Source organism: Syntrophales bacterium, assembly GCA_030018935.1.
Classification (GTDB): domain Bacteria; phylum Desulfobacterota; class Syntrophia; order Syntrophales; family CG2-30-49-12; genus CG2-30-49-12.
The window spans coordinates 1-41040 of record JASEGZ010000013.1 but is presented as its reverse complement, the minus strand read 5'-3'; the positions used below and the strand labels follow the sequence as shown (position 1 = coordinate 41040).

The following is a 41040-nucleotide window of genomic DNA, read 5'->3' as shown; positions in this document are numbered from 1 at the left end:
TAATCGGGATAGGGGGGAGCCTCACGACTCCCCTCCTCCCACACCACCACTGCATTCGGATCACGAACAGGGCGGTTCGGTAGTTTGAGCATAATACCACATGCCAAGACTTTCTCATAAGGCTCTCCGGCTCAACTCTATAGCCCCCACCTACGGACGGGCATGTTGAGCCACAGGCCAGATGATACTTGCCTTTACTACCGTTCGGGCCTTCCCTACTTCTCAGTAAGTACTATGCCTTCTGCTGACTTCTCCTCTGCGGTCAGGGTTGATCGCTCAACCCTCAGCCAATTTCCGTCGCACGCGACTTCCCAGGGCACACAGGAGACCTCCCGGGGTAAGACACAGAACTTTCCGTGCGTAAACGCCGGATTTATAAAGCACGCCCCATTTGCGGATGGAGGGCTTCGCAGTCACGTGCCCGCTCGCCCCGAACGTACCACACCTCATATCCGGTTCCTGTTCGTCGCCCCGCACTTTTGGATTGGGCTTCCTCCAGACCCCGCCTCACGACGACGCCCTTGCCCTTCTCCTAACCTTCGGCTCCGCGATAACCTGGTTCGGGGACTTGCACCCCGTTAGTCCCGTGCCATGCCCGGCACACACGCCAAGCTCAGCCGCCGCCATAGGCGGTCGGCTGGAGTGACTGGTTAGCATCTGCAAAATCAGATAACCGCTACCCCATTCCGGTTGAGTGCTTCAGGTCTATATGGGACCATCTCGAAGTTTTCTACGTAGACATCATATCTCCGAATATGGTTGTTCGTAAACCATGGTCTGCCATCTCTTATTGCAGGTTCAAGCCTGACGAGTTCGCCCTCAGCCCTACGTCTTCTGTCTTTGCATAACAACACAACTCGCCAGCCGGGACGTATCATCCCCTCTAGGAAAACTTGTCGCAATATTGAGCTATTGAGAGCATATGCCTCTCCTATGCCTGTTCTAAAAGTGTCTTCGAAGCTCTTTGCACCTTCGCGAACTTGGTATTCGGGTGCATGGATGATTAAGGATGGCATATTTTACCTCCAGAATTATTCGATGCTAACGTAGAGTTAAGCCGCCGGGCCGGAGATGATGTTGTAAGCCACAGAAGGAATTCCCGGTCGGCTTGAATGACTGGTTAGGGCTTTGGAATATTCAGATCCCTACATATTTTGAGGCAGAGACCTTCATCAATCTCCCGATGCCTGGGTACGGTCGAAGCCTTTTTCTCTCGGTGATTGACGAAAACGGTGTGGTTGCCACCTTCCCGTAGGAATTCGCATCCATGCAACCGCAGGTGTTTGATAAGTTTTTCCCGCTTCATGCAGTCAGCACTGCGAAGGGTTCTTTAATCAATACCTTATCCCGGATTTCCTCTTCGAACAGATTCCGGTTGGCCTCAATGGTCATCTCAACCGCTTCAAAGAGATTGGATCGGGCTTCTTCCAGGGTACGCCCCTGCGTATTTGCACCGGGCAGTTCTTCAACATAGGCGATGTAGCCCAATGGGACCTTCTCAAAAACCGCTGTCAATTGTAATCGCATATATCCTCCGTTCGGTTGTTTCTTACTGTGCCCTAACAGATAATAGACAGAAAAATAATATCATGATAGGATAATTCTACCTATCATACCATGCCTGATTCTTGCTTAACCTGTTCAAATAAAAAGGTATTCTATGGTGAAAATCATGCTGAATTCTGCGAACGCTATACTTAATTTCCCGTCATCTATCATCTCATCTCAAAAAAAGATTACTCCCACTCAATCGTACTGGGCGGTTTTGAACTGATGTCATAGACGACCCGGTTTACACCCCTCACCTCATTGATGATGCGGTTAGAAATCCTGCCGAGAAGGTCATAGGGCAGCCTGGCCCAGTCCGCCGTCATGGCATCGTCACTCGTTACGGCGCGTATAGCCACGACATGCTCATAAGTTCTCTGATCCCCCATAATCCCCACCGTCCTCAGCGGCAGGAGGACGGCAAAGGACTGCCATAACTTACGGTAGAGGTTATTCCCCCTTATCTCTTCAAGGAGAATGGCATTTACCTTACGCAGGATGGAAAGCCTTCGCCTGGTAACCTCGCCGATAATACGTACAGCGAGACCGGGACCGGGGAAAGGCTGTCTCCAGATGATGTCGTCGGGGAGGCCAAGTTCTTTACCCAGGATACGCACCTCATCCTTGAAGAGGTGCTTAAGCGGCTCGATGAGTTTCAGACCCATCTTCTGGGGAAGCCCACCCACATTATGGTGCGATTTAATAACTGCGCTGGGGCCGCCGAATGCCGACCGGGACTCGATGAGATCGGGATAAAGGGTCCCCTGGGCAAGATATTCTGCTCCCTTGATCTTGCGGGCCTCCCTTTCAAAAACCTCTATAAAAATACGCCCGATAATCTTTCGCTTTCTTTCCGGGTCCAGGACCTTTTTCAAGCCGACAAGAAACAGCCTCTGGGCGCTGACGATTTTCACGTTAATATGGAAGCGCCCCCGGAATTCTCTCGCCAGCTCCGTTTCATCCTCTCCCAGGAGACCATTGTCCACGAAGATACAGGTAAGATGGTCTCCGATGGCCCGATGGAGCAGCGCCGCGGCAACAGAAGAGTCTACGCCACCGCTCAAGCCGAGTATTACCCGCCTGTCACCGACCTGCGCCCTGATCTCCTCTACGGTATCCCTGACGAAAGACTTCATCGTCCATGTCTTCCGGCAACCGCAGATACGAAAGAGGAAGTTTGCCAGCATCTTCCCTCCGTCAGAGGTATGGACAACCTCCGGGTGAAACTGCAACCCGTAAAGCCGCCGTGCCGCATCCTCTGCCGCCGCTACCTCTGTATTCTCCGTAGAGGCGGTAATCTCAAAACCAGAGGGTAGTCTGCCGATAGAATCTCCATGACTCATCCAGCATCTTGTCTTTTCCTCTATGCTGGAGAAGATCCCATCATGGTGTTTCAGGTGGAGTTCGGCAAAGCCGTATTCCCGTTTCTCGGCCCTGACCACTTCACCCCCCAGGGCGTCAATCATGTACTGCATACCGTAGCAGATACCGAGTATCGGTATATTCAAGTCAAAGATGCCCCTGTTTACCCGTGGGCTTCTCTCTTCATAGATGCTTGCCGGACCCCCGGACAGGATGATCCCCTCCGGCTGCATTGCCTTTATCTTCGCGAGATCTATCTCCGGGGGCTCGATCTGACAGTACACGTGGCGCTCACGGACACGTCTGGCGATAAGCTGATTGTACTGAGAACCAAAATCAATAACGAGGATCACGGTGATTTCCTCATAAACTGGACAAATTTCTCAAAGAGATAAGTGGCGTCGTGCGGACCGGGCGCCGCCTCTGGATGGTATTGCACGCTAAAGGCCTTAAGGGCGGGGATAGAGATGCCTTCAGAGGTATTATCATTTAAGTTATCGTATGTCTTTTCCAAATCCTGCGGAAGGGATTCCGGTAGTACAACAAAACCATGGTTCTGCGAGGTGATCTCGATATGTCCCGTTTGCCGGTTTTTGACCGGCTGGTTGATACCGTGATGGCCGAACTTAAGTTTCTCTGTCCTGCCCCCCAGGGCCTGTCCCAATATCTGATGTCCCAGACAGATACCGAAGAGGGGAATCTTCCCTAACATCCTGCGAACCACCTCCACGATATAGGGCAGGGCAGCCGGATCACCGGGTCCGTTGGAAAGGAGCACGCCATCGGGATCCCAGGAAAGAATCTCCCCTTCGGAGGCCGTGGCGGGCAAGACAAAGACATCACAACCACACTTTTCAAGATTACGGAGGATGTTGTATTTGACACCGCAGTCGAGAACAACAACCCGCAACCGCCCCTGTGAGTACCGTTCTTTCCCTTCCCTGATCGGCTGCGGCGCCCCGTCTTTCCATAAATATGGTTGTTTGCAGGTAACTTCTTTGACCAGGTCCCTGCCGACCAGGCCGGGGTATGCCCGTACACGCTCCAGTAAAAGATCGGTATCATCCGTCTCGGTGGAAAGTATGCCGCGCATGGCGCCTTCCTGTCTGATGCGTCGGGTCAGGGCCCTTGTATCAATCCCTTCGATGCCGATCTTATGATGTTCCTCCAGGAAGGATTTTAAACTTTGCCGGTTGCGCCAGTTACTTGGAGATGGTTGATATTCCCTCACAATAAATCCCTCGAGGTAGATGTCGCCTGACTCCATATCCTCAGGATTAATCCCGTAACTACCGATTAAGGGATAGGTCATGGTGACAAGCTGTTCCTTATAGGAGGGATCCGTGATAATCTCCTGGTAACCGGTCATCCCGGTATTGAAGACCACCTCTCCCATAGCCTCGCCGCATCCGGCAAAGGCATATCCCCGGTACACACTTCCGTCTTCCAGAACCAGCAGGGCTGCCGGTTGCTGCTGCTTTAACAGCGGCATGGGCAAACTCCTATAGAATTCAGAAGCCAGGAGTCAGAAGCCAGAATAACGAGCAGGAGGAGGGAACATGTCTTTTCATTCTGACTGACTTCTGGATTCTGGCTTTTCTGATTTTATACGACGACGCCTTCAGGATGTCAACGACTAAAAACTTGACTTCCGGGCGCTAAATGTGTCAATTTTGAGCGCCTTGATGTAAGTTTTCTCAAGATGCTCAATGAAGGGGAGGTTATCAATGTGCAACGAGGATATGCTAAAAGAGTTAAAAATCCTTCAGGAAAAATACGAGGAAGAGCTGAGTCAGATTTTAAGTAAGATCCCAGACGCCGAAAAAGAGTATGTCACCTTCTCCGGTTTAACAGTCAAGCCCCTATATACGCCGCATGATATCGCAAAAACAGATTTTTTGCAGGACATCTCTTTCCCGGGGCAGTACCCTTATACACGTTCCGTGTTTCCGGCCGGTTACCTTTCTCGCCGCCTGAATATAAGACAGGTCACGGGGGTCGGGACAGCGGAGGAAACCAACAAGAGGTGGAAATTCCTCCTCTCCCACGGGGCCTCTGCCCTTTCCTTTGTGAAGGATGATGGCTCGGGCGCTCGTGCCGACAGCGACGATGAGAGGGTAAAAGGGTTGGTGGGCAGGTGCGGCGTAGTCCTGGATACGCTTTATGATTATGAGACTCTCTTCGATGGCATTGACATGACAAAATATCCTGTGCACATGATCACGTCAACAGCCTACGCCCTGGCCTGCTATCTTATCATTGCCGAGAAACGTGGCATTGATTTCAAGAAACTCAGGGGGAGCATGTCGAACTGGATGAGGCCCGAGAATGAATGTATAGACATGTTAGAATACTGTACCAGAAACGTGCCTCTATTCAATATCGGTTATCTCGACATGAGGAATGTGAGGGAAGGCGGCTGCACCGCCGCCCAGGAAATAGCCTTTGGCGTTGCCACCACCATGGCGGGAAGCAATGCCCTGATCGCCAAGGGGATCGGCATTGATGATTTCCTTCATCGGGTAACCTGGTTTATAAACTCCGGCCCCGATTTTTTCGAGGAGGTAGCCAAATTCCGTGCCCTGAGGAGAGTATGGGCCAGGATCTTCCGTGAGCGTTACAACGCTGAGAACCCCAATTCCCTGCTGTGCAGAATGCATTGCCAGACCTTCGCTCCCACCCTCACCAAGCAGCAACCCTTCAATAACCTTATAAGAAGCACAATTTACGCCTTAGCCGCAATCATGGGCGGTGTTCAGTCCCTCCACGTCAACTCATTTGACGAAGCCCTGGCCATCCCTACGGAATTTTCCGCTCTACTATCGGTAAGGACGCAGCAGATCATTGACCTGGAGACGGGGGTCACCAGCGTCATAGATCCCCTCGGCGGCTCTTATTACGTGGAGTGGCTCACCAACAAACTGGAAGAGGAAGCTATCTCCATTATTGACACCATTCAATCCCTGGGAGGCGCCTTCAAGGCGTGGGACTGGATGTGCAATGAGATAAGGAAAGCCGCCATGCGTAGTCAGGAGGAGCTTGATACCGGCAAAAGGCTGCTGGTGGGAGTCAACACCTTAGTGGATGAAGATGACATCCAGATGCGGGCCTTGAAGGTGCTGGAGGAGCATGCGGATTTTGAATGCATATCCGAGTACGATCCCGCCGTGCTTGACAGGCAGATTGCCCGGTTAAACAAGGTAAAGAGGGAACGGGACGACGGTAAACTGAAGCGGGCGATGAATGTTCTTCTTGAGGTCTTGCGGGCCGGAGAGAACATGATGCCTCCTCTGATTGAGGCGGTAAAGTGCGGCATGACACAGGGAGAATTTGCCGGGCTCAAGTCGGAGGCATACAATCAGGCGGGCGAAGGACCCTATCTTTGCAGCCCACCCATGGTGCTCGCCTGAAGGGAAAGGAGTAAAAAGCAGACATGGAAAAAGCGCTCAGGTTTTTGTTGGTAAGGGATGATTACTATCACCAGCGGGGCTACTGGGTAATAGCCAGCGCCATGAGAGATGCGGGGATAGAGGTGATTCTGGGCGGTATTCAAACACCGCCAGAGACAGTGGAAACGGCAATACAAGAGGATGTGGATATCATCGGCTGCCGGATCATGCAGGGAGCCCCTGATATCGTTATTCCCGTACTTTTCGATAAGATGAAGGAGCGGGGCATCGGAAATATACCTGTGGTCGTTGGTGGTATTGTCCCGGAAAAAAACGAACGCTTACTCAGAGAATTAGGAGTAAAGGAGATCTTTCATCCCCATACGCCTCTGAAAACGATTGTAGAGCGGGTGAAAGCCATCGGGGATGAGTACAAGAACAGGGGAACCGAAAAATGAGGGATAAAAATAGGAGAGCATCTCCCCACAGTAAAATCAGTCAAACTGATCTTTTACAGGGGCGGGATAGACGCGGGATGGAGGTATCTTTATTTTTTACAAATGGAAATTTGGAGAATGCCAAGAAAAAAGATTTGACCCCAAAAGCCCACCCACAAAGCCGTAGATATGTGCGTTCCATGCTCTATGTCCCTCCTCCTCGTGCAATTATATATCTAATACAAAAATAACTCTGACCTCTTTTCCCCTTTTCCTTTCCCTTTTCTTCTTCATTATGACCCGCCATGAGAGGATGATTTATGAAGAAGGCTAAGACTGAAGAGTTGCGCCCGGAGTATTGTCGTGAGGATTTTGGTGACGATGACCAGGCCCCTTATCCTTACTGTCTTCTCTGATTTTCTCTAAACTCTCCAAAAACATCCCGTAGCGTGTCGCATATTTCGCCAATCGTAGCCTGGGCCTCTACGGCCTCAATTAAAGCAGGCATTAGATTGGCGTCGCCCCGGGCTTTTTCTTTCACGCTGGACATGACCTCCTTTACGCGCCGGTTGTCCCGTTCGTCCCGGAGTTTTTTCAAACGCGCCGCCTGTTGCCTCTCAACCTCGGGGTCAACCGGTTGCACCCTTATCGGCTGCTCCTGCCCGGTGACGAATCTGTTTAAACCTACGATGATCTTTTCGCCGCTCTCTATTTCTTTCTGGTGACGGTAGGCCTTTTCTTCTATCTGCCTGCTCATATAGCCGTTTTCGATGGCCGCCACCGCACCACCCATCTCTTCGATTCTTTTGATACAGGTCTTGATTTCCTCTTCCATTCTGTTAGTGAGTGCTTCCACATAGTAAGAGCCGCCGAGGGGATCAATGGTATCGGCCACACCGCTTTCATGGGCGATAATTTGCTGGATCCGTACAGAGAGCGTAGCGGATTCCTCGGTGGGGATGGACAGCGCCTCATCATAGGAACAGATGGCCATAGACTGGACACCTCCCAGCGCCGTGGCCAGGGCGTGGATAGTTCCCCTGATCAGGTTATTGAACGGTTGCTGGGCAGTGAGGGAGGATCCTCCATCCTGGACATGGGTACGGAACATCCAGGAACGAGGGTCCCTGGCGCCAAAATGTTCCCGCATGATCCTGGCCCACAGTCGGCGGGCAGCGCGGTACTTGGCGACTTCTTCAAGGAAATTGTTTTGTGTGTTAAAAATCCAGGAGATGCGGGGCGCAAACTGGTCAACATCCAGGCCGGTAGCGATTAAGGTCTCGACATAGGTGATGGCATTGGCAAAGGCAAACCCTACCTCCTGGATGGCATTGGATCCCGCTTCCCGGATATGATAGCCGCCAATGCTGATAAAATTGAAATTGGGCATTTCCCTTACGCAGTATGTAACGGTGTCGGCTAACAGGCGCAGAGAAGGTCTGGGGGGAAAGATGTAAGTGCCACGGGCAATGTATTCTTTCAGGATATCGTTCTGTACCGTACCTGTCAGCTTCGCCGGCGCCACCCCCTGCCGTCCGGCCACGGCCACGTACATCGCCAGGATGATGGCAGTGGGGGCATTGATCGTCATAGAAGTACTGACCTTGTCCAGCGGGATGTCTTTGAGCATTATTTCCATGTCTTGCAAATAATCAATGGCTACCCCTACCCTTCCCACCTCGCCGTGTGCCATAGGGTGATCAGAGTCCAGACCCATCTGGGTGGGAAGGTCGAAGGCAATACTCAACCCCGTTTGTCCCTGTTCTAACAGAAAACGAAAGCGACGGTTACTCTCCTCCGGTGTGCCGAAGCCGGCATACTGACGGATAGACCAGAGCCGTCCACGATACATGGTGGGCTGGATTCCTCTCGTGTAAGGGTAGCTTCCGGGAAAACCTATATCTTCTAAATAGTTCGCATCCGCCACATCCAGAGGAGTATAGAGGGCTTTGACCTCGATTGCAGAACTGGTAGTAAAACGCCGTTGCCGGGAAGGCATTTTCTTTTCCGCGGGAATAAGCTTTTCTCTCTCCCAATTTTCCATTGCCGCTTTTAGTTTCTCATCCATTTTTCGTGCCTCCTCAAGGATTCTTGAATAACACCTCTGCCTTGAGAAAAGTATAGAAAAAATTATGTTTGTGTGTCAATGACGAATCTCTCTATTGCAGCGGGTTTCTGGCTAAAACTGATGTGGGGAAAAGTTTGGCAGACCGAGGAAAGAATTTAAAAGAAATATCCTTGATTTCTCCGTTGACATTCGTCCCGTGTTAAACTAATTATCATACTGGGGGGACCCACGAGCGGTGAAAATCTATTTTCATTAACAGCCCATGAGTGATTACAGAGAATTTACCATAGCTATTGTTAGAGAAGCGGGAACACTTCTTAAAGAAATGCTGAACAAAAAGCACACCATAGATTACAAGGGTGAGATTAACATTGTCACCGAAGCAGACCGGATATCCGAGGATTTGCTCATCGGGAGGATTCACGAAAGATTCCCTCATCATGACATCCTAACGGAAGAATCTATCGGAACCAACAGTGGCTCGGACTTTCGCTGGATTATTGATCCCCTTGACGGGACAACAAATTACGCCCATGGTTATCCCGTTTTCTGTGTATCCATTGCTTTGGAAAAGGAGGGTGAGATATACCTCGGTGTCATCTTCAATCCAATGCTAAACGAGATGTTTGTGGCGGAAAAGGGAAGGGGTGCCTTTTTGAATGGACAGAGGATTTCCGTTTCAGATACAAGGGATCTTTCTAAAGGCCTGCTGGCGACTGGCTTTCCCTATGACATTCGAGAGTCTGAAAACAATAATATCGCTTATTTTAATGCCATGGCTGTCAGTGCCCAGGCCATTCGCCGGGCCGGCTCGGCGGCTCTTGATCTGGCCTATGTCGCCGCAGGCCGTTTTGATGGATTCTGGGAGCTTAAATTGATGCCCTGGGACATGGCTGCCGGATGGCTTCTGGTTGGAGAAGCCGGCGGTGTGGTGACAGATCTTTTGGGAAAGGATTTTTGCCTTTCATCGCCTCATATCCTGGCCTCAAATGGGAAGATACACCAGGAGATGATGGAGGTATTGAAGAAGGCCGGCAACTATTCTGCTATGGATGCACATACGGCCAATTGCTAAAAGCTTAAAATTTTTTGTAGATCATTATTTTTCGGAGATCACCGATGATGGGGAGTCTGAGATCGTGGCAGCCGACGCATGTCAGTCCCAGTTTTTCGGAGGTCGCAGCGGCATCCCGGAGTTCTTCCCCCTTGATATTTGGTCCTTTCATCGCGATCAGGATGCCGTCACGGGAGAGGAAAAAAGCGCCCATCGAGAGAAATTGGGATAATTTGAACGTCGCCCTTGAGATAACCACATCGAAGACATGGCGATAAATTTCTCTTTCCATGACCTCCTCGACTCGCTCCTGGATGATCGTTGTTTCCTCAAGACTGAGGGTGCGGACGATATGCTTGAGAAAGGATGCCTTCTTACGGGAGACCTCGAGAAGGCAGACTTTTAATGAATCAATGGCTATCTTCAGGGGGATTCCCGGGAATCCCGCACCTGTACCGATATCAAGGACTTTACTATCCCTGTTTTTTATAAACGGGACGGGTGTTAAGGAATCAACGAAATGCTTGATTATTATTTCATCAGGGGACTTTACCGAGACCAGGTTGATCTTTTTGTTCCAGGCGAGGAGTTCTCTGTGGTACGAAGAAAAGAGGATCCTTTCCCTTTCCCCGAGAGTGATACCAATGGCACCGGCAGCCTCTGAGAGAATCCGGGATATATTTTGTTCCATAGATTGAAAATATCAGAACAGACCTGTCAAGGGCAATAAAAAAAGGAAAGAAGCGGAGGATAAATGCCTGTCGGGGTAAGGGATGATGCATATCCGCCGCTTGCTCTCCAGGACAAAACTCCTTGCAAAAGAAGTCAAGATCATTCGGGGTATTTGCCATCGTCTCACCTGGTATGCAGAAAACAAGAGGGACTGCCGGGAAGATATGAACTGAATAGAGTGCGCCTTTACAACCATCTCTTCTTTCTAAAATAGGCCAGCATAAAGATTACTACTGCCAGCATAGAAATCAAGACCACCGGATAACCCCACCGCCATTCCAGTTCCGGCATGTATTTAAAATTCATCCCGTATAGTCCGACGATGAAGGTCAGAGGGATAAATATCGTAGCGATGACGGTGAGAACTTTCATAATCTCGTTCATTTTATTACTTATACTGGAAAGATAAATATCAAACATCCCGGAAAGCATATCACGGAACACCTCAATGGTCTCCATGACCTGGATAGTATGGTCATAGATATCTCTCAGATATATCCCGGTAGATTCCTTGATCAGCGGGGTTTCTCCTCTTTCCAGAGTCCCGATTACCTCTCTCAGAGGCCAGACAGCTTTCCTTAAGAAGATCATTGCTCTCTTCATCTTGTGGATTGTCTGCAAGGTTTTCTGTGTCGGATGGGTAACCAGTTCATCTTCCAGAAATTCTATTTCATCTCCTAATTTTTCCATGATGATAAAATAATTATCCACAATGATATCCAACAGGGCGTGGACCAGATAATCCGCCCCTTCTTTTCTCAGGCGCCCCTTTCCGGCGCGAATCCGCTCTCGTACAGGGTTGAAGATATCCCCTTCCTTTTCCTGGAAGGAAAGGACAAAATTTTCCCCCAGGATTAAACTGACCTGATCGGTGGCGATCTCATCGTCACTGTTATAGTAAAGCATCTTCACAACGATAAAGATAAAGTCACCTAAGTCTTCCGCCTTCGGACGCTGGTCCGTGTTGAGGATGTCTTCCAGTATAAGAGGATGCAATCCATAATAATTACTGAGCTTTTCCAGTATCTCAATCTGATGCAGACCATCCACATTGATCCAGGTAACTTTAGACCCATCTTTGCATGTGAGGCATTCTTCTATGGAGAGGGCCTCTATTTCCTCAATCTCCAGCTCATTATAACTTAACCTGGTAATTTTTGTTTTTTCGCTCTTTTTCTCTCCAATGTGAACGAGGGCCCCGGGTGGAAGGCCGGCCTTCTCTGATCTTTTCTTAATTATTACGGGCATATTGATTACCTATAAATGTAAGAAATAGATTGCCTTTTTCTTGAAAGACTTAGTGACTTTACCTACTTACTCGGACCAGGTTATCAGCTCAGTCAGGAAGGTCTTCGCGTTTTTTTAACTGTTAGTTCCGGCAATTTGCGGTACCCTCACGCTTTATTCTAACAGGCGTTCAGCCCCGGCGAAGGTAACCGTTGTCTTGAATACATTGTCTTGTCGGTGGCAGAATACGATCATAAAGGGGATCTGACCGTTGGGTGCAATCCGGTTATTGGAAACATCACTTCCCCGGGGATTGGATAGTTCCTTCTTAATTTCATCTTCTGGAAGGAATCCCAGTTCTTCATCGGTTAGATAATTACCACAATAGGACATCTGTTCTCCTGCAACCATGGTATAGGCATCGTATAGTCTTCCTCGTACCCGAATGCCGGTAACGGGAAAGTCTGAACTGTTAACGGCTGTACCTTCGATGACGCGAAGATTTCCCAGGAGCAAGTTATTGACGAAGCGCTGTTTGATGTCTTTAAGCTTGACACGGGGTTGATCGAATATCTCACCCTGCCGGTCTGTTCCTCCAATCTTTTCCGCCCACGGTATATAGAGGGACGTTCTTTCCCATGCCTGTTCCCCAATCCGGGGAAAGAACCAAAGACAAACAGCGGACAGCAGAAGAACGGCGATGACTATGTACGCTGTCAGTTTCCATGGGGTCCACAACCCACCTCTCTTTACTTCTCCTTCGGTGGCCCTTTCCTCATCTTCCCCTATTTCCTGATCCCTGATCTGCTCGATGCCTCTGATCAAATCATCGATATCTTCCACTTCCTCAGAGGGGACAACGATTTTTCTCTCTTCTACCCTGCTTGACGGGATGGTGATTTTCTCCTTTCCAGGATTGTCCTGGAAAAACACCGTTTGACAACGGCTGCATCTGACCCATACCCCATCCCCATCTATCAGGGTTTCATCAAACCTGAATTTCGTTGCACACTTTTGGCACTGGATGATCATATTCTCCTCCCTGGTTATTCCTCGAGGATGTATATTTCCGGGAGGTACCGAAACTTTTCATTAAAATCAATACCGTATCCCACAACAAAACCGTCCTCGATGGTGAAACCCACATAGTCGGCCTCAAATAGAACTTCTCTCCTCTGTCTCTTATCGAGTAATGTGCAGACCTTTACCGAACGGGGGTTTCTCTCTCTGAGCAGATTTACCAAGAAAGACAGGGTCAAGCCGGTATCAACGATGTCTTCTATAATGAGAATGTTTTTCCCCTCTATAGATGTCTCAATGTCTTTAGTCATCACGATCTTTCCCGAGCTGACCGATCCGGCGCCGTAGCTTACCAGTTTGACAAAATCAATAAGGCAAGGTATGCTAAAACATCTGATCAAGTCTGCCATAAAAACAAACGCACCTTTGAGTATACCGATGACGATTAACTCCCCTCCCTCATAATCACGGGAAATTGTCTCGGCCAGTTCCCGGACCCTCTTTTCGATAATTTCCTTCGTAAAGAGAATTTTTCTCTTCCTGGATTCCATGGGGTGATTCCTAAGTTGATCTCAGTTGTAAGGTAACCGACAGAGGACAAACTGTCAATGAAAATCAGTGGCTTAATGGGTTATTATATCAGGAGACTGAATTGCAGGTCAAGCGCATCTCCGCGTCACATGATCATCTGGAGTTGATATGAACTGGGAAGAGATACTTTTGTCCGTGGAAAAACCGAGCCGGTATCTCGGGGGAGAGGTCAATGCCTCTCGAAAAGACAGACAGACATGCAAACTGAGCTTTGCCCTGGTTTTTCCGGATACCTATGAAGTGGGGATGTCTCACCTTGGTCTCCAGATCCTCTATGCAATCCTGAACAGTCTCCCCACCATAGCCGCAGAACGGTGTTATGCTCCCTGGCCGGACATGGAACTACAGATGAGGAAGAACAATATATTGCTATCCTCACTGGAGTCACGCACACCGCTGAATGCATTCGATGTAGTCGGATTTTCTCTCCAGTATGAGTTGTCCTATACCAATGTCTTGAATATGCTGGATTTGGGCGGCATCCCGCTAAGAGGGAAGAACCGCAAGGAAGAACACCCCCTCGTCATCGCCGGTGGCCCCTGCGCATTTAATCCAGCCCCCATGTCGGCCTTTATAGACGCCTTTGTGATCGGTGAGGGCGAGGAGGTGATCCTGGAGGTTGCCCATGCCGTTGTGGAGGGAAAGGAAAAGGGGAATAAAAGACAACGGATCATTGCTGCCCTTGCCGCGATAGAGGGAGTTTACGTTCCTGTCGTTCATACTCATGGAGAGCGGATCAGAAAGAGGGTCATCTCCGATCTGGATAGATGGTGCTTTCCCGTAAGGCCTGTGGTGCCTTTGATGAAGATCATTCACGATCGGGCTAACTTAGAGATTGCAAGGGGTTGCACCAGGGGATGTCGTTTCTGCCAGGCGGGCATGGTCTGGCGGCCCGTCCGGGAGAGGCGACCGGAGGTCCTCCTGCGGATGGCGGACGAGATGCTATCAAGAACAGGCTATGATGAATTGTCCCTTCTATCTCTCAGTTCCGGTGATTACACCCTGATCGAACCCCTGTTGACCACTCTCATGGACTGTTACTGTGAAAGACGGGTAGCCCTGGCCCTGCCCTCCCTGAGGGTGGAGACCCTCACCCGAAATCTGATGGAAAACATCAAGCGGGTCCGAAAAACAAGTTTTACCTTAGCACCGGAGGCAGGGACGCAGCGGTTAAGAAACGCCATAAATAAGGGCAACACAGAGAGGGATCTTCTTACCACCACTGGAGCGGTCTTTGAGGCCGGCTGGAGGGCGATTAAGCTCTATTTTATGCTGGGGCTACCCGGTGAAGAGGAGGAGGATTTGCATGGTATCGTTGACCTCGGATACAAGGTTCTCCGTGAAGGGGAAAACAGGAGGCAGGTCACCGTCAGTCTTTCCACCTTTGTGCCCAAACCTCACACCCCCTTCCAGTGGGAGCGTCAGATCGGTCTGGAGGAGACCGTGGGGAAGCAGGAATTTTTCAAAAGATGCACCCGAAATCTTAATATCAAATGGCATGACAGCCGGATGAGCCTTCTCGAAGGGATTCTAACAAGGGGAGACGAGAGGCTGGGGATATTGATCGAGAAGGCATTTCGTCTCGGATGCCGCTTTGACGGCTGGGGTGACCAATTCAAATTTGACCTGTGGGAGGCGGCCATCCGCGAATCAGGTATTAACATTGAGGATTACCTGCGCCAGCGTGGTCTTTCGGAATCTCTGCCCTGGGACAGGATAGACTGCGGGGTCAGCAGGGAATTTCTTGGCAAAGAAAGCCAGAAATCGCTCCACGGCGAACTGACGGCGGACTGCCGTTTTGGATCCTGCCACGACTGCGGGGTATGTGACCACGATACCGTCTGTATTGTCACCGCAGGTTACCCCTCTTCGGTTGGTGGGGATGTTCGCCTCGCCGGTATTACCAGAGAAAAAAGATTGAATGCAGGCCCGGAGCACAGTGTGCCCTCAGAAGGAAAGCGATTCAGGATTCAATTTACCAAGCTCGGACCATCACGGTTTCTCTCGCATCTTGAGGTCTCCGGCGCCCTTATCCGGGCACTCAATCAGAGCGACTTCTCCTTCATCTATTCACGGGGGTATCATCCACACCCGAAGGTATCGTTTGCCTTTGCCACCTCCGTGGGTATGGAGAGTATGGGCGAATATGCAGATATCTGGGGTGAAGAACCTCATGCGGAACTGGACGACCTGAGGGAAAAGATCAATGCTCGCCTGCCGGTAGGCATGAGAGTTGTGGCTATGGAGGAGGCGCCCCGGGGAAGGGCATTATCTGAGCTGGTCAGGGGATTTGCCTATCAGATTTTTCTACCGGAAAAATTCACCGCTTCTGATCTGTCCGCCATGGCTGAAAAAATCGAGCATTTCCTGCAGACCGAAACATTTACTGTTGTCAGGGAGACAAAGGGAAGGTCGGTCATAAAAAATATAAGACAGTTTGTGGATATCCTGATCCTCAATAGAGAAAACTACAGGCTTCTAATGGAGGTGCATCTCGGGGAGGAAGGAACCGTCAGACCTCTGGATATCCTGAGACATGTTCTTGGTCTAAACGTTGACACAGCAAGGATAATACGTATTCTGAAAACAGGCACGCACTTTGATAATTTGTACTGACCTATCTCGGCAACTTTTTTCATCTGCCCTCCATCACCCCGTCCAGGATATCAATCGCCCGATCAACATCCGATTCTGTGATGATCAGCGGGGGAACAAAACGGAGAATATTACCGCCGATACAGTTGATCAACACTCCCTTATCTATGCACTTCCTTACGATCTCATCACCACCGGTGGCCAGCTCCACCCCAATGATCAGACCTTTCCCCCTCACCTCTTTAATTACAGCGTGTCTTAACCTGAGTTCCTCCAGTTTCTCAAGAAAATACGCCCCCACCTTTTTACAATTTTCCAAGATGCTATCACTTAAGATGGTCTCTCCTGATGCGAGGGCCGCCGCCATCGCCAGGGGATTCCCGCCAAAGGTTGAGGCATGGCTGCCCGGCACAAAGGCGGAGGCGATTCTATCCGTTGTTAGCATCGCCCCCACAGGAAAACCGTTTCCCAGGGCCTTGGCCAGGGTCATGATATCCGGCCTCACATCGTAATCCTCATAGGCGAAGAGAGAACCTGTTCTTCCCATCCCCACCTGGACCTCGTCAAGGATCATCAGGATTCCCCGATCGTCACAGACCTTCCTGACCCCCCGGAGGTAACCATCATCGGGAATTCTCACACCCCCCTCTCCCTGAATCGGCTCCAGCATTACCCCGCAGGTCTTCTCCGTAATGGCATCCTTCAGAGCAGAAAGGTCATTAAAGGGGACATACTTAAATCCTTCCGGCAGAGGGGCAAAACCGACCTGAAACCTTTCCTGTCCTGTCGCCGTCACTGTGGCGAGGGTACGCCCATGGAAGGAATCCCTCATGGTGATCAATTCGTATCTGTCCCCTGCCATGTTCTCATGGGCGTACTTGCGTGCAAGTTTAATCGCCGCTTCATTGGCCTCCGCACCGCTGTTGCAAAAAAAGACCTTATCAGCAAAGGAATTTTCCACGAGAAACCTGGCAAAATGTACCTGCGGCTCAGTATAGTAAAGATTGGAAACATGGGTGAGGATTTCCACCTGTTTTTTGATCGCCGCCACCACTTTCGGATGGGAATGACCGAGGCTGCAAACGGCAATCCCGGCCACGAAATCGAGATACTCTCTCCCCTCGCTGTCCCAGACCTTAACACCGGAACCTCTCACCAGCATAATGGGGAAGCGCTTGTACGTCCCCATGAGACTTTTATCCGCCAGGGCCAATAATTCTCCTGTTGTCATTTTCATCTTTAATCCTGATCCCTGTGAATCCGACATACGACGAATGACATACGACAGATTCACGGGGACAACACAATCTCCGTCCCGATCCCCATATCGGTAAAAATTTCCAAGAGAATAGAGTGTTTTAGGCGGCCATCAATAATGTGGGCCTTTTTTACCCCCTCCCGCAACGCCTTAAGACAACACTTCACCTTGGGAAACATACCCCCCTTGATGAGGCCTGTCTGAATCATGTCCTGGGCTTCCCTGTCGTTCATCGTATTTATCAATTGACCTTTTTCATCCATGACCCCTTCCACATCGGTCAAGAGGAGAAGCTTCTCCGCCTTGAGGGCGGCCGCCACTTCACCGGCAACAATATCGGCATTGATGTTGTACGTTTCACCATTTTCCCCCACACCGGTCGGGGCAATAACGGGAATGAAACCATTATCCTCCAACGATGTAATCAGGCCTGTATTGATTTCCGTAACTTTGCCCACCAGACCGATATCAATGATCTCAGACGGTGTATCCTTGGCCTTCTCTGCGCTCAAAAGATATTTTTCCGCCCTGGTCAGATTGCCATCTTTGCCGGACAGACCCACTGCCCTGCCACCATGCCGATTGATGAGCCCCACGATTTCCTTATTCACTGTCCCCACGAGTACCATCTCTACGATGGCCATTGTCTCCTCATCTGTTACCCGCATCCCCTGGACAAACTTGGAGTCTTTGCCTAATTTCTTCAGGAGACTCCCGATCTGAGGGCCGCCGCCATGGACCACCACGGGATTGATCCCGATGTATTTCATCATGACCACGTCCCTGGCGAAGATATCTTTCAATTCCTCATCCGCCATGGCATGGCCACCGTACTTGATAACAATGGTCTTATTATAAAACCGGCGTATGTAGGGAAGGGCCTCCAGAAGAATATCGGCTCTTTCCATAGATTTCTTGACACTGTCCATTTATGCCTCCCATAAAGCTCAAAGCTGAAAGCTTTTTTTTGACCTTTCAGCTTTGAGCTTTTAATCCTATTTACAGGATGTACCGGCTTAAGTCCTCATCCTCAACAATGTCTTCTAACTTTTCCCGCACGTAGTTCGCATCAATAACCGCTTTCTTTTCCACCATCTCGGGTGCATCAAAGGAGATTTGTTCCAGCAGGGTCTCCATAATAGTATAAAGTCTCCTGGCCCCGATATTTTCCGTCCTCTCATTGACCACTGTCGCTACTTCCGCAATTTCAGCAATTGCATCATCCTTGAAAATGAGCTTAATCTCTTCCGTTGCCATCATCTCTATATACTGTTTGACGAGGGCATTATGGGGTTCTGTGAGAATCCTGATGAATTCCTCTTTTCCGAGGGAATCCAGCTCCACCCTGATGGGAAATCGCCCCTGAAGCTCAGGGATAAGATCAGACGGCTTTGAAGAACTGAACGCACCGGCAGCGATAAAGAGGATGTGATCCGTCCTGACCATCCCGTACCTCGTATTAACGGTGGATCCCTCCACAATCGGCAGGAGGTCCCTCTGCACACCTTCCCTCGACACATCGGGACCATGGGAAGAATTACTTCCCACGATCTTGTCAATCTCGTCAAGGAAAATGATACCGGATTGTTCCACCCTCTCAATGGCCGTCCTGGTTACCTTATCCATATCTACCAGTTTCTGGGCCTCCTCGGCCGCCAGGATCTCCCGCGCCTCAGAAACCTTGACCCTCGCATTTCTCTTCCTCTGGGGAAAGATATTTCCAAACATCTCCTTGATATTCAAGCCCATATCCTCAACACCGGAGGAAGAAAATATCTCAACCATCGGGCCAGTCCTCATGTCCGCTATCTCTATATCTACAACACGATCATCCAGCTTGCCGTTAAGGAGGAGACGGCGCAGTTTTTCACGTGTCGTATCCCTCCCCGTCTGTTCAATTTCAAGCTGTCCTGAATCCCTGTCAGGAATCGTATCTTCGGCTTTCCTTTCCGCAGGTTTGGGGGGAAGAAGGATATCTAAAAGTCTCTCCTCTGCAATCTCCGCCGCCTTTACCTTTACATTTTCCTGCTCTTCCGATTTAACCATATTCACTGACAGGTCTACAAGATCGCGCACCATGGACTCTACATCTCTGCCCACATAACCCACCTCGGTAAACTTTGACGCCTCGATCTTCAAAAAAGGAGAGTTATCGAGTTTCGCCAGTCTCCGGGCGATCTCTGTCTTTCCAACCCCCGTCGGACCGATCATGATGATATTTTTGGGTGATATTTCCTCTGCAAGATCAGGGGGGACGTTCTGACGCCTCCAGCGGTTCCTCAAGGCAATAGCCACTGCCCGCTTGGCCTCACCCTGACCGATGATATACTGATCCAACCTTTCTACAATCTCTCGCGGTGTTAAATTATTTGATGACATATAAATTTCACTCCTTATCCCTTACCTTTTACCTTTGATTCCGTTTCCTGGTACACATCCAGCTCCTCCACGGTAATCCTGTCATTGGTATAGATGCAAATATCTGCGGCGATCCGCATCGCTTCTCTTGCAATCTCTATCGCCGTTAGCTCAGAAAATCTGACAAGGGCCCGGGCCGCCGCTAAGGCATAGGGGCCCCCCGACCCTATCGCCATCACATCATCATCTGCTTCGATGACATCACCGTTGCCGGAGATGATAAGAAAATATTCCTTACTGACGGCAATCATCAGGGCCTCCAGGTGTCTCAGGACCCTGTCGGTCCTCCAGTCCTTGGTCAACTCGACTGCCGCTCTCAAAAGATTGCCGTTGTACTGTTCCAGTTTCTGATCAAACCGATCAAAGAGGGTAAATGCATCAGCCGTTGCCCCCGAAAATCCCACGATGACCTGATTGTGATACAACCTGCGAACCTTTTTCGCCCCATGTTTCATGACAGTAACATCGAGGGTAACCTGACCATCCCCTGCCACCGTGACTTTTCCCTTATGCCTGACGGCTAATATAGTGGTTCCCCTTATTTTCATAAATTGTCAACACCTCCTCTGGCCTTTGGGTGGGCCTTATCGTAAACTTCCATCAGTCTGCTTACACTCACCGATGTATATTTTTGCGTAGTAGAGAGGCTCTCATGGCCAAGAAGTTCCTGAATAGCCCGCAGGTCGGCTCCCGCATCCATCAGGTGCGTGGCAAACGTATGCCGTAGCGTATGGGGACTGATCTTTCTGTTAATCCCGGAGAGGAGGACATACCTGTTGAGGATCCTGGCCACACTCCTCGTAGTTAATCTACTTCCGCTCCTGCTGATAAAGATAGGTGACTCTGATGCATTTCCCCTCATTCCTTTTAATAATTCATCCCTTTTTTCAAGATAGTTTTTAGTGGCCAAAAGGGCCGGCTCACCCACCGGGACAATCCTCTCCTTCTTGCCCTTCCCCCTGATCTTCATCAATCCCCGGTTAAAATCAATATCCCCCAGGTTCAAACCGGTAAGTTCGGAAAGACGGATACCGGAAGAATAGAACAGCTCGATAATGGCCCTGTCCCTTAATCCAGAGGCATCCTGCTTAAACTGGACGGCTAACAGGGTAAACATTTCATCCACCGAAAGAAAGGCAGGTATATATCTCTCAGGGGGCGGTACCTGAACCAGCTCTGCAGGGTTTACCTTAATTCTTCCCTCGCGCAGGAGGTATTTAAAGAAAGACCTCAGTGCGGCCACCTTTCTCGAAATGGTTACCTTTTTCACCTTTGCCCGGTATAAGGAACCGAGGAAAGCCTTGACCACCGTATGATCCACGCCGCTGAGATCTTCACCCATGTTTTTTCCCGCCGTTATATGATTCATCTCGAGAAATGCTTTAAATTGTCTCAAATCGGTTAAATAATTCTTCCTCGTATGGTGTGACAGGTTTCTCTCCATCTCCATGTGTCTGGCAAAATCTCCGATGGCTTTTTCCATAATATCTTCCCCCAAAAATCTCCACTCCCCCTGTAGGAGGGGATGAAGGGGAGGGGAAATTTAAAATATCTTTGGCTAGCCTTACGCTTTGCACTTGCTTCAATACGTCAGAACAGAGGATTTACATCTTATATTTTCCAAAATCATCGGGAGAAAGATTTTCCAGAAATTCCCTCAATTTTTCCTTTTTTACATCATCAATATCCGCCATTTTTGTGCCGAAATCTACATTCCGGGATTTCTCGATAACTTTATCATCAACAAATATCGGTGCATTGGCCCTCAAGGCAAGGGCAATGGCATCACTGGGACGAGAATCAACGATGAACTCACTCCCATCTTTAATTAAATAGATATTGGCAAAAAAGGTGTTATTCCTGATGTCGTTTATTTCGATCTTCGTGACGGAAACATCGAGGGTCTCCAGGACATCGTTGAGAAGATCATGAGTCATGGGTCGGGAAAAATTAACCTTTTCCAACTCCATTGCGATGGCGCTGGCCTCAAAGATCCCTATCCATATGGGAACAGCCTTCCTATCGTGGAGATCTTTCAAAATTACAATTGGTGTATTCGTGATCGGATCTAGCGTCAATCCGGATACCTTCATTTCTATAAGCATCTGTCAACCCCCCCCCTTTTTTGATGGCAAGCGTTCAGCCGTCAGCGATCAGCAACCCCTATTATCTTTATTGTTTTTGCTGAAAACTGAAGGCTGATAGCTGAACGCTTACTTTTGATGTAGTTCCCCCCTTACGGAATGCAAATATGCCTCTGTAATCAAAACGGAAACCGTCTTCCCGATAAGTTCTTTTTTTCCCCTAAAGTTTACAATTTTGTTGGACCTTGTCCTTCCCGTCATCTCGTCGGGCATTTTCTTGCTTACCCCCTCCACCAGTACATCTTCTACACGTCCCTCCAGTGCCCTGTTTCTCTCAAGAGTATGCTTCTCCTGGAGAGATTGAAGCGCCTGCAGTCTTTCGTGCTTGATGCATTCATCCACCTTGTCGGCAAACTTTACCGCCGCGGTCCCCTCACGTTCCGAATAGTTAAAAGAAAAGAGGTTATCAAACCTGATTTTTTCCATCAAGTCTATTGTTTTTTGAAAGTCCTTTTCTGTTTCGCCGGGAAATCCCACAATCATATCTGAAGTAATACTGATATTCGGGCAGATGTTCCTGAGACTTTCCACTTTATCCAGGTACTGGGCCTTTGTATAACCCCGGTTCATCATTCTCAAGATACGGCCTGAGCCCGATTGAACGGGAAGATGAATGTGCTCACACAACTTATCAACATCAGTATAACACCTTATCAAATCAAAAGACAGGTCCTTCGGATGCGAGGTGGTAAATCTGACCCTCTCGATACCCCCGATCTTTCCCACCTCGTGCAACAGGGCGGCAAAATCAGTCCCCATGGTTTTACCATAGGAATTGACGTTCTGACCGAGGAGTGTCACTTCCCTGATCCCGTGGTCGGCAAGGGCTTTAACCTCATCAATAACATCTTGAGATGGTCTGCTCACCTCCGGCCCCCGCAGGTAAGGAACAACACAGTAGGAACAAAAATTATTACAACCATGCATGATGGTTACATAAGCGCTGACCGCCCCGTTTTGCGGCAGCGCCCTGATGCCCAGCGATTTTACCGATTCGTGAAATGCCGTCTCTTCAACCCGTGATCCCGTCGTTTCGATAGTTCTTATAAGATCGGGAAGCTGATGAATATTATGGGTGCCAAAAACCAGGTCCAGAAAAGGCGCCCGGGCAAAGATTTTAGATCGCCACTGCTGGGCAAGACATCCTCCCATCCCGATGATCAGGCCGGGTTTACTGCGCTTTAATTCTCTGAATCTCCCTAACTGAGTGTACACCTTTTGCGCCGCCTTTTCCCTGATACTGCATGTATTTACGATGACCAGATCGGCCTTCCTGAAATCATCAGTGCTTTCATATCCAGAGGCCTTAAGCAACGCGGCAATCTGCTCGGAATCGTGGACATTCATCTGACAGCCAAAGGTCTTAATGTAGAGATACTTTTGTTCCAATTTCCATTACCCGGAAAATTTTTGGCATCGGTTACTCCCGTCTCCCCCTATCGTAATTATCGTGAACGATTGAAATCAGCGGGGGCTGTAAGCCATCCGCTGGAGTGAATGGTTAGGCAAGTTTCAACTGACCTTGGGCATTTGCATCCATAAGTCGTTCTGTAACTCTTAGGGTGTGATTGAAACGTCGGACACTCATCGGATCACATTTCTGTAAGAGATTTTCAAGCTCAGACGGGCTCTTTAGCGTAAAGAAAGTTTTGCTGGGAGAGAAATAAACCAGCACGTATTTGTTACCTTGGAGAAGATTGATGATATTATTCAAGGTGCCTTTACTCCTACCATCCCAAAGCATGAATCCATAATCCGCCTGTTCACTCATTTCTCTGTCCTTCGCCGCAAAATAATCAAAGTCTTTTTTGTTGCTGTTTGAAGCCACGGTCTTGGTCTGCCAGTTTCCCAGATTATTTCGACAAGTACCGCTCATGCAAAAGACAATAACGTTCTTATAGCGTTTATCGGCCAAATATTTCTGCATGGCTTTGTCAGCACCATTTGCATCACCAATGAGGACTTCATAGCCTTTAACAACTATATTATCAGTTCGTTCTCTAATCGCACGATTCAAATGGTTCAGCTTTCGAGAGCCTCCCAAAAACACCTTCGTCATCGTATACTCCGAGTCATAGTTAGGGTGAGTACATATAGGTTTCTTACCTTACCCTCCTGTTGCAAGAGGCCTGAAATCGCATTCAGTGTCGCTCCAGAACGATAGAGATCATCAAATAACAAGACATTGTGTCCGGCAACGACCGGATTGCGGATTTCGAATGCATCTTTAAGTATACGCATTCGTTCTTCAAAATCAAATATGTTCTTGAGTTCGGGTGTATCTTTCACCTTCACAACAGTGTCGACACAGACATCTATGCTCAGAGCCTTGCCTATCCCGATAGCAACGGGAGTAACTGGCTGGAACTGCCGCCCTTTTCGAGACGGCGGGACGCAGACAATAAAATCTACAGGCCAATTCTTGGATTTGATGAACTGGCTAACAGTAACAATGATCTCACCGAGCACGGATTTGTCCTTTCCGTATTTCAGCCTATACAGCAATTCGCCGACGTCACTGCGCTTTGTGTCAAATTGGGGATGTCCGTATTCGTCATCACCGATGTATTGGCTACTGAGAGTATGGAAATCCAATGCAAATCCTTCCGTCCAGTTACCAGGAATTCGTTTAGGATTAATTTGAAGCATTTTTATCTAATCTCCCTGCCTAACCATTGATTATCAGGCCGATATGCCCTGATAAACCACTTATTAGATTGAATACATTTTCGGGCAAATTTACTTTACCCAAGTTATTATTATATCATTGTATTTATTTGTTGTGCGAATCAGATTCGTTGCTTGATCCAGTCCACTATAGGTCCGATTGGAGTTTCTTCCCCCTGAAATAAGATATCCATTGGACCCGGAACCCAGAGCCTTTCCACTTTCAGATATTTACCTATTATCATAACATGTTCAGTTAATTGTTACAATTATTCCCTTGGTTTGAACTAATATCTTCGCCCGGTTGGGGCATCACGGAAAATGAAAGGTGATTGCCTGTGATTTTATTGAAAAGGACATTGCTTAATACACCAAACTCTTCCGTTGTCAGAGTCTCCCCCCTCCTCCTGCCATCAATGCCCGCCGCCTCAAGAGATAAATTTATCTCCCTTTCACAAAACGGCAGATTTGCACTACGGAGATTATTCAAGAGGGTTTTCCTCCTCTTCGAAAAAGCAATCTTTACGATCTTCCTGAAAAAATCATCATCCTTTAAGTCAACCAGAGGCTTTTGTCGCATCACGATCTTCAGTACAGAAGACATCACCTTAGGTTGGGGGTAAAAACACTCAGGAGGTACGGTCATCTCATGGGAGACGATACCGTACATGGAAAGCGCTACGGAAGGTACGCCGTAATCCTTTGTTCCCACAGGGGCGACAATACGATCGGCCATTTCCTTTTGAAACATCAAGATCATGCATGCAATGCAGCGCTTGTAGGATATTAAATGAAACAATATCTGCGAGGAAATGTTATAAGGTATATTACCAATAACCTTCAACTTGCCTGATAAACACTCCTGACAGGCCAGAGAAAAATCATATTTAAGGACATCGGTCGGGATGATCTCCACGTTGGGGTGGCCTTTCAGCTCTTCCCGGAGAAGGGACACCAGGTACGGATCTATCTCAAGGGCAATAACCCTTCGGGCCTGGGCCGCCAGCAGCTCTGTCATGATTCCCAGGCCGGCGCCTATCTCCACAACGGTATCCTCCTTTCGGATATCGGCTGTCTGAACAATCCTGTCTGTAATATTTCTATCTTTGAGGAATGACTGTCCCAAACGTTTCCGTGGTCGGATACCGTGATTTTTAAGGATTTTTCTGGGTGTGGTCATTGGTTACGATTCTTTCTTACCGTCAGTACGAGGCGGTAGGTGATAAAATATGCGGGGAGAGCGAAAAAGAGAGCAACGATAATGCCTCCCGTGAGCAACGGAACGGCAACACGCCACCCCATGCTGACAACATTCCATATCGAATAGTCCGTAAAGACGACCTGAAAATGGTCGCTTCTCAACAGGTACCTGCCCAACTTATATTCCGAAACATAAAAAAGCGGGATGGTGAGAGGATTGGAGATGATCCAGGAACCAAGAATGGCAGAGGCGATGTTCTGCCTGAAGATGAGACATGATACAATAATCAGGGCTGTATGAAACGGGATAGTGGGAGTTACACCGATAAAAACACCCATTGCCATACCCATGGCAATGGTCTTCGGTTCACCTTTCAGGCTGATAAACCGCTCGTAAAACCCCTTGAGTTTGTCTATGTTGTTTTTTCTCATCTCAGCCCAGGTGGCTACCTTCGTCCTTCCGGCAGTGGAAAGGGTCAGGAATAGACGGCCATCTGGAAATTGCATTCAGATTCAGGGCATCGCATCTTCCCGCTCTTAAGAGATGTTCACCTAAAGCGGCAATCATAGCGGCATTGTCGGTGCACAAAACAGGAGGAGGGATAAACACCTCAACCCCCCTCTCGCCGGCGTTCTCATAAAACAGTTCTCTCAGGCGGCTGTTTGCCGCAACCCCGCCGCATACAACAACACGGAAAACAGAAGACGTCTCCGCCGCCCTCAAGGTCTTTTCTACCAGGACATCGGCAATAGCCTCCTGATAACTGGCGGCTACATGGGGTAATTCATCCCCGCTAAAGGGGTATCCCCGTCTTTTGATACAGGTCAGAAGTGCAGTCTTCAGGCCGCTGAAGCTAAAATCTAAACTGTCCTTCATCGCCCTCGGAAATTTCAGCCAGTTTCGCTCTCCCCTTTTAGCCAGTTGATCAATAACAATCCCCCCCGGATAACCGAGCCCCAGCATTTTGGCCCCCTTATCAAAGGCTTCTCCGGCAGCGTCATCCCTCGTTTGCCCCAGGACTGTAAAGTTCTCAAAACCTTTTACCAGATAAATAGTCGTATGGCCACCGGAAGCAACAAGGGCCACAAAGGGAAAGGCGATTTTCCCCTCTGTGAGGAAGATCGAGGCAATATGGCCCTCAAGGTGATTCACTCCGACGAAAGGTATGTTCCTGGCGAAAGCAATTGCCTTCGCCACGGACAGACCCACAAGAAGAGAACCGACCAATCCCGGACCCATCGTCACTGCTATCCCTTCAATATCATTCAGTGTGACCTGCGCACCATCAAGGGCCTGAAGTATCACCGGCGCTATTGCCTCAATATGCTTCCTGGAGGCAATCTCCGGTACGACACCGCCATACCGGCTATGGACATCAATCTGGGAAGCAACAATATTAGAGAGAATAAAACGGCCATTACTAACAACCGCCGCCGCCGTCTCATCACAGGAAGACTCTATACCTAAAACCAGCATGCCTCTGTCCTTGAAGATATTTTCCTTTTACAAAGATTGGAAAAGTATATATAGAAATCCAAACGCTTGTAAACAAACTTTTCATTCTTCGAACCAAGAAAGGTAAAAATGCATGGAGATAGTCACAGATTTTCTGGTTATAGGAAGCGGTATCGCGGGGCTTTGCTTTGCCATCAAGGCCGCCGATCTGGGAACGGTAGCCATCATCACGAAAAAGGAAAAATCCGAATCGAGCACGAACTATGCCCAGGGGGGGATAGCCGCCGTTGCCGACAAGACGGACCGGTTTGAATATCATATCAACGATACCCTCACCTGTGGGGCAGGTCTCTGCAAAGAAGAGGCGGTAAAATTCGTTGTTACGGAAGGACCGGAAAGGATAAGGGAACTGGAGAAATGGGGGGTTGAATTTGCGAGAACGGAGAATAACAATTCCACCCTTTACGACCTCGGACAGGAAGGGGGACATTCGCACAGGAGGATCTTCCACGCGAAAGACCTTACCGGCAGGGAAATCGAACGTGCCCTACACGAAAAAGCAAGTCGGAAAAAAAATATAAGTATTTATGAAAATTATATTGCCATTGATCTTATTTTAAAATCTGTCCTTCTTAAACAGGAAAAGAACAATGGTGATAAGTGCCTCGGGGCCTATGCCCTGGATATTGATCATAACGAGATACCTACATTCAGAGCCAAGTTCACCATTCTGACCACCGGTGGCGCCGGTAAAGTGTACCTCATCACTACTAATCCCGACATCGCCACCGGTGACGGCATCGCCATGGCTTACAGGGTGGGGGCGCAAATCGCCAATATGGAATTCATCCAGTTTCATCCGACCTGCCTCTTCCATCCGGAAGCGAAATCGTTTCTCATCAGTGAGGTCGTCCGTGGAGAAGGGGGCATCCTGAAATTGAAAAGCGGCAAAACCTTCATGGAAAAATACCACCCCATGAAGAATCTTGCCCCGAGGGATATAGTGGCCAGAGCCATAGATGCGGAACTGAAAAAATCAGGCGATGAGTATGTCCTCCTCGACATCACCCACAGAGACAGGGATTTTCTCATCAACAGATTCCCCAATATCTACCAGAAATGCCTGGAGTTCGGCATTGATATCACAAAGGATCAGATTCCCGTTGTTCCTGCCGCTCATTATCTCTGCGGAGGCGTATTGGTCGATCATTTTGGGGAAACGAACATCGAGAGACTCTTTGCCTGTGGCGAGGTCTCCTGCACCGGTCTCCATGGGGCCAATCGCTTGGCAAGCAACTCGCTTCTTGAAGCGGTGGTGTTTTCCCACAGGTCATTTGTCAGTATAGCCGGGCAGTTCCCGGAAATCAAAGACGATCCCATTCCCATCCCTTCCTGGGATCCCCGTGGAGCCACAGAAAGTGATGAATCTATTGTCGTTTCTCATAACTGGGATGAGATCAGGAGGTGTATGGGGAATTACGTGGGCATTGTCCGGTCAAATAAAAGACTGGAACGGGCGGAACGGCGAATCGTCCTGATTAACAGGGAGATTGACGAATACTACAGAAATTTTATCATCACGAGGGATTTAGTGGAACTCCGAAACATTGCCACGGTAGCAAAACTCATCGTTAAATGTGCCAGAATGAGGAAAGAAAGCAGAGGTCTCCATTATAATATTGATTATCCTGAGAGGGATGACAGGCACTGGTTGCAGGACACAGTCATAGTGAAAGATAAGGGATTGCTAAAAATGCGCTAATCCTATAATTATAAGCAATGCCGTTCCTGAAAAAGGAGAAGAAGATTTTATGAAAAAGAGTACTACCGACCACCAGATTACGGGTGGCTCCGAGATGCAGCAGTGGCGCCATCCCGGCGGCAAACTCAGAGAACTCGGTGCGGAAAGCCTTTCAGATGTAGAATTGCTTTCAATCCTGATTTCTACAGGCATCAAAGGGAAGCCAGCAGAAAAGATTGCGGAAGAAATTTTTGCAAAGTTCGGCTCATTCAAGGGAATGGCTAATCAGCCTCTGGAAAAGTTTTTAGAAATCAAAGGGCTTGCCGATGTGAAAATCATAAAAATTGCGGCTGCCTTTGAGATTGCCCGAAGAATTGTGAATCAGGTCTTATCCGAGGGATCTCCTGAGAGCAAAGACATTGAAAAGTAAAATCAAGGCAAAATCAACAAAAATTCCCAGTCCCTTTGGGATGATCGCTCACAAGACAGAGCGAACGGCGGTAGCCATTCTGATGCACTGGATGAGGGAGATTATTGAGCGTAAAAATCTTGACCTCGGCCTGCCCGATGTTGAAACTTCGGGCGATGATAGAAAGATGCCGGATACAGTTATCTATGAATCCCGCGGGAGCCAAAATATCCTCTGTGTATTGGAGGCAAAGCCTCCATACCACGATGTCTTTGACGAAAAAGAATTGAAATGGCCCGCCAGAGAGAAGGCAACTCAGAGAAAAGCAAAATACTTTGCTCTCACCAATTTCAAAAGACTCATCTGGTTTAGCACGGAAAAGGTAAATGCACTGAGACCAGAAGAAGAACAAATCGTTGAAAAATACGCCCTCTCAGAACTTGAGAATCTGGATGATATTGAACAGACAAGATACAGAGAGCCTATAAAGAAGGGGCTTGCAGATTTTCTCACCAGACTTTATTCCGTCCATTCTGGCAGAGAACCTGAACCCAAACAGGCAATAGATGAGTTTTTAATCTTCAGACTTCAGGAGAAGATAAGGGTTCTCTCTACCTACTACAGAAGGATTATTGATGACCAATGCCACAAGAACTCTTCTTTCGCTAAGAGCCTCAAAAACTGGTTTGTAGATCAGGGCTGGAATTTTGCCTGGCAGTCTCAGGACTTTGATAAGGCATCAAGACAAACCGCCTATCTTCTTGTCAACAAAATTCTCTTCTACAACCTTCTTCAGGCAAAGAGGCCTCATGAACTGGCTCCTCTTGAAATACCCGAAAGCTTGCTGAAAGGGGCGCAACTCCAAAAGATTCTCCAGAGTTTCTTTGATGAAGTCCTGAAGATTGACTACGAGACTATTTATACCACTGACTTTATAGATACCATCGCTTTCCCTGAAGCAAAAGAGGTCATCAAAGAGATAAAGGAACTTATCACTATCCTCAAAAAATACGATTTTTCCAGGCTCGGTTATGATGTCATAGGCAGAATCTTTGAACGACTTATTCCACAGGATGAGCGCCACAATCTGGGTCAGTATTTCACCAGCCCCGATGTGGTGGATTTAATTCTCAAGTTCTGTTTACACCACGAAGATGACAGAATCCTTGACCCAGCCTGCGGGGCAGGGACATTTCTGGTGAGAGCTTACCAGCACAAAAAACTGATGAATCAACGCAAAGGGCACGAGGACATCCTGACCACGCTTTGGGGAAATGACATTGCTAAGTTCCCTGCCCACCTTGCTACGATTAACCTTGCCATCAACGACCTGGGTGTAGACAAGAATTATCCTAATATCCTTCAGGAAGATTTCTTCGCCCTTCTTGTTGGAGATGAAGGCTTCGACCCTGAGAAATGGAGAAAGACAAGGGCAAGGACACTTGGTCGGGAGGAGAGGGAGGTTACCTTTCCCCGATGGTTTGATGCAGTTGTGGGCAATCCTCCCTATACAAGACAGGAGGAAATAAGCGATATCTCCCCTGAGGATGCTGCATATAAGGGGAACTTGATTGAAAAGGCCCTTTATTTTCTCAACAAAAAGATTGCTGAAATTGGAAAAAGGGCTGGCATCCATGCCTACTTCTTTGTCCACGGCACAAAGTTTCTGAAAGACGGTGGTCATTTCGGTTTCATCGTCTCCAACTCCTGGCTCGATGTGGACTACGGCAAAGGGCTTCAGGATTTCTTTCTAAAAAATTACAAAATTATTGCCATCATAGAATCTAAGGTAGAACGCTGGTTTGAAGAGGCGGACATCAACACCTGTATCATCATCCTTCAAAAGTGCAGGGATAAAAGGGAAAGGGACGAAAACCTCGTTCGCTTTGTCTATCTCAAAAAGTCTCTGCGAAACTTTATCCCCCCAGCCCAGGACATGTGGGAAAAGCAGGTAGAGAGGCTCACTGCCATAGACAAACTCAAAAAGACCATCCTCGCCCACAATGATTTTTATGAAAACGAGGAATTGAGAATCTACCCCAAGAGCCAGAAGGAATTAGGGGAGGAAGGGTTCGACATAGAAGAGCAAAAATATGTTGGAGCAAAGTGGGGTAAATATCTTAGAGCACCGGAGATTTTCTTTAAGATTCTTGAAAAGGGCAAAGGTAAGCTTGTGCCCCTAAAGGAGATCGCCGAGGTAAGGCGTGGCTTCACTACCGGTGCCAATGAGTTCTTCTATCTTACCGAGGAGGAGATAAAGGAAAAAGGGATTGAGAAAGAGTTCTGGATGCATCAGGATGAGAACGGGAATTGGGTGCCGAATTATGTCATCAAATCTCCACGGGAATGCAAATCCATCGTCGTTAAACCGGAAGATTTGAAATACCGGGTTTTGATGGTTCATAAGGACAAGAAGGATTTGAAGGGTACAAATATCCTGAGATACATTCAAGAAGGTGACCGTAAGGGATTTGATAAAAGGCCAACCTGTGCAAGTAGAGGAAGATGGTATGACTTGGGGATTTGGGAAAAACCCGATCTCATTTGGTCCGATGCTTATAACGACAGATATGGGATATATGACACGCAAAAAACTTGGGCAGACAAAAGATTCTTTTACATTTACCTTAAAAACAAGGCCGATTATACCTTGTTTCACGCCTATCTAAATAGCTCCATCATTCCTCTAATGATTGAGATAGATGGGATTACAAATTTAGGAGAGGGTGCAGTTTATACAAATGTTTATCAAGTCGAACGTTTGCAAATTCCCTCCAGTATTACTAAGGAATTACAGCGACGTCTTTCATCTCTCTTAAGACATATTAGCGATAGAAAAATCTTATCTATCTTCCACGAGCTTGGCGCCTCTTCCCCCGCCGAAGTATCCCTTTCCAAAGTCAAGCCTGACCGTAGAGAACTGGATAAAATCATTATGGGTGAAATCTTAGGGCTTACAGAAGAGGAGCAACTTGAGGTTTATCGGGCAGTAATAGACCTGGTTAAATCAAGAATTGAGAAGGCAAAGAGTTTTGGAAAAAAGAAAAAAACAAAAGAAGGGATAGATGTAGATGCCTTTGTAAAAACCGTGATGAGCAATATCGGTGAGGAGACACTCGGCAAATTCTATAGAGAGAAGATTCTTACCTTGAAACCTCTCTTAACAAAAATACTTCCCAAAGCATCCGGCGAGATAAAAATTGAGCGAAGTTTGTTTGGATGGAGACTCTCTTCTGGCAGGCAACATATTGAATGTGGCTCTGAGGAAGAAGCCCGCTATCTCAGGGTATTTCTTGAGGTGGGGCTGGAGAAGGTGAAAGTTCCCAAAGATGATGGCCACTTAGACAATATTCTTTCAGAGTTAGAAGCACTAAAAAATAGGATTGCTCAGGTTGTTAACTCGTATCTTGAATCAATCCGAGACATTAAAACCAGAGAAAGACTCAAACATCTACTCTGGGTAGAGATAGTAAAAGACACAGCATAGCCGTATAACATACCCAATCACAGCATTAGACGACATTTTGCTTGTCTAATGCAGACCCAAAATGTATAGTTACTTGTAACTACTCAGGCACAAAGTGGCAAAGGCACATAGGCACAAAGCAGAGCGGAGCAGGGTCGTTTCGTTGTTTTTTTCCTACTTTGTGCCTTTGGTGCTCTGTGCCTACCTGAATAGTTACAGTTACTTTATATGAAGAAAGTTTTGAAATTCTGGTAAAATTCTTTTTTCCGGCATATATGACAATTTTCCTACAATATACGAGGTTCTCTTTTACATGTTATGAAAGCAAAAATACGAAGGTTAATCAACAAAAAAGTTAATAATCAGGAGATATTTTAATTGATTTTATACAGAGATTATGGGAAATTTAGCAATAAATGGGAAATTCTTATAATAATTGTAAGGCGGGCCGCTTGAGACGCACCGTGTAAAAATTGGATAGAAGCAATAATAAGGGCGCGTCTCCACGCTCTCGCCTGCCTTACGGTGGAACTGCCCTGCTACGCCCGGACTCGCGATTGTCGGTGGACCGCTGACAGCGGCCCGCCTAACCAATCGCTCGACCGGCGTTAGCTACAAATAAAATTTAACCCCCAATGGAGGTATTTATCACCTAATACTACTCCGACACATTGTCATTCCGAGAAGCGCAGCGACGAGAAATCTCACAAATTAGACCCTGGACGGAAAGATTCTTCACTCCCTTCGGTCGTTCGGAATGACATAAAACATGAATTGTCGGAGTAGTACTAAATATGGTGATACAATGCCACTCGAGTTTGATTATCCAGTATAATAATGAAGTGGGGAGTGATGAGCAAATATCTGTTTTATGCACATTCATTTTAAAGCAATCATCATCCCAAGAATAGCCAATCCAATTGTTAATATAACAGGTATCACCCACTGCATAATCTTTACTTCTTTGGAAAGTTGTCCGACGTTTGCGCTAAGAGAGCGTAATGTGGTTAGAACTTCCGAAAGAGCCATACCTTCTGTCTCTGTAATGAACTCGATTTCTTCAGCACCCAATTCCATTTTATGTTGATACGGTCCACAATATGGTTTTGTAGAAGGTTCTTCAAGACGATGAAACTCGACAGAAACCAAGTCGTCCCTATATGGAAGTGAAACTGGTTTTGGAGTGAGATTTGTTACACCTATAATGAGTTTACCGTGAAAACCTGGATCAATTTGTGGCCCTGTAGTTGCAATTAATCCCTTCCGGGCATACTTTGAACGAAGACCGAATCTTGCTGCATGTTGTGGCCCTAAGCGAACTTCTTCCAAGACAGTTATAACACCAAAATCGCCTGGTTGAAGCAAGAGATAACCCGCCTCTCTGATATTTACAATTTTTTTCGTGCTTGTGGTCGCTCCCTGATCTCCTACCCTAAAATCATATGTCGCGGCCTGAACTTGTGATTCATCAAATGGGTTAATAAGTATATCACCTTTTTGATAAGCCTCCTCTATTTGTTTGTTATTAAGTATCATAATTTGCCCTCCATTTATAATCTTAAATAGTTGAGTTAAATAATTTGGAGACTATTAATAATACTAAATGTTGTTTTATTTTTTATTAATATACCATATATTGTATTTAATAGCGTTTTTTATTTATAGAACATATGTTCTAATAAGTCAAGAACTTTCCGCTTGATTATTTCTACAAAAAACATATTCTAAACACGGGCGAAGCGGTTTGCGCATTATAGTTATTAATAAAAACAGCTAACCACTCACTCAAACCGACCGGGAATTTCGCCGGTGCACATGGCATAGTCTGTAGCCCGGTGGCTTACTTCTGACGTTGGACGAACAGACCGAGCAATTGTGACAAATTGCCTTGCCACTATGTTGAACTTGACTCTCGGTTGAGATTATGAGATTATTTCATAAAAAGGCAGATATAAGCATGTGTAGGAAGGAGGTACATATATGCCCGAGTTGCTTGCTGTCGAATTAAAAACATATGAGGAAAATTTCGAGTCTCTGGTTGGAGCCCACGAAGGGAAGTTCGTGGTGATCCATGAAAAACGTGTCCTTGGCGCCTTTGATTCACAGTTTGATGCAATAACTTCGGGTTATCAGGAGCTTGGAAACGTGCCGTTTTTCGTCAAGCAGGTTTCTAAGGTCGAAGTACCACTAAGTTTTGTATCCAATCTCTTGGGGGTTTAGGAACAATGCCCTCCTTCACGACCCAACTTCCGAACTTACAGACTTTGGGTCCACTTGTCGATATGAGGGTTTGGGTTGGCACTTCCGTCGAACAGGCAATACGAAAGACTGGTGGGAAGGTCCCTGATCCAGTGGCTGGTAAAGGTATGATTGATACGGGAGCCACCGGCAGTGTTATTCAACCCACTTTAGTCCAGCAGTTAGGGCTTCAACCAATTAGTGTAGTCAACATTAGCACTCCATCCTCTGAGAGCATTCCCTGCTATCAGTATAGTGTCCGCTTCATCTTCCCCAATAATGTCATTGTTGAAGCAATTGCAATAGAGGCACCCCTCAAAGGTCAACAAATCCATTGCCTTGTGGGGAGAGACGTGCTCGCGCATAGCGTCTTAGTTTATACAGGCTACATAAATCAGTTTACCCTTAGCTTCTAACCCCCTTTGTTGTCAGGTCAAGAGTCCCGTCCAGAGACCAAGGTAGTGCCCACTGGATGGGCACATCTTCCAGGGAAATGGATGAGACGGAATTGATTGATACTCACTGGCGGTCACAACACGAGAAGACAATGAAGTATGAAGGCTTCTGGGAATCTCTGTGCCCCGATCACAAAGACTGACGGGAGACCAATACAAAAGACAAAACGTCCAACATAGTGTTTGTGGTTAGCTGAATTTGCAGCCATTTTCGCAATACAAAGCTTGCCTGCAGCAGGATTATTCCTGAAAAAATCTTAATTCCCACCGGGAGCATATTTTTTCCGCAATCTCAAATAGTAAAGATAGAAGTATGATTTATATTGATGGGTCAGCGAAGTCGGGAAGCGGAACTATCGTGCGCTATGCGGTAGCCCTCTCCTCTCTGCTTGGCGAGGATCTCCACCTAACCAATATCAGGGCAAAGAGGGATAAGCCTGGCCTCCGTCCTCAGCATCTTGCCTCTGTAACGGCCTGTGCCCGGATGTGTGATGCCCATGTGGAAGGGGCAGAAGTGAACTCCAGAGAAATTGTCTACAAGCCAGGGAAAAGGGTAAAGGGCGGCCCATATCTGTGGGAAATCGGCACTGCCGGCTCGACCACCCTGCTGGTAATGACCCTGCTTCCCCTGGCCCTCTTTGCCGAAAGGGAAACCGTTCTGGAAATCTCGGGCGGACTCTTCCAGGACTTTGCCCCCTCGGCCCATCACATGCAGCACGTATTATTCCCCATCCTGAGAAAAATGGGAATCAAGGCAGAACTGGAGATAATCCGTCCCGGCTACGTCCCCCGAGGTGGCGGCATCATTAAGGTTAAGATCGCACCGGTTAATAAGGGCGTAAAACCTTTGAAACTGCTCACACAGGGGAAGATTAAGCAGATCAGCGGTCTTGCTCTTTCCTCCCGCCTGAGAGAAAAGAATGTCAGCCAGAGGATGGCGGAAGAGTGCCGGAAGGTCCTCGCCAGGAGTGGCTATAGTGCAAAAATTGAAACCCTATGGGACGAAACTGCCCTGCAGGCAGGGGCAAGTCTGACACTCTGGGCAGAGACGGATTCCGGTTGCCTGTTAGGCTCTGACCAGGCAGGTAAGAGGGGGCGCAGTTCTGAAGATATCGGGAGGTATGTGGCGCGAAATCTCCTCGAAGACTTGATGACAGGCGCTACCGTTGACAGGCGCCTGGCAGATCAGTTGATCATCTACGCTGCTCTTGCCGGCGGCGTCACAGAATGCGTCATACCTCGCACCACCGAACATGTGGATACCAATCTCTGGCTGGTGGAGAAGGTGGGAGCAAGCATCCGCCTCGAAAACAGTAGTTTGTATATAGAGGGGTTGGGTTATACCGGGCGGTAAAAGGCATGCCCTGACGTTAGGAAGGGTCAACCGATTGAGGATAAAACCCTATGCAAAATGCAAAACCATGCCCCGAAGTGTACTGGTTTGCCACAAATAAATGTAATCTCAGATGTATCTATTGTTGTTACGACAGTAAGCCGGAAGGCTCAGACGAACTTTCAACCGCAGAAGCGAAGGAGTTGATCCGGCAGGTGGCAGAGTTTTCTAAATACTTCGTTATTATCGGCGGGGAACCCCTGTTGAGGGAAGATCTCTTTGAGCTCCTTGACTATGCCCGCAGTCTCTCCCTTTCGTGCAGTATAATTACGAAAGGAACGAGCGGCAACAGGAAATGGGTGGAGAAAATGGCCGGAAGAGGGGTAAAGGTGGACATTGCTCTCGACGCCCTGACGTCAGAGGTCTGTAATCTACTCAGCCAGAGTGAGCGTACTTACGAGAAAACAAGAGAAACCATTGATAGTTGTCTCTCGGCTGGTATCCTTCAAGGAATAACATCTACCCTGATAAAACCCAACGCCAAAGAAACTTTGGACCTCCTGGATTTTGCTGCGGGACTGGGGGTAGAGGGGTGCTGGATGAGCTTGCGCCCCATCGGCAGGGGTGTCAATGTATACCGCGAGTTGGCGTTGACAGGCGTGGAATACGAGGAATATTTACACCAGTTCTACCACCGGGCGGACGAAATAAAGAAGAAGACAGGCCTCAGCTTTTATGTTTACGACCCCATATACTCCCGGGTTCTCAGCCAGCACGGAAACGACACCTACAGGATATGCAGAATCGGAAACTATCTGAATGTAGCTGCAAACGGCGACATAATCCCCTGTCTCTTTGTAGACCTCAAACTCGGCAATATCAGGGAAAAGGGACTTGAAGAGATATGGTCGGAGGTAATCTCGAGCCGGTTCTTCAGAGAGATACATGATCCGAACCGCCTAAAAGGCGCCTGTGGAGAATGCGCCTACAGCTTTGTTTGCGGCGGCTGCCGGGCCAGGGCCCATCAATTGACAGGGGACTGGTTTGCTTCAGATCCCGCCTGTGTTTATACATCAGGGGAGGATTAGATAACGGTCGCTCACAAGAAAGAAGATCGTAACAGGTCAATTCACATGACGGAGGAAGACACTTTGATGCTTGATCACTTGTTCAGGCTCAGGTCGGATACAGTGATCGGCGCCTCTATGAGAAAAGGGGGGAAATAACTCTGACCCCTTTTCCCTCCGGATAGGAGGTTTCCTTTATTCCCGGAACTGTCAAACCCCGGGAGTCTCCCGGCAGAGCCGGGGGTTTACCCAAGATTAATTAAAAGGTAAATTAGACTATGGAGATACCGCTGCTAAATGACATTGTTATTATATTTGGACTCGCTATTGCTGTGCTCTTTATATGCCATCGACTTCGCGTGCCGGCGATTGTAGGATTCCTCCTCACCGGGATATTCGTCGGGCCTTACGGAATTGGACTGGTAAAGGCAATTCATGAAGTTGAAATTTTTGCTGAAGTCGGTGTTGTGTTATTGCTTTTTACTATTGGAATCGAGTTCTCACTTAAGAGACTGTTACAAATCAGGAAGTCCGTCCTGATGGGCGGCTCGCTTCAGGTTTTGCTAACCTGTTTGGCTACTTTGTTCATAGTTAGGCAGTTTGACCATGCCTTTGGTGAGGCGGTCTTCATCGGGTTTCTCGTAGCCCTCAGCAGCACGGTGATTGTGCTCAAACTAATCCAAGAAAGAGCCGAAGTTGATAGTCCACACGGGCGTACAAGTCTTGGCATCCTGATCTTCCAGGATATTATTGTTGTTCCAATGATCTTGGTCACGCCGCTACTGGCTGGAGCAACAGGAAATTTAGGCCAATCCCTCCTCGTTCTTCTAACCAAAGGAATCGTTATCATCCTGTTGGCATTGGTCTCTGCCAGATGGATCGTTCCCCAGGTGTTGTATCAAATCGCAAGGACACGTAATCACGAACTTTTTCTATTAAGCGTGGTTGTAATATGCTTTGGTGTTGCGTGGCTTACCTCTAAGGCCGGGCTGTCCCTGGCCATGGGCGCGTTTTTAGCAGGATTGATCATTTCCGAATCTGAATACAGCCATCAGGCCCTCGGGAATATTCTACCCTTTCGGGATGTCTTTACAACCTTCTTTTTTGTCTCCATTGGCATGATGTTTGATGTCGGTTTTCTCTTCCAGCAACCGGGATTTATCGTGCTGATTGCGCTAAGCGTTTTGGTTTTGAAAGCTATCATCGCTGGATCTGTTACCATTTTACTGGGATTTCCACTTCGCATCGGAATTTTAGTCGGTTTGGCGCTCGGCCAGATCGGTGAATTTTCTTTCATTTTATCCAGAACCGGTATTGAACACGGTTTGCTGGCCGGAAATATTTATCAAATGTTTCTGGCTGTCTCTGTTCTTAGTATGGCGGCGACACCATTTATTATAAACTTGGCGCCCCGCCTAGCGGGCATTATCCTACGGTTGCCGCTTCCGAAAAGGCTGATATCAGGCTTTTATCCTGTTTCAGAAACAAAGGTCGTGGACCGGAAAGACCACCTTATTATAATCGGTTTCGGAGTGAACGGGAGAAATGTGGCACGCGCCGGCAGAGTTGCCGGTATCCCCTATGCAATCATTGAAATGAACCCGGAAACAGTAAGGAGCGAACAAGCAAAGGGCGAGCCTATTTATTATGGCGATGCAACCCAGGAAGCCGTACTTCGGTATGCAAACATCAATGAAGCGAGAATCGTTGTAGTGGCCATAAACGACCCTACCGCGACTCGTCGAATTACAGGAGCAATTCGAAAACTTAATCCGAAAGTTCATTTGATCGTACGAACCCGTTATCTCCAAGAGATGAAGCCTCTGTATGAATTAGGAGCCAACGAAGTAATTCCAGAAGAGTTTGAAACTTCAATAGAGATCTTTACTCTGGTTTTGACGAAATATTTTATACCCAGAGATGAAATCGAAAGGCTGGTCGCTGAGGTGCGAGCAGATGGTTACGAGATGTTTCGAAGCCTTTCTAAACCGTCGGCATCTTTTTTTGATTTGAAACTTCAGCTTCATGATGTTGATATCAGTACGTTTCAGATCCTGCCAGGATCACCGTTAATTGGGAAAAATCTTGCCCAGACCGAGTTAAGGAAGCGTTATGGGGTTTCCGTGGTGGCAATACGACGGGACTCACAAATATTGTCCAACCCGGGTGCAGACACGCTCCTTCTTTCCAATGATGTACTTTTTGTCCTTGGGGCTCCTGAGAAAATATCAGAAGCTATCAACATGTTTTCATATTCACACGAAAGAAACGAAGGGTCGTGAATCCATGAAAAGTTGGCTCCATCTACTTGACAAGCAAACAACGTCCCCCCAGAATACGTCATACCTCGCACCACTGGGCATGTGGATACCAATCTTTGGCTGGTGGAAAAGGTGGTGGGAGCAAGAACCCATCTCGAAAATAATGATTTGTATATGTATGTATGTATATGTATATGTATATAGAGGGGCTGGGTTATACCGGACGGTAAAAGGTTAACTGACCCCTGACCCCTTTACCCTCCCTGTACACCAGCTTCATTTCTGAATCTTTCCAGCATCGTATTAAAAATCATTTCCACTCGATTCAGGTTTTTCGACTTCATATTGAGGAGGTCTTCGTAATAAAGTTCAAGGGTCCTTCTTGAATAGGTGGCAAGTTCCCCCCGGGCATAGGTCTCAGAAGATACTCCCCATGGTGAATCATCTGCACTATAAATCGGCCGCGCAGGCTTGAGGTGAGGAGATTTTTTTGCCAGCTCTTCCAGCCACCCGCATTCTATGGCAACGATCTTATTGATCAATGAGAGGGTTTCCGTGTCAGGAGACGGGATCAGGCCTTCCATACGGGCATACTTTTCTGTCATCAAATTCCTTCCCATCTTTTTTGCCTCTTCAAGGTCCTGCAGGTAGCTTTCCAGGGTGGCTTCAGACCAGTTCAGGAAATTACTTGTCCGGACGATTTTGAAGGTTTCCGGTTCCTCCTGACAGGAAGCCCTTCCCCCCCTGTTTTTTACCGTCGAAAACATACCCCACTCAATCTCTATGATCCTGGAAATCAAATCTTCCTTCCCGCTCATGTCTCCCCTCCTCTCAACCATTCATAACGATTTTATGAAATCTTCAAAACTTGAATACCCCGTTCTGTGAACGGGGATGAAAAGTT

At 47.8% G+C, this 41040-nt stretch carries 36 protein-coding genes; 13 read left to right on the top strand and 23 right to left on the bottom strand.

Translation table 11 applies throughout. The features are described 5' to 3' along the window. Nucleotides 1-665: 665 nt before the first annotated feature. The 4 genes from QMD03_04135 to carA form a co-directional block, all read right to left on the bottom strand. On the bottom strand, nucleotides 666-1016 hold the full coding sequence (locus QMD03_04135; protein MDI6776422.1) for a hypothetical protein: 351 nt from the start codon (nucleotides 1014-1016) through the stop codon (nucleotides 666-668). A 286-nt stretch (nucleotides 1017-1302) separates the two neighbouring features. Continuing rightward, nucleotides 1303-1527, bottom strand: coding sequence for a type II toxin-antitoxin system HicB family antitoxin (locus QMD03_04130; GenBank protein ID MDI6776421.1), 225 nt, complete (start codon nucleotides 1525-1527; stop codon nucleotides 1303-1305). A gap of 209 nt (nucleotides 1528-1736) precedes the next feature. Further along, complete coding sequence (gene guaA / locus QMD03_04125; GenBank protein ID MDI6776420.1) at nucleotides 1737-3263, bottom strand: glutamine-hydrolyzing GMP synthase; 1527 nt, start codon at nucleotides 3261-3263, stop codon at nucleotides 1737-1739. Then, on the bottom strand, nucleotides 3260-4402 hold the full coding sequence (carA, locus tag QMD03_04120) for a glutamine-hydrolyzing carbamoyl-phosphate synthase small subunit (GenBank protein MDI6776419.1): 1143 nt from the start codon (nucleotides 4400-4402) through the stop codon (nucleotides 3260-3262). Before carA ends, guaA begins: the two co-directional genes overlap by 4 nt. Nucleotides 4403-4637: 235 nt before the next feature. Between carA and QMD03_04115 the strand changes: the two genes are divergently transcribed. Both QMD03_04115 and QMD03_04110 read left to right on the top strand, forming a co-directional pair. After that, nucleotides 4638-6320, top strand: a complete 1683-nt coding sequence (locus tag QMD03_04115; protein MDI6776418.1) for a methylmalonyl-CoA mutase family protein — start codon at nucleotides 4638-4640, stop codon at nucleotides 6318-6320. A 23-nt stretch (nucleotides 6321-6343) separates the two neighbouring features. Further along, the gene (locus QMD03_04110; GenBank protein MDI6776417.1) at nucleotides 6344-6757 is read left to right on the top strand and encodes a cobalamin-dependent protein; all 414 of its coding nucleotides are present in this window, start codon (nucleotides 6344-6346) and stop codon (nucleotides 6755-6757) included. A gap of 379 nt (nucleotides 6758-7136) precedes the next feature. Here QMD03_04110 and QMD03_04105 read toward each other — a convergent pair whose 3' ends face one another. Further along, complete coding sequence (locus tag QMD03_04105; protein ID MDI6776416.1) at nucleotides 7137-8804, bottom strand: methylmalonyl-CoA mutase family protein; 1668 nt, start codon at nucleotides 8802-8804, stop codon at nucleotides 7137-7139. A gap of 262 nt (nucleotides 8805-9066) precedes the next feature. On the opposite strand from QMD03_04105, the gene QMD03_04100 reads away from it, so the two are divergent. Further along, a complete protein-coding gene (locus tag QMD03_04100) occupies nucleotides 9067-9879 on the top strand; it encodes an inositol monophosphatase family protein (protein ID MDI6776415.1) in 813 nt (270 codons plus the stop codon). A 4-nt stretch (nucleotides 9880-9883) separates the two neighbouring features. Here QMD03_04100 and rsmG read toward each other — a convergent pair whose 3' ends face one another. Then, the gene (gene rsmG / locus QMD03_04095; GenBank protein MDI6776414.1) at nucleotides 9884-10549 is read right to left on the bottom strand and encodes a 16S rRNA (guanine(527)-N(7))-methyltransferase RsmG; all 666 of its coding nucleotides are present in this window, start codon (nucleotides 10547-10549) and stop codon (nucleotides 9884-9886) included. A gap of 82 nt (nucleotides 10550-10631) precedes the next feature. On the opposite strand from rsmG, the gene QMD03_04090 reads away from it, so the two are divergent. Beyond that, nucleotides 10632-10763 carry a hypothetical protein gene (locus tag QMD03_04090; protein ID MDI6776413.1) on the top strand — a complete coding sequence of 44 codons (132 nt, stop codon included), beginning with the start codon at nucleotides 10632-10634 and terminating at the stop codon, nucleotides 10761-10763. A gap of 13 nt (nucleotides 10764-10776) precedes the next feature. Here QMD03_04090 and corA read toward each other — a convergent pair whose 3' ends face one another. The 3 genes from corA to hpt form a co-directional block, all read right to left on the bottom strand. Then, entirely contained in the window at nucleotides 10777-11838 is a 1062-nt protein-coding gene (gene corA, locus QMD03_04085) for a magnesium/cobalt transporter CorA (GenBank protein ID MDI6776412.1), read from the bottom strand. 153 nt (nucleotides 11839-11991) lie between these two features. Continuing rightward, entirely contained in the window at nucleotides 11992-12849 is an 858-nt protein-coding gene (locus QMD03_04080) for a DUF3426 domain-containing protein (protein MDI6776411.1), read from the bottom strand. Between the two features lie 14 nt (nucleotides 12850-12863). Further along, on the bottom strand, nucleotides 12864-13388 hold the full coding sequence (gene hpt, locus QMD03_04075) for a hypoxanthine phosphoribosyltransferase (protein MDI6776410.1): 525 nt from the start codon (nucleotides 13386-13388) through the stop codon (nucleotides 12864-12866). 148 nt (nucleotides 13389-13536) lie between these two features. On the opposite strand from hpt, the gene QMD03_04070 reads away from it, so the two are divergent. Then, the gene (locus QMD03_04070; GenBank protein MDI6776409.1) at nucleotides 13537-16044 is read left to right on the top strand and encodes a TIGR03960 family B12-binding radical SAM protein; all 2508 of its coding nucleotides are present in this window, start codon (nucleotides 13537-13539) and stop codon (nucleotides 16042-16044) included. Between the two features lie 19 nt (nucleotides 16045-16063). Here QMD03_04070 and QMD03_04065 read toward each other — a convergent pair whose 3' ends face one another. The 12 genes from QMD03_04065 to tsaD all read right to left on the bottom strand — a co-directional run bounded on the left by QMD03_04065 (nucleotide 16064) and on the right by tsaD (nucleotide 27187). Further along, nucleotides 16064-17260, bottom strand: a complete 1197-nt coding sequence (locus QMD03_04065) for an acetylornithine transaminase (protein ID MDI6776408.1) — start codon at nucleotides 17258-17260, stop codon at nucleotides 16064-16066. Between the two features lie 53 nt (nucleotides 17261-17313). Next, nucleotides 17314-18210: an acetylglutamate kinase gene (argB, locus tag QMD03_04060; GenBank protein ID MDI6776407.1), complete on the bottom strand. Its 897-nt coding sequence runs from the start codon at nucleotides 18208-18210 to the stop codon at nucleotides 17314-17316. A 70-nt stretch (nucleotides 18211-18280) separates the two neighbouring features. Then, on the bottom strand, nucleotides 18281-19660 hold the full coding sequence (gene hslU / locus QMD03_04055; protein ID MDI6776406.1) for an ATP-dependent protease ATPase subunit HslU: 1380 nt from the start codon (nucleotides 19658-19660) through the stop codon (nucleotides 18281-18283). A gap of 14 nt (nucleotides 19661-19674) precedes the next feature. After that, nucleotides 19675-20247, bottom strand: coding sequence for an ATP-dependent protease subunit HslV (gene hslV / locus QMD03_04050; protein ID MDI6776405.1), 573 nt, complete (start codon nucleotides 20245-20247; stop codon nucleotides 19675-19677). Continuing rightward, entirely contained in the window at nucleotides 20244-21182 is a 939-nt protein-coding gene (gene xerC, locus QMD03_04045) for a tyrosine recombinase XerC (protein ID MDI6776404.1), read from the bottom strand. The genes hslV and xerC overlap by 4 nt, the downstream gene beginning before the upstream one ends. A gap of 121 nt (nucleotides 21183-21303) precedes the next feature. Then, nucleotides 21304-21804, bottom strand: a complete 501-nt coding sequence (locus tag QMD03_04040) for a bifunctional nuclease family protein (GenBank protein MDI6776403.1) — start codon at nucleotides 21802-21804, stop codon at nucleotides 21304-21306. Nucleotides 21805-21912: 108 nt separating this feature from the next. Next, entirely contained in the window at nucleotides 21913-23232 is a 1320-nt protein-coding gene (miaB, locus tag QMD03_04035) for a tRNA (N6-isopentenyl adenosine(37)-C2)-methylthiotransferase MiaB (GenBank protein ID MDI6776402.1), read from the bottom strand. Nucleotides 23233-23344: 112 nt separating this feature from the next. Then, complete coding sequence (locus tag QMD03_04030) at nucleotides 23345-23902, bottom strand: hypothetical protein (GenBank protein ID MDI6776401.1); 558 nt, start codon at nucleotides 23900-23902, stop codon at nucleotides 23345-23347. Next, the gene (locus tag QMD03_04025; GenBank protein MDI6776400.1) at nucleotides 23899-24492 is read right to left on the bottom strand and encodes a hypothetical protein; all 594 of its coding nucleotides are present in this window, start codon (nucleotides 24490-24492) and stop codon (nucleotides 23899-23901) included. The genes QMD03_04030 and QMD03_04025 overlap by 4 nt, the downstream gene beginning before the upstream one ends. Nucleotides 24493-24766: 274 nt before the next feature. Next, nucleotides 24767-25690: a 16S rRNA (adenine(1518)-N(6)/adenine(1519)-N(6))-dimethyltransferase RsmA gene (gene rsmA / locus QMD03_04020; GenBank protein ID MDI6776399.1), complete on the bottom strand. Its 924-nt coding sequence runs from the start codon at nucleotides 25688-25690 to the stop codon at nucleotides 24767-24769. Further along, on the bottom strand, nucleotides 25687-26142 hold the full coding sequence (locus tag QMD03_04015) for a DUF2062 domain-containing protein (GenBank protein MDI6776398.1): 456 nt from the start codon (nucleotides 26140-26142) through the stop codon (nucleotides 25687-25689). Before QMD03_04015 ends, rsmA begins: the two co-directional genes overlap by 4 nt. Nucleotide 26143: 1 nt before the next feature. Then, nucleotides 26144-27187, bottom strand: coding sequence for a tRNA (adenosine(37)-N6)-threonylcarbamoyltransferase complex transferase subunit TsaD (gene tsaD / locus QMD03_04010; GenBank protein MDI6776397.1), 1044 nt, complete (start codon nucleotides 27185-27187; stop codon nucleotides 26144-26146). A gap of 112 nt (nucleotides 27188-27299) precedes the next feature. Here tsaD and nadB point away from each other — a divergent pair, with 112 nt between their 5' ends. From nadB to QMD03_03995, 3 genes are read left to right on the top strand one after another with little or no spacing between them, the layout of a single operon-like run. Further along, the gene (nadB, locus tag QMD03_04005; GenBank protein ID MDI6776396.1) at nucleotides 27300-28928 is read left to right on the top strand and encodes an L-aspartate oxidase; all 1629 of its coding nucleotides are present in this window, start codon (nucleotides 27300-27302) and stop codon (nucleotides 28926-28928) included. Nucleotides 28929-28977: 49 nt separating this feature from the next. After that, nucleotides 28978-29337 (top strand): hypothetical protein, encoded by a 360-nt coding sequence (locus QMD03_04000; protein ID MDI6776395.1) that lies wholly within the window; start codon nucleotides 28978-28980, stop codon nucleotides 29335-29337. Then, nucleotides 29327-32803 (top strand): N-6 DNA methylase, encoded by a 3477-nt coding sequence (locus tag QMD03_03995; protein MDI6776394.1) that lies wholly within the window; start codon nucleotides 29327-29329, stop codon nucleotides 32801-32803. Before QMD03_04000 ends, QMD03_03995 begins: the two co-directional genes overlap by 11 nt. 858 nt (nucleotides 32804-33661) lie before the next feature. Here QMD03_03995 and dcd read toward each other — a convergent pair. Beyond that, nucleotides 33662-34318 carry a dCTP deaminase gene (dcd, locus tag QMD03_03990; GenBank protein MDI6776393.1) on the bottom strand — a complete coding sequence of 219 codons (657 nt, stop codon included), beginning with the start codon at nucleotides 34316-34318 and terminating at the stop codon, nucleotides 33662-33664. A 444-nt stretch (nucleotides 34319-34762) separates the two neighbouring features. On the opposite strand from dcd, the gene QMD03_03985 reads away from it, so the two are divergent. From QMD03_03985 to QMD03_03965, 5 genes are all read left to right on the top strand, one after another. Then, on the top strand, nucleotides 34763-35002 hold the full coding sequence (locus tag QMD03_03985) for a hypothetical protein (protein MDI6776392.1): 240 nt from the start codon (nucleotides 34763-34765) through the stop codon (nucleotides 35000-35002). A 131-nt stretch (nucleotides 35003-35133) separates the two neighbouring features. After that, nucleotides 35134-35436: an aspartyl protease family protein gene (locus QMD03_03980; protein MDI6776391.1), complete on the top strand. Its 303-nt coding sequence runs from the start codon at nucleotides 35134-35136 to the stop codon at nucleotides 35434-35436. 352 nt (nucleotides 35437-35788) lie between these two features. Beyond that, a complete protein-coding gene (gene rtcA / locus QMD03_03975) occupies nucleotides 35789-36829 on the top strand; it encodes an RNA 3'-terminal phosphate cyclase (protein MDI6776390.1) in 1041 nt (346 codons plus the stop codon). 50 nt (nucleotides 36830-36879) lie between these two features. Continuing rightward, complete coding sequence (locus QMD03_03970) at nucleotides 36880-37896, top strand: radical SAM protein (GenBank protein ID MDI6776389.1); 1017 nt, start codon at nucleotides 36880-36882, stop codon at nucleotides 37894-37896. 257 nt (nucleotides 37897-38153) lie between these two features. After that, nucleotides 38154-40157 carry a cation:proton antiporter gene (locus tag QMD03_03965; GenBank protein MDI6776388.1) on the top strand — a complete coding sequence of 668 codons (2004 nt, stop codon included), beginning with the start codon at nucleotides 38154-38156 and terminating at the stop codon, nucleotides 40155-40157. Between the two features lie 233 nt (nucleotides 40158-40390). On the opposite strand, the gene QMD03_03960 is transcribed toward QMD03_03965, so the two are convergent. After that, nucleotides 40391-40954 carry a DUF4125 family protein gene (locus tag QMD03_03960; protein MDI6776387.1) on the bottom strand — a complete coding sequence of 188 codons (564 nt, stop codon included), beginning with the start codon at nucleotides 40952-40954 and terminating at the stop codon, nucleotides 40391-40393. Nucleotides 40955-41040: the final 86 nt, after the last annotated feature.

Bases quoted from the DNA above. Each gene is read 5' to 3' on its own strand.
- QMD03_03960 (MDI6776387.1), bottom strand. From the start codon at position 40,954: ATGAGCGGGAAGGAAGATTTGATTTCCAGGATCATAGAGATTGAGTGG.
- corA (MDI6776412.1), bottom strand. From the start codon at position 11,838: ATGCCCGTAATAATTAAGAAAAGATCAGAGAAGGCCGGCCTTCCACCC.
- QMD03_04090 (MDI6776413.1), top strand. From the start codon at position 10,632: ATGATGCATATCCGCCGCTTGCTCTCCAGGACAAAACTCCTTGCAAAA.
- QMD03_04000 (MDI6776395.1), top strand. From the start codon at position 28,978: ATGAAAAAGAGTACTACCGACCACCAGATTACGGGTGGCTCCGAGATG.
- nadB (MDI6776396.1), top strand. From the start codon at position 27,300: ATGGAGATAGTCACAGATTTTCTGGTTATAGGAAGCGGTATCGCGGGG.
- QMD03_04130 (MDI6776421.1), bottom strand. From the start codon at position 1,527: ATGCGATTACAATTGACAGCGGTTTTTGAGAAGGTCCCATTGGGCTAC.
- QMD03_04135 (MDI6776422.1), bottom strand. From the start codon at position 1,016: ATGCCATCCTTAATCATCCATGCACCCGAATACCAAGTTCGCGAAGGT.
- QMD03_04030 (MDI6776401.1), bottom strand. From the start codon at position 23,902: ATGACGAAGGTGTTTTTGGGAGGCTCTCGAAAGCTGAACCATTTGAAT.
- QMD03_04110 (MDI6776417.1), top strand. From the start codon at position 6,344: ATGGAAAAAGCGCTCAGGTTTTTGTTGGTAAGGGATGATTACTATCAC.
- rsmG (MDI6776414.1), bottom strand. From the start codon at position 10,549: ATGGAACAAAATATATCCCGGATTCTCTCAGAGGCTGCCGGTGCCATT.
- QMD03_03985 (MDI6776392.1), top strand. From the start codon at position 34,763: ATGCCCGAGTTGCTTGCTGTCGAATTAAAAACATATGAGGAAAATTTC.
- argB (MDI6776407.1), bottom strand. From the start codon at position 18,210: ATGGACAGTGTCAAGAAATCTATGGAAAGAGCCGATATTCTTCTGGAG.
- QMD03_04015 (MDI6776398.1), bottom strand. From the start codon at position 26,142: ATGAGAAAAAACAACATAGACAAACTCAAGGGGTTTTACGAGCGGTTT.
- QMD03_04105 (MDI6776416.1), bottom strand. From the start codon at position 8,804: ATGGATGAGAAACTAAAAGCGGCAATGGAAAATTGGGAGAGAGAAAAG.
- xerC (MDI6776404.1), bottom strand. From the start codon at position 21,182: ATGGAAAAAGCCATCGGAGATTTTGCCAGACACATGGAGATGGAGAGA.
- QMD03_04065 (MDI6776408.1), bottom strand. From the start codon at position 17,260: ATGAAAATGACAACAGGAGAATTATTGGCCCTGGCGGATAAAAGTCTC.
- rtcA (MDI6776390.1), top strand. From the start codon at position 35,789: ATGATTTATATTGATGGGTCAGCGAAGTCGGGAAGCGGAACTATCGTG.
- QMD03_04070 (MDI6776409.1), top strand. From the start codon at position 13,537: ATGAACTGGGAAGAGATACTTTTGTCCGTGGAAAAACCGAGCCGGTAT.
- QMD03_04025 (MDI6776400.1), bottom strand. From the start codon at position 24,492: ATGCTTCAAATTAATCCTAAACGAATTCCTGGTAACTGGACGGAAGGA.
- hslU (MDI6776406.1), bottom strand. From the start codon at position 19,660: ATGTCATCAAATAATTTAACACCGCGAGAGATTGTAGAAAGGTTGGAT.
- tsaD (MDI6776397.1), bottom strand. From the start codon at position 27,187: ATGCTGGTTTTAGGTATAGAGTCTTCCTGTGATGAGACGGCGGCGGCG.
- QMD03_04100 (MDI6776415.1), top strand. From the start codon at position 9,067: ATGAGTGATTACAGAGAATTTACCATAGCTATTGTTAGAGAAGCGGGA.
- rsmA (MDI6776399.1), bottom strand. From the start codon at position 25,690: ATGACCACACCCAGAAAAATCCTTAAAAATCACGGTATCCGACCACGG.
- QMD03_04115 (MDI6776418.1), top strand. From the start codon at position 4,638: ATGTGCAACGAGGATATGCTAAAAGAGTTAAAAATCCTTCAGGAAAAA.
- QMD03_04040 (MDI6776403.1), bottom strand. From the start codon at position 21,804: ATGCTTATAGAAATGAAGGTATCCGGATTGACGCTAGATCCGATCACG.
- hslV (MDI6776405.1), bottom strand. From the start codon at position 20,247: ATGAAAATAAGGGGAACCACTATATTAGCCGTCAGGCATAAGGGAAAA.
- carA (MDI6776419.1), bottom strand. From the start codon at position 4,402: ATGCCGCTGTTAAAGCAGCAGCAACCGGCAGCCCTGCTGGTTCTGGAA.
- QMD03_03965 (MDI6776388.1), top strand. From the start codon at position 38,154: ATGGAGATACCGCTGCTAAATGACATTGTTATTATATTTGGACTCGCT.
- dcd (MDI6776393.1), bottom strand. From the start codon at position 34,318: ATGATACTTAATAACAAACAAATAGAGGAGGCTTATCAAAAAGGTGAT.
- hpt (MDI6776410.1), bottom strand. From the start codon at position 13,388: ATGGAATCCAGGAAGAGAAAAATTCTCTTTACGAAGGAAATTATCGAA.
- QMD03_03970 (MDI6776389.1), top strand. From the start codon at position 36,880: ATGCAAAATGCAAAACCATGCCCCGAAGTGTACTGGTTTGCCACAAAT.
- QMD03_04080 (MDI6776411.1), bottom strand. From the start codon at position 12,849: ATGATCATCCAGTGCCAAAAGTGTGCAACGAAATTCAGGTTTGATGAA.